Genomic DNA, 57,671 nt, shown 5'->3' with positions numbered 1-57,671 from the left:
TCAGAAACAAGTAAGCCAATACTATTGGAGCGATTTGATGCGAGGGATTGGGCGATGCTATTAGGTTTGTAGCCCAACTCTTTCATGGCATTGAGGACTTTCTCTTTGGTTTTGTCACTAACGCGGGCGTTTTTGTTAACGACCCGTGAAACCGTTGCGAGTGACACACCTGCAAGTTCAGAAACCTCATAAATAGTTGCCATTACGTCCTATCTCTCCTCGATAGCTTGTTGTTGTTTTAACTCGGCGTGAATCAAAGCGACTTTATCGTCCGTTAGATTGTACCAGCGCATAACAAACGCTGCACAAACAGAGCCAATCGCTGGGAATAAACTAAAGCACAGCAGAATCCCTTGTTGGGTATAAACAGATTGTACTTGGTCGGCCTGATAATCATAAAAAGCCAATAGCCATCCTGCCAGTGCACCACCGATTGCGACACCGAGCTTTATAAAGAAGACCACTGACGAATATACCAAACCCGTCATTTGATTTTGAGTCTTCCACAAACCGTAGTCAGCTGTGTCTGCCATTTTTGCCCACAATAACGGGGTCGCCATTTGTAATACAAAATTCCATAAAATGTAAGCGCTAAATGCAATTGTGAGCTCTGATGGCGATATTAAATAACTGCTAGCACAAATTCCGGCGGCTAGAAGTTGTAAATACATGTAGGCTTTTACTTTGCAAATACGCTTGGCTAACTTTGCACTTAAGCTACATCCGATGATACTCGCAATCATGCCCAAGGTAATAAAAGTGGTGACTAAGTCAGGCCTTTGAAGATAGTGGGTGACGTAATAGACCGCCAGTGATGCTCTCAATACTTGACCACTTAACAAAAAGACACCAACAGCGGCCAATACTCGCCATTGATCATTGTTAAATAAGCTTTTTAGGCTTTCTTTAAAAGGAGTTTTTACGGTACTAGGATATTGCACTCGCTCTTTTGTACCTGCAAAACAAAGTAAAAAGAGTCCGACGCCAAGACCACCCATGACGGCCATTGTAAGCATATAGCCTTTGGCTTTGTCACCTTCACCAAAATATTCAACAAGAGGTAAGGTACCAGCGGCGATAAGGAGTCCACCTAACATACCAAATACAAAACGATAGGACTGAACAGAGACTCTTTGTTTAGGATCATCCGTTAAAGCACTAGCTAATGCTGAATATGGAATATTAATTGCCGTATAAATCAACATTAACATGGTGTAGGTCAAAAAAGCGTAGGCATATTTGTAATCGCCCATCGCTTCAAAAGATGTGAAGGCGAGAACACTGATGATCCCAAAGGGCAACGCAAGCCAAAGCAGGTAAGGGCGATATCGGCCCCATTTTGAGCGGGTTCGATCAGCCATTGAGCCCATTAAAGGATCGGTTATGGCATCAATAACTCTAACGAGAAGAAACATGGTGCCGGTCTCGGCTGGTGATAACCCTACGACGTCAGTGTAATACACCAACAAAAACATCATCACCGTCTGAAAGATGATATTGCTCGCCGTATCGCCTAATCCATAGGCGACTTTTTCTCTTATACTGAGCATGTTGAACCTTATTGTTGATTAACCGAGCCAATTTTATTGTTGTTGTTTTCGCTCAGCTAATAGCTGGCTATAGGCAAGGCCACTTTGTTTTATTGTTCTTTTTTGTGTTTCGAAATCAACATAAACGATACCAAAGCGCTTTTCATATCCTTCTGCCCATTCAAAGTTATCCATTAAGCTCCATGCAAAATAGCCTTTAATGTCTACACCTTGATTCATTGCCGTATCGACCGCTTTAAGGTGGCTTTGAAAGTAAGCAACTCGTTTAGTATCTTCTACTTTACCATCGATTATCTCGTCGTCCATAGCTGCGCCATTTTCGGTAATATAAATTGGTGGTAAAGAATATTGGTTATTTAAGTCAATCAAAATATCGGTCAGACCTTGTGGAAAGATCTCCCAACCCATGGCTGTTAGTTCATCGTCCTTTGCCGGACAAGACACAAACCCGCTTTGATGATCGTGACTAAAGTAAGAACGGGTGTAGTAATTAACGCCCAAATAATCCATTGGCTGTTGAATAATAGCCATGTCGCCGGGCTGAACCACGCCTGTCGCTTCAAGCTCTGATTCGAATATAGCTGGGTATGCACCATCTATAACAGGTTTGAGGTACCAGTGATTAAAGTATTGATCAGCGAGAACGGATGCTTTTTTGTCCTCACTCGTGTCATTAAACGGGTAACAAGGGCTGAAGTTAAGGACTATGCCATTTTCAGTATTGGGACTTTGGGTGTTTAGTACTCTCATTGCCAAACCGTGAGCTAGCAATAAGTGATGAGCCGCGACAAGGCCATTGTCTCTGCCGGTTTTACCAGGGGCGTGAATTCCTGCTTCATAACCTAGATACGCAGAACACCAAGGTTCGTTGAGTGTGGTAAAGGCGGTAACATCTTCTTTTAAGGTTTCTACGACTACCTGAGTGTACTTTTCAAACTCATAAGCCGTGTCCCTATTTAACCAACCCCCTTTATCTTCTAAATATTGAGGTAGATCCCAATGATATAGGGTCACAAAAACATCAATACCTGTTTCTTTAAGCGCTTTAATCAATTGGCTGTAAAAGGCCAGCCCTTGTTGATTGACCATGCCATTTTCATTGATGACACGAGGCCAGCTTATTGATAAACGATAGCTATCTACATTGAGTGATTTGATCAACTCAACATCATCCGCCCAGCGTTCGATATGCTCACACGCTACCTCACCCGTCGATTGATCTTTAATGGCACCTGGCTTGTCACAAAAAGTATCCCAAATGGATAAGGCACGTTCGTTTACGGCGCCTTCAATTTGAAAAGAGGACGTTGCGACACCAAAGGTAAATGCTTTTGACCACAGTGCTGAATCCTTAGGTAAAGATAATGATTTCATTGTTTTACAAAGCCTTTTGTTGCCTCTTGGACACTGACCTGGTGCCTGTTTTGGGCGGATTCTCATTAAAAATAGTATTGATCTGGGTTCATTCTATGCTATAAATGTAAGCGCTTACAAGGTTTGGTTGAAAAATGTTTTTTAGCAGTAGCTTCAATAAAACGGGTTAAAAAGCAGACAGCCAAAAGAATAAAAAAGAGCCGATAGGCTTAATTAGGGTCAGAAAATATGTCTTCAACTCCAGCTGATTTGAACCCGAGTTCGAATCACATTAACGGTGAGCAAAACTATGGCTTTGCGTTAGTGTCACTTACTTCATTGTTCTTTATGTGGGGCTTTATCACCTGCCTAAATGACATTCTCATTCCTTACCTAAAAAACATGTTTGACCTCAATTTCACTCAGGCGATGTTGATTCAATTTTGTTTTTTTAGTGCTTACTTTTTAGTTTCGTTACCAGCGGGCAAGTTGGTCGCAAAACTGGGCTATCAAAAAGGCATTGTCGTCGGTTTATTAGTGGCTTGTGTGGGTTGTGTGATGTTTTATCCGGCCGCTGCACTGAAGACATATCCGCTATTTTTAGGTGCACTGTTCGTATTAGCCTCTGGTATTACAATTTTACAGGTTTCGGCAAATCCGTATGTCAGTGTGTTAGGGCGCCCTGAGACCTCCTCTTCTCGGTTGACTATGACACAAGCCTTTAATTCACTCGGTACGACTGTTGCGCCATATTTTGGTGGTGTGTTGATTTTAGGTGCTGCGGTCAATGAAGGTGCAGCGATGGGGGAATCAGTCAAGGTTCCTTATTTATTGCTGGCACTAATGCTGCTCATTTTAGCTCTGGTTTTTACCTTTCTTAAGTTGCCTACGATTCAAAGTGCCGAGCAACAAACGACTTCAAGTACCATCGAAGATTACAAAAGCGCTTTGTCGCATCGTCATTTGAGTCTTGGAGCTTTGGGCATCTTTGTGTACGTCGGAGCTGAAGTGAGTATCGGTAGCTTTATGATCAACTACTTTGGCCTTGAACGAGTGATGTCATTTGAAGAGTCAGAAGCAGCTAAATACATCACCTACTACTGGGGCGGTGCCATGGTTGGTCGCTTCTTTGGTGCGGTGATCATGCAAAAAGTAGATGCGGGCAAAGTACTGGCATTTAATGCATTAGCAGCGGTGGTGTTATTGCTAACGACTATGCTATCTAACGGTGCTGTGGCCATGTGGGCACTGTTGTTAGTAGGCCTTTGTAACTCAATTATGTTCCCGACGATTTTTTCATTGGCACTTAAAAACTTAAAGGAAGTAACAAGTCACGGCTCTGGTGTACTTTGTTTAGCGATTGTCGGTGGGGCAGTGTTACCACTATTGCAAGGTCTTATTGCTGATGGCATAGGTCTAACAGTGTCATTTGTGATGCCTATTGTTTGCTATTTGTACATCGCTTTTTACGGTGTGAATGGTTCGAAAGTGTCTTTAGAGAATCAACCGTCGGCAGTGAAAGGATAAGAGTAATGAAGCGAGAAACAGTATTTAAATTAAGTTTAACAGCAGTCTCGAGCCTTTTATTAACAGCTTGCATGCAAACCAGCAGTGATGCTGGTACTGATTCAGCGCAGACTGACGCTCAGCAAGCTGCGAAAATATGGCCAAAATTGGATATAGCCGTAAAACCATCGGAACAAGTCGAGCAGCGAGTTGAATTTCTTTTGGCTGAAATGACTCTAGAGCAAAAGATTGCTCAGATGATTCAACCTGAGATCCGAGATGTAACCGTTGAAGAAATGCGCCAGTATGGGTTTGGTTCGTATTTAAACGGCGGTGGGGCGTTTCCAAATGATAATAAGCACGCTTCAGCTCAAGACTGGGTAGATTTAGCAGAAAAGATGTATCAAGCATCTATTGACGATAGTTTAGACGGCTCAACGATCCCAACTATGTGGGGAACGGATGCGGTGCATGGCCACAATAATGTAATCGGTGCGACGTTATTTCCTCACAATATCGGCTTAGGTGCCGCAAACAATCCACAGCTAATTGAAGATATTGCACACGCAACGGCAAAGGAAGTGTTAGCGACAGGCATCGACTGGGTATTTGCCCCAACTGTTGCGGTTGTTCGCGATGACAGATGGGGACGCACTTACGAATCATATTCTGAAGATCCAACTATCGTACGCGCCTATTCAGCAGCAATAGTAAGTGGTTTACAGGGTAAACCTGGCGATAACTTCCTCGATGAAAAGCACGTCGTATCAACGGTAAAACACTTTGTTGGTGATGGTGGCACTGTAGGTGGCGACGACCAAGGTGACAATGTCTCTACTGAGCAAGAGTTGTTTGACATCCACGCCCAGGGTTATGTAGGTGGTCTAACGGCTGGTTCACAATCGGTTATGGCGTCATTCAACAGTTGGCACGGTGATAAGATTCACGGTAACAAGTATTTGTTAACCACAGTGTTAAAAGACACTATGGGCTTTGATGGATTTGTTGTTGGTGATTGGAATGGCCATGGTCAGATCAAAGGCTGTAGTAATGAGTCATGTCCGCAGGCTATTAATGCCGGTCTAGATATTTTTATGGCACCAACTCAATCTTGGAAACCATTGTTTAAAAACACTTTAGCCCAAGTAAAATCGGGCGAAATTCCGATGTCTCGAATTGATGATGCAGTTCGACGTATTTTACGAGTAAAAGTACGCGCTGGCTTGTTTGAAAAGCCAAGTCCTAAACAACGAGCCCTCGCTGCTGACACGTCATTAATAGGTCACCCAGAGCACAGAGCAATTGCCCGTCAAGCAGTTCGAGAATCACTTGTTTTATTAAAAAATAACAACAAGACGTTACCACTTAAACCGCAACAACATATTTTAGTTGCCGGTGACGCTGCACATAATATCGGTAAACAGTCGGGCGGTTGGACTATTACGTGGCAGGGAACAGGCAACAACAACAACGACTTCCCGGGTGGTACTTCAATCTATGATGGTTTAAAACAACAAGTTGAAGCGATTGGTGGCTCTGTTGAGCTGAACGTCGATGGTGAGTTTAGTCAACGACCTGACGTCGCAGTGGTTGTGTTTGGTGAAGAGCCTTACGCAGAAGGTAATGGTGACCTTGATAATCTCGAGTACCAGCGTGCGAACAAACGTGATTTGGCGTTGTTACGCAAACTAAAAGATCAAGGTATTCCGGTGGTTTCAGTATTCATCACTGGCCGTCCATTGTGGACTAATCCCGAAATTAATGCGTCCGACGCCTTTGTTGTTGCATGGTTACCAGGTTCTGAAGGCGTTGGTGTTGCGGATGTTTTAGTTGCGGATAAAGCAGGTAAAGCAAAGTTCAATTTTGACGGGCGTTTATCCTTTTCTTGGCCACGTGACCCTAACCAGGCCACAGTTAACTTTGGTGATGAGGAATATAATCCACTGTTCCCATACGGATATGGTCTGACATATGAATCATCAGAACAAGTACCTGTTTTAGATGAAACTATTGCTCAAGATACAAATGAAGAAATGCGATTGGTATTAATGGACCGCGCAGTTAACGCGCCATTTAAACTGTCTATTGGTAGTTCAAACCAACAAACCGTGATGAACAGTAGTGTTGTCACCAATGACTCTGTATATGTCAGAACTACTGATCGCTTTGTTCAAGAAGACGCGCGTCTTGTTAAATTTACCTCTGACAAACCTGGTCGTGTCGCAATAGGGCAAGCGTTTCCATCTGATTTGTTGAGTTTAGTTGAACAAGAGGCAACCTTAAACGTTGACCTTCAATTAGGGCAATCGATCAAAAAAGGTCAAGTGTTAGTTGGGATGGATTGTGCAGAAGAGTGCAGCGTAGATCTTGCTGAACACTTAGATACTAAGTCGACGCAGTGGCAAAGCGTGAGCTTTTCACTAGGTTGCTTTAAAGCAAACAAAGCAGAGTATGGCAAAGTTTTCGAACCTTTTGTAATGACCGGAAGCGGTGACGTTACCGTATCTTTTTCAAAGGTGTCGATTGGCAGTCAGCCAGACAATAAACAAATTCAATGTAATTAAACCATAATCAACAGGCCACTTGTGGTCATTTGTTCAAACACAAATGTAAGCGGTTACATAATCGTGAGAGAAAGCTATGATACAAAATAAAATAACAAAGTCTTTACTTCTCTCCGGCGCGCTTTTAACAATAGCAGCGTGCGGAGATTCAGACGGCGTAGATTCTAGGGAGACATTGCAGTTTAACTCGGCCCCTGAATTTACTTCTCAACCTCAAGTGGCGGTGACAGCTCAACAAGAGAGTCGCTACGTCATTACTGCATCGGATATCGACGCGGGTGATGAGCTAACTATTTCGGTCTCTGATCTTCCGAGTTGGGCGATGTTTGATGCTGCGACTAATACCTTAATTTTTAACCCTGGCACTGCGGCTGTGGGTGATTATAGATTTGAAATTAGTGTTACAGATGGTGCCTTAACAACCACTCAAATGTTCGATGTTAAAGTTGTACTTTCAAAAGATGCAGCTGAATGGACACTAGTTTGGAGTGATGAATTTGACGGTGAAAGCCTAAACGCTGAAAACTGGAACATTGAAACCGGAGACGGCTCTCAATACGGTTTAACGGGATGGGGCAATAATGAGCTAGAGTGGTATCAAGCCGAAAATATTACCGTTGCTGATGGTTATCTCAACATCACGGCAAAAGAAGAAGCCAGTAATGGTTACAACTACACCTCTGGTCGTATGCGTTCTGATGGCAAAGTCGATATTAAGTACGGTCGTATTGAAGCACGTATTAAAGCGCCGGCGGGACAAGGCTTGTGGTCAGCATTTTGGATGTTGCCAACTGACTCTCAATACGGTGGATGGGCAAGCGGTGGCGAGCTCGATATTATGGAAATCGTCAGTCCAAACGGCACTAACAATCAAGAAGTACACGGTACTATCCACTACGGAATGGCGTGGCCACTGAACAAAAGTGCAGGTGGTAAGTATGCGATCAATCCTACTGATGATTATCACGTTTATGCTATAGAGTGGGAACAAGACGAAATCCGCTGGTATGTAGATGACGTCCATTTTGCTACGGTAACTTCAGATACTTGGTGGAGTTACTTCTACGGTGAAAACGGTTATGTATCTGTACCGGAAGCACCGTTTAATCAAGACTTTCACTTATTACTTAATTTAGCCGTTGGTGGTAACTGGCCGGGTGCGCCAGACCAAGCGACTGTATTCCCAGCGACGTTAAGCGTTGACTACGTAAGAGTTTATGAATGTAGCGCTGGTAATGACAATGGCACAGGGTGTGTGACCAACGTAGATGCGTCATTAGATTTGCCAAGTAATGATGCGGTTTTTGTTGAGACGTATGATCTATATGTCGACGGTCCTTCAACGTTAACCTGGCAAGTGTCTGAAGACACTACTGCAGAACGCGCATTAAAAGCGGGTGTTGCATGGGATAACGAAGGTGCTATCAGCATGGTTGAAACAGACCTTGGCGGTGACCGAGGCACTGTGATCGAAGTAACCACGTCTAACATGGGCAATATTGCTATTAGTGCGGAAGATGGTGGCACATTCAATTTATTCGGAATGGGTAACTCTAATGAGCCTTGGAAGCTTCATGCCGGTGAATTGACATTTGATCTGTATATCGATTCTGCAAATACAACAGCAGATAGCACTATCGCTATTAAAATGGACAGCGGCTGGCCAAAACTGGGTTATGTAAACCTAAGCGTTGCTGATTTACCAAAAGATGAATGGACAAGTGTTTCAGTTAAAGTCAATGACCTAATCGCTACGCCTGGTGATCAACCGTTAAACACGTCTTCGGTGTTAAATGTGTTTGTTGCTGAGTTTAGTGCAGCTGCACACGTGATGTTTGACAATGTTCGTTTGACCTGTGGTCATAAAGACGAAGGCGGCTGTGGTATCAACCCTCCTGAAGTCGAAGTTCAAGGTGAGCAAATCGTTGTTTTTGACGATGCCGTTAATGATGAAGTGTGGACCAATGGTCTAGGCGCATGGGATACAGTGACGGGTGCAGATTACTTTGATGGTGAATCTGGTAATCACGTTCAATGGGCGGTTGTAGACTCAGGTGACGCAGAGCGTGGCATGGTTATCAATGTCGAATTTGGGACTGCAGGTGCCGATGGTCTGTTGTATATACAATCAGCTCAGCCGGTTAATTTAGCTGACTTCTCTGAAGGTGCTTTGATCTTTGATGTAAAAGTAACAAACTATGCAGACACCACTTCTGGATTGAGTTTTAAAATCGACTGTATTTACCCTTGTACGACAGGCGACCAGGTACTTGGTGTTGTAGGCGATGGTGTTTGGGAAACAATCACTGTACCTGTGAGTGACTTAGTCAATGCAGGATTAAATGTGAACTCTGTGAATACAGGTTTGGTTATTTACCCAACATGGGGTGATCAACAAGGTGTTCAGCTACAAGTGGACAACATTCGTTGGGAAAAAGAGCTAACAGGTCCACAACCAGAGCCTGCTCCAACCGAAGAAGGCGAAGTCATGATTTATGCTGATGCGGCTAACGCTAACTGGTCACTGTGGGATTGCTGTGGTGGTGCGGTATATACAGAGGTTGCAGAAACAGACCGAGGTAATGTTGCACAGTTTACGTTTAACAGTACCCCTACGGTTGCAGGTGCAAAGGCCTTGACCACACATGATGCGTCGATGCTTACTGGTGGTACGCTTGAGTTTGATTTAAAAGTGGTTTCTCAGCCGACGGATACGTCAGGTGACTGGATGTTAAAAGTCGAAAGCACACAACAAGTGTTTGCAGAGCTTATGCTATCTGAGAGCAATGAAGGTGTTGCACCGCAAACAGGTGAGTGGCAGCACTACACGTTCGACTTAAGTGCGCTTGAAGCGGATGGGTTAAACCTGTCACTGATCAATATCATTATGGTTTTCCCAACTTGGGGAACAGGCGATGGTGCGGTTTATCAGATTGATAACCTACAAATCAAAGCTCCATAATAAAACGAAAACTGCGGCTTAGGCCGCAGTCTTTAGACATTAAAAAAGCGGCAAAAGCCGCTTTTTCAGTATTTGGAATGAGACTACAAGACGTTAAAATCTTGTTGCAAAGTGTTCTTATGCAACACTCTCATGAAAAGGCACTATCCTGTCGCCAATACTATTTAGTATATCCACTTCACCGTCACACACTGCAATGATCGAGCGACCTTGCTTTAACTCATCTGGAATGATCAAACGACCATTTTCGCTTTTGTTAAAGCTATGAGTTTCGTGTCGTAAGTCTAATGCGCCCTCTTCAAAGAAGATCAGCGTCGCTTGAGTAACCGGGTCATGTAACATCAGATAACCTTTTATTTTTATTATTAAATCGGCCTTATTGCCAACTTAATAAATATTTATACGTAAAGCAAACATATTTATCTCAATATTAGTGAAAAAATCAAAAATTAGCTTAGGCTCTATCGTGCGTCTCTGTGCTTTTATCTCAAGGATCCCGCTGTGATCGTTACCATACCTAGAAACTACCGAAAACAGGTACTTGTGAGTGAGTTTGTTTTGCTGTTCCTGGTATTACCAGTCGTATTCTTTTATTTGCGGAATCAAGTAGCGCCTTACCTTTTACTTTGCTTATTAACTATTTTGATTTGGTGTTTGTCACTCTTGATCCTCGATGATCGTTTTAAGCGATTTAGGCTGTGGAATATCGAGACCATGAAAGCCTATTTACCAAAAGTAATAAATACCTTTTTGTTTGCTGCTTTGTTTATAACGATTTTGAGCTGGTGGTTTACCCCTGAATGGTTATTCAGTTTACCGCTGGATCAAACCCTGATGTGGTTAGGATTGTTAGTTTTGTATCCGTTGTTGTCTGCGTGGCCGCAGGAGATTATTTTTCGGACGTTCTTTTTTCATCGTTACAAAAAAGTTTTCAAGAGCAAAAACCTTAGAGCATGGCTCAGCGCATTGTCTTTTGCACTAGCACACTTGTTGTTTGGAAATTGGATTGCAGTGCTCGGCTCATTTGTGGCGGGGTTGGTGTTTTCGTATACGTATATCCATTCGCGCTCCACGTTACTCGTTGCATTAGAGCACAGCCTGTGGGGATGCTGGCTGTTTACTGCCGGGTTAGGTGTTCATTTTGACAGTGGTATGTTGGCAGAACCATCGTTTTGATGACCCTGCCGTATATTGTTATCAATATAATTGGTTAAAAATACCAAGTGATGGAAGCATAAATATTTCTACCCATTCCTGGAATTATTTCACCTTGTTCAATCGACGTTGAGTTTGATGGATTTAACATTGGTCGATAGCGTCCAGACAGGTGGTCTTGATAGAAATTATCAAATAGGTTGTCGATACCGACTTTAAATTCAATTTTATCAACTTGCTTTAACGCATAGAGGTTAGTCAAGCTGTAACCACTAGAAGATTGTTCGCCGTTAAGCTCAGAAACCTTATTTTGACCAGCAACTAAGGTTTGTTGTAACGCTAATTGCCACTCATCGAATAAGTAAAATACTGTCATTTGTAAACGGTCGGCTGCGATACGATATAGGTCGTCCTCCATGTCACGACGTTGACCACGAATAACACTTACTGAGCCTGACAATGACCATTGGTCACTCAATTGATGGTTGGCCAGTAAATCGAATCCGTAAGTTTTGGCATCTACGTTTGCAAATGCCAACGGTGTTTTGCCAGTCATCATCGATGCTACCATATTGGCTGCCATGTTGGAGGAAGGTACAGCGCTAATGTAATCATCGATTTCGTGATAAAAGACTTGAGGTGAAACCATTGAGGTATCGGTTTGATACTCTAGTCCCAAGTTGATTTGTTTGGCCGTTTCCGCCTCTAAGTTGAGATTGCCTATGTAGGTATTACCATCAGCAAGACCGCCAGTGGATTGCATCGGATTCCACAAAAAACGTTCTTGATAGGACGCTGCACGCTGCTTGCGAGCAATAGAAAACAGACCTGTAAACTCATCATTCATTGGTTGTTTGTAACTGATGACCCAGTCGAGCAGTCCTTCATCAATGTTGGTATCAGTTTGATTGAACGAATTTTGTAATGTACCGATGGCTGGACTCATTATGGCCATGTGATGTTTTACACTACCGCTTTGGGCTGTGTGATCTGTGTATTGTAGTCCGAGGGTAATAAGTCCATCACTAACTGCTGATGACAAGGTCTCTGGTACGGTATAACGTCCCTCAACAAAAACGCTCGTGTCTATTAGTGCAACGTCATTGAAGTTCAGGATCCTAAACCTATCATTATCGGGAGAGGTAATAGTGGCGTCGTGCTCAGACTTTGCATGCCGAATACCACTTATAAGCAGCCAGTCTTCACTAATGTTTTTGGTCAAGCTTATTTGAAAGTTTAAAGCGTCTAGTTCAGCGGTGTTGTAACGCTTCATATTTGGCATTACAGGGCGCATTAAATAATTGCTCATACCGTGTTCGGCGCTGTCTTTTGATACTAACCAATTGAGCTGACCGACCTCTAGGTCCGACTCTCCCCAAAGTGAAAATTGGCGAGCGTCGATATAATCAATGTCCATTGGCAGAGCGGGTGTACCGCTGTCGTTCGTATTAGTTATACGCAATTGGCTGTAGATTGTGTGTTGCTGGGATTGATAGCCATAACTCAACAAACTTTGATTGCGCTGATATCCGGTTTCATCGATTCGGTGACCGTTGCCATCTTCAAAGCCGTCCGCTTGTTGAAAGCTACTAAACGCTCGTAACGCATGCTGTTTGTTGGCGATATTAATATCTGTAGTTAGTGTATTAGCGTTGTTGTTAGCGCTGTACTGTCCAGCCAACTTACCAGAAAGAAGTGGTTTTTTTGTGCCGCTAAATTTAGGCAATCCTTGCTCGATAACAATCGTTCCGCCAAGTCCGCTAGCAGCAACTGATACGGGACTTATGCCGCGAAAAACGGCGACCGAATCAATGGCACCTGCAATGGCATAGCTCAATGGGGAATCCATCGAGTTAGGGCCAGCGCCAACCACGGTTTGATTGTTTATTGTCACCCCGACTCTGTCTCCCGTGTAACCTCGATACTGTGCCAATGTTGTTATGGGGCCGTTGTTTACTCCTGCCGCTCCCGTCAACACATTGAGCCACTGACCCACATCAGTTTGATTGGCAGTGACCAAGTGAGTAGGGCTATGGACAGCAGCAAAATCGGATGATGGTACTTTGGACTGTATTTTTATCACTTCTATAGAAGAGGTCTGTTTTGTGGTGTGTGTTTGCTCTGTTTTTGAATTTGTTTCAGCCAATACCGACAAAGACGCGCACGAAGATATGCCAAGCATTATTGCATTGGCAATGAATGTATTGTTCATTTTGATTTCCTATTTATTGATTAAAAATGTGTTTTTAAGCGCTAAATAGAACAGGCGGAGCTCTATTGGGTGGCCTTAGGTAAAAAGCCGTCGAAGGGAAGTAGGTTGATGTGGTGTTGACGATGGTTTGAGGAGTAACTTGTGAGTAGGTAAAAAAGCCCCACAAGGCTATTTCAGCATCGCCTTCATCAAAAACACAAAGTGGACAATGGCCAGAGTTAAACTGGCTTGCTTGAGTATGTTCTGAACCAATCGCGAGGGCATTGCCATCGCCAAACTCATTGATTTGCTCCAGGCTAAAACCAAGGGCTAGACCGGTAGCAATAAATTCCGATTCGGATTGACTTTGGGGGACCCACAATTGGCGTTCGGTCGAACACAGTAGTTGCTGATTTGTCTTGCCAGCCATATAACCCAAAGATGGCGCAACTAAATTGAGCGCCAAACACAAGACTAAAAAGACGTGAACTATGTGTTTCATTGAGTTTTTATTGGAGCCGAAGATTTTAATGGCAAATACTATACCTAATTGATTCTACGGGGTAAATATCATATAAATTTGACGTCTTTTTTAAAAAACTGACCAAATTGACAAAGTTTATTGGGATTGGCGCTTTACGGTGGTTAATTTTACTGCTAACTTATCTAAATCTGTGCAGACCCATGCGCAAAACCTTATCAAATAAATAAACTTCTAAAACCTTCATATCAATTACAAAGACATTTCAATATGCATTTACGTGAATTAAAGAATAAGCCGATTAGCGAGCTCGTAAAATTAGCCGAGTCGATGGGCTTAGAGAATATGGCACGTCTGCGCAAGCAAGACATCATCTTTTCGATCCTAAAAAAACACGCCAAAAGTGGTGAATCCATCTATGGAGATGGTGTATTAGAAATCTTGCAAGATGGCTTTGGCTTTTTGCGTTCGGCCGATTCATCGTATTTAGCGGGCCCGGACGATATCTATGTATCGCCAAGCCAGATTCGCCGATTTAACCTTCGCACCGGTGACTCGATTTCAGGCTTGATTCGTCCACCAAAAGATTCAGAACGTTATTTTGCCCTTCTAAAAATCGAACAAGTCAACTTTGACAAGCCAGAAATTTCACGTAACAAAATCCTTTTCGAAAACTTAACTCCTCTGCATGCGACCTCTCGCTTTGTGATGGAGCGAGGTAATGGTTCGACTGAAGATATTACAGCACGTGTTTTGGACTTGTCTGCGCCGATTGGCCGTGGTCAGCGTGGTTTGATTGTTGCGCCACCTAAAGCTGGTAAAACAATGTTGATGCAAAATATTGCAACATCAATTGCTGCTAACCACCCAGAAGCGACACTGATGGTACTTCTTATCGACGAGCGTCCAGAAGAAGTTACAGAAATGCAACGCCTAGTAAAAGGTGAAGTAGTTGCATCGACGTTTGATGAGCCTGCGTCTCGTCACGTGCAAGTTGCCGAAATGGTTATTGAAAAAGCTAAGCGTTTAGTTGAGCACAAAAAAGACGTCGTTATTCTTCTTGACTCAATTACACGTCTAGCTCGTGCATACAACACAGTTATTCCTTCATCTGGTAAGGTACTAACCGGTGGTGTTGACGCTAACGCATTACACAAGCCTAAGCGTTTCTTCGGTGCAGCTCGTAACGTTGAAGAAGGTGGTAGTTTAACCATTATTGCAACGGCACTTGTAGATACTGGTTCTAAGATGGACGAAGTTATTTACGAAGAGTTTAAAGGTACCGGTAACATGGAACTACACCTGAATCGCAAGATTGCAGAGCGTCGTGTATTCCCAGCTATCGACTTCAACCGTTCTGGTACTCGTCGTGAAGAGTTAATGACTTCTCAAGACGAGTTGCAAAAAATGTGGATACTTAGAAAGATCGTAAACCCTATGCAAGAAGTAGAAGCTATGGAGTTTTTGATCGACAAGTTGGCGATGACCAAAACCAACGACGAATTCTTTGAAGCAATGAAACGCCAAAAAGGCGCGTAATTCTCAACGAACCTTACGCACAAAAGCCCAACTTTGATTGGGCTTTTTTGTAACCAAAATAAAATAATACTGAGACGCTCGAATCTAAATGAAATACAAAGACCTTCGTGACTTTATCAAACAGTTAGAAAAAAAAGGTGAGCTCGTCCGCATCAAAGCGGAAGTGGATCCTGATTTAGAGATGACCGAAATTGCAGATCGCACGCTGCGTGGGGAAGGACCTGCATTATTATTTGAAAATCCAAAAGGCTTTTCGGTCCCTGTATTAGCAAACCTATTTGGTACCCCAAAACGCGTTGCGATGGGAATGGGTCAAGATGATGTGCAGGCATTACGCGAGGTAGGTAAAACCTTAGCGTTTTTAAAAGAGCCCGAGCCGCCGGCTGGATTTAAAGATGCGTTTTCTAAACTGCCTGTTTTTAAACAGGTCCTAAACTTATCGCCTAAAGAAGTAAAAAAGGCTCCGTGCCAGGAGTTTGTGTTAGAGGGCGATCAAGTTGATTTAACCAAGCTTCCGATAATGCGATGCTGGCCGGGCGATGTTGCGCCGTTAGTAACTTGGGGTTTGACTGTAACCCGTGGACCGAACAAACCGCGACAAAATTTAGGTATTTACCGTCAGCAATTGTTAGGTCCAAATAAGTTGATCATGAGATGGTTATCGCACCGCGGCGGAGCGTTGGATTTTGAAGAATTTAAAAAGAGTAATCCAGGCGAAAAATACCCAGTCTCTGTTGCACTTGGTGCCGATCCTGCGACCATCTTAGGAGCGGTAACACCAGTACCTGATACTTTGAGTGAATACGGCTTTGCAGGCTTGTTGCGAGAGAGCAAAACGGAAGTCGTTAAATGTATCTCTAACGACTTACAAGTTCCGGCTTCTGCTGAGTTTGTATTAGAAGGTTACTTAGATCCAAACGAAACCGCACCAGAGGGGCCATACGGTGATCACACGGGTTATTACAATGAAGTTGAAGAGTTTCCAGTCTTTACGGTAACGCATATTACTCACCGCAAAGACCCAATTTATCATTCAACCTATACTGGGCGTCCACCTGATGAGCCGGCTATTTTAGGGGTAGCACTGAATGAAGTGTTTGTACCAATTATCCAAAAGCAGTTCCCCGAAATTGTCGACTTTTATTTACCACCAGAAGGGTGTTCATATCGAATGGCCGTGGTGACCATGAAGAAACAATATCCAGGTCATGCCAAACGGGTCATGATGGGAGTTTGGTCGTTCTTAAGACAGTTTATGTACACCAAATTTGTTATCGTCTGTGACGATGATGTTAATGCCCGTGACTGGGATGATGTCATGTGGGCTATTACCACTCGAATGGATCCGGCGCGTGATACCGTCATGATTGAGAATACCCCAATTGATTATTTGGATTTTGCGTCACCAGTTTCTGGCTTGGGTTCAAAGATGGGGCTAGATGCAACCAACAAGTGGCCAGGTGAAACGGATCGCGAATGGGGTGAGCCTATCGTCATGGACGAAGAAATTAAACAGCGCGTTGATGAGCGTTGGGATGAGTTTGGTATCAAACTTAATAAATAACATTTGAACAAATAACAAAAAGTCGAAATAGAACCTATAGTTAGCTTTCAAGCAGTTGTATTAAACTGTTCGTTAAAGGTAGGGTATTTTGACCTAAAGTAGGAAATTGAAATGTCTGCAAAATTAATCAGTGCAGAAGTCGTGTCCATTGAAGCGGTCACCGATTATGTAAAAATTGTAAAATTGAAGCCATTACAAGTGGCTCATTTTTTGGCAGGGCAATATTTGCACGTAGTGTTAAATGAAAACGACAAGCGCGTTTTTTCTATCGCATCTAGTCCAAACTCTGAGTTTATTGAGTTGCATATTGGTGCTGGCCCGGGTGACGATTATCCGCAAGGTGCGCTGGATCACATGGCAAATAATAAGGTTGTTGAATTAGAAATTGGTTTAGGCCATGCACATCTCAACTCAGCTTCTGAGCGCCCAATTGTGTTAATGGCAGGTGGTACTGGCTTTTCCTATGTAAAATCAATTGCAGATTATCTAGCTGAAACCAAACCCAACCACCATGTTATTTTGTACTGGGGTGCAAAAGACCAAAACGCTCTGTACGCAGACGAATATTTGCAAGCATGGGCAAAGCAGCACGCTCACTTTCAATACATTCCAGTCGTAGAAAACAGTGAGGATGATTGGCAGGGTAAAACGGGTTACGTCCACCATGCAGTTATGGAAGATATTATGAGTCTTGAGCCCTATGACATCTACTTGGCTGGGCCGTTTAAAATGGCCGGTATTGCGAGAGAAGATTTTATTGCTCAAAAAGGGGCCCTAAAAGAGCATATGTATGCTGATGCATTTGCATTTATTTAGGCTTTAAGTTTACCCAAAAACAAATTTTTAAGGGGCTTGCAGTGAACACATCAACAACGATTACTCGACTTTTTGTCGTCTTGTTTATCATGGCATTTGCGGGTTGTTCAATTAGCCCGGTAGATGAGTCCAAACTCAAAACGTCTTATTCTGACGTTGATGGTGCGATGGCCCTCGAATACGATCATTGGGTAGACTTTTCACTGCCAAATAGCCAAGGGCGATTAGTGCAACTCTCTGAGGTGTTAAAAGAGCACCACGTATTATTGATGTTTTATCGCGGAGAGTGGTGCCCTTACTGTATTGATCAACTCGGCTCTATTGAGCAAGTGTTGCCCCAACTCGGGCAATACAATGTGAGAGTGGTAGCGGTAAGTGCCGATCCTGTTGCGGCACTTAACAATACTAAAAAACAATTTGGTCAAGACTATCTGTTTTTAAGTGATGCTAATCTCCAGGTAACCAAGCAATACGGCATAGGCAATGCCCAAGACTTACCTCACCCAGCCGTATTTCTGATTAACAAAAAGACCGTTAAACAAGATGCCGAACTGCTTTGGTATTTTGTTTCGTCTGACTACAAAACACGCCCAAGTGGCCAACAGTTACTCAATAAAGTCCAAACTTTATTAAAAGACCAATAGTGACAAAAGGAAAGTAAGCATGCAGTTAGAGCTAGTAGAAGTCGATTATCACAATGCAACTCACGCAGAGCATTTGGTTTCGTTACTCAATGGATATGCCATGGACCCAATGGGCGGAGATGAGCCTTTGTCTGAGTACACTCGAGCAAACCTTATTGAAGCTCTACAAAAGGTACCAGGCGCGTTCTCTGTGATAGCGTATGTCGATGCAAAACCAGCGGGGCTAATTAACTGCTTTGAGGGTTTTTCGACGTTCAAATGTAAACCAGTGATTAATATTCACGACGTAACCGTGGACGCTGAATACCGAGGGCATGGGATCAGTCATAAGTTACTAGAAAAAGTCGAGTCTATCGCCAAAAGTCGAGGCGCATGCAAACTCACCTTAGAAGTACTTGAGGGTAACAGTATTGCCCGAGCGTCCTACCAAAAATTTGGTTTTGCGGGCTACGAGCTCGACCCAGCAATGGGCAAGGCCGAGTTTTGGGAGAAAAAGCTTTAATTTTTGGCGCAATGTTTATCGACGTTGCGCTTTGCTAACGCGATAGCGGCTTGATCATCGGCCGCTTGTGCTTCCATCCACCTAAATTGCGCTTCTTCACAGCGCTCATTTTGCTTCTTTTTGGCGATGGCTTGTTCGTCTTTGAGTTTTTGTTGTAACCCTTTGTTCCCTGTGTACTGGTCTCTTGCCTCAGGAGCGCGATCTTTCTGGTAGGGTTCAGGCGTTCGAGCACCACACGCTACCAATACAAAAACACAACTCATTGATACCACCGCCTTCAATAGACTCTTTGATTCCAACATTACACTTCCTATGATTGGCTTTTCATTTCAGTTTAGTTGAACCCAGCAGGACTGCCATCACTATTGAGTAGAAACTGCCGGTCAGAAATACTCATAAGAGGGGTTAATTCTGTTTTTATCAAACCGCGTTTAGGTCGGTCCAAATCAATAATGATATAAACAATAAGCGTGATAAGTATGCTGACCAATGCAATAGGTACTGTAAGTCGTTTACCACTCAAACCTGCCGAATAGCCCAAAATGGTAACTGCTGTCACAAACACAAAAAATAACAAATACAGCACAATATCTGGTACGTGGTTATTGATTTGGGCATCACGCTTAAAGTCAGCTCTTATAATTGATCTAATTTCTGGTGCTAATTGGGTGTCATTACTCAGTTGCCAAAGTTGATATTGAATTTCTCTAACTTGTTTTAATTGAGATTGACGTTGTGTGTGTTCAATCACACTTATGTGGGCTAATTCTTGTTTAGTTTCAATATATTGAGATAGTAATGAGCGTATTTCATCTTGTTGCTTTGTTGGTAATAAACTAGCGCCAATCTGCGCTTGTTGAATAGTGGCAGCTTCCTCTATCAAGGCTTGAGTTCTCGCGTCGTACTTTTGCATCGACATACTGAAGGTAAAACCCAACAAGAGTGCCAGAAGACCTAAAATACTCCCTTGTATGGACCCGGTTAATGATTTGACCTCGTCGGTGGTTCTGCGTTGAACATACCGGCCTACGCCATACCCTAATTCGTTTGCCGCACTGATAGCAAAAAATAGCGTCACAGCGATCACAATTGTACTAAATTCGTATAGTTGCACTGAATATCCTAAAGACTAAAACTGACTTAGTTTCTGCTCTGCAACTTTCAATCCCTGCTTTGCCGATATTAAATTGGGCTCTATTAGTAAAGCTTGGTTGAAGGCTTTTATAGCGTCAGCTGGTTGTGCCTTTTCTAAAAAACAATATCCAAGACTATCATAGGCTTTGACATAATCTGGAGACAATTCGGTTAATTTTGTGAGATGGGCAATCGCCTTGTCTTGGTCGCCTCCGAGTAGACGAGGAGCAGAGTGGAAAAAGTGACCCAATGCGTAGAGTGTATCTGGATGTTCAGGGTTGAGCTTGTGAGAGCGCATGAGTACATCTCTCGCCTTACTCGTCACAGACATTTTGCTAAAAATTGAGACTTGTTCAGCTAACTGCAAATAATTGTCAGCAAGTGCTACAAGGTAATCGTTATTTTCGGCTTCTACTTCTACGGCACGGACAAAGTATCGTTCAGCCAGCTCAAAGTTTTTTTGTTTTGCTGATAATCGTCCTAAATAGAAGTTAACGGTTGCGTCATAAGGCGTTTTACTCAGTAAGTATTCGAATTCGGTTTGGCTTTCTTGCCATCGTTCATTTGTGAACTTTGTGATTGCCGAAACCAAATTTATGTTAGAAGTGGCTGGCTGTGAATCATCTTCATCCATTGCATTAAGGCTCTGTGGCAACAGCAATATAAAAGATAAAAATAATATTAATTGGCGCATATAGTCATCTCCCTCCTTGGCAAAAACTACGAGCGTGTCAGGAACAATAAATCTGTTAATGAAAATTATGTTTAAAAAATGTACAAAACAAAAAGGGGGAAATCTAGTATTTTTTACTAAATTTCCCCCTTTTGATCATGATTGATTCAGCTTATGGGTTAAGTGTTTCACTGGGCACTCGGACCCAACCTTCCATTAACACTCGAGCGCTTCGGCTCATGATGGCTTTGTCGACTTGCCACTGATCGCCCACTAGGCTTGCTTCGGCCCCTACTTTTAGGGTGCCACTAGGATGACCGAAGGTCACTTCGTTACGGTCACCACCGCCTGCTGCTAGATTCACTAGTGTTCCAGGAATGGCTGCAGCTGTTGCAATGGCTACGGCTGCAGTTCCCATCATAGCGTGGTGTAACTTACCCATCGACATGGCTCTTACCGAAACATCAATGTCGGTTTGGTCGATATGTTTACCGCTTGAAGTAACATATTCAGCTGGTGGAGCTACAAAAGCTACTTTTGGTGTATGTTGCCTTGCAACCGCTTCGCTGATGTTTTGGATTAGACCCATTTTAACTGCACCATGGGCGCGGATGGTCTCAAACTTTTCTAAAGCTTGTGGGTCCGAGTTAATCACTTCCTGTAGCTCGGTACCGGTATAACCAATTTCTTCTGCGTTTAAGAAAATAGTCGGGATACCTGCATTGATCATACTCGCCTTAAAGGTACCGATGCCCGGTACTTCCAAGTCATCAACTAAATTACCGGTCGGAAACATCGAACCTTCACCATCAGCAGGTGCAACAAACTCAACTTGCACCTCAGCGGCAGGAAAGGTCACGCCATCCAATTCAAAATCACCGGTTTCTTGTACTTCGCCGTTGGTCATAGGCACTTTAGCGATAATGGTTTTTTTGATGTTGGCTTGCCAAATCCTGACCGTCGCAATGCCGTCTTTAGGAATGCGATCTGCATCGACTAAGCCATTACTGATAGCAAATGAGCCAACCGCAGCGGTTAAGTTACCGCAGTTACCACTCCAATCGATGAATGGTTTATCGATGGCCACTTGACCAAATAAATAATCGACGTCGTGATCGGCCTTACGGCTTTTTGACAAGATAACGGTTTTACTTGTACTTGACGTTGCTCCACCCATACCATCGGTGTGTTTTCCGTATGGATCGGGACTTCCAATCACACGTAACAACACCTGGTCTCTGATAACACCGGGCTCTTGTGCTTCCAAAGGAAGGTCTTCTAAGTTAAAGAAGACCCCTTTACTTGTCCCGCCACGCATATACGTAGCAGGGATTTTAATTTGTGGAAGATGCATTAGGCCTCCGCTTCCAAGAAGTCTTTGGCAAAGCGTTGTAGTACACCACCTGCTGAATAAATAGATACTTCTTCAGCGGTATCTAAGCGACATTTAACCGGCACTTTAACCACGTCACCGTCTTTGCGGTTGATGACTAGAGTGAGTGTTGCACCTGGGCTAGGCTCGCCCTCAACGTCGTAGGTTTCTGTACCGTCAATGTTAAGGGTTTTACGAGTTGTACCAGCCTCAAACTCGAGAGGTAGGACACCCATGCCAATTAAGTTAGTACGGTGAATTCGCTCAAAACCTTCTGCAACAATAACTTCGACACCTGCTAGGCGTACGCCTTTGGCTGCCCAGTCACGAGAAGAGCCCTGACCATAGTCGGCACCCGCAACAATAATGAGTGGTTGCTTGCGATTCATATAGGTTTCGATCGCTTCCCACATACGCGTCACTTTGCCTTCTGGCTCGATACGAGCAAGAGAGCCTTGTTTCACCTCGCCATTTTCCTTAACCATTTCATTCAATAGCTTAGGATTAGCGAAAGTCGCACGTTGTGCTGTTAAGTGGTCACCACGGTGAGTTGCATACGAGTTAAAGTCTTCTTCAGGAAGACCCATTTTGGCAAGGTATTCACCTGCAGCACTGTCAGCCATAATCGCGTTCGATGGCGATAAGTGGTCAGTGGTGATGTTGTCGCCAAGTACCGCCAGTGGACGCAATCCTTTAAGTGCTCGTTCACCCGCCAGTGCACCTTCCCAATATGGAGGGCGGCGAATGTAAGTACTTTGTGGGCGCCACTGATACAAAGGGTCATTGTCTTCGCCATAGTCGACGGATAAATCAAACATCGGCTCGTATACTTTGCGGAAGTGTTCTGGTTTAACACTTTGTTTGATAATGGCATCGATTTCTTCGTCGCTTGGCCACAAATCTTTAAGCGTAACTGGATTACCGTCGCTGTCATGACCCAAGATGTCTTTTTCGATGTCAAAACGAATCGTACCAGCAATAGCATAGGCAACAACCAGTGGTGGCGACGCCAAGAATGCCTGGTCAGCATGAGGATGAATACGACCATCAAAGTTACGGTTACCAGATAAAACTGCCGTACTGTATAGGTTGCGCTCTTTAATTTCTTGAGCGATGTGTGGCTCAAGAGCACCACTCATGCCATTACATGAGGTACATGCATAAGCAACAACACCAAACCCTAGCTGCTCTAACTCAGGTAATAAATTTGATTCTTCAAGGTACATGGTAACGGCTTTTGAACCTGGCGCTAATGAGGTTTTAACCCAAGGCTTACGCAATAGGCCTTTTTCGTTGGCATTACGTGCTATTAAGCCCGCAGCTATCATGTTACGAGGGTTACTCGTGTTGGTACACGATGTAATCGCAGCAATGATTACCGCACCGTCTGGCATTTTGCCTTCTTCGTTTTCTACAACACCCGCAATACCTTTAGCAGCGAGGTCAGTTGTTGCTACTCGTGCGTGTGGGTTTGAAGGGCCTGCCATGTTGCGTACAACGCTTGATAAATCAAAGCTCAAAACACGCTCGTATTGCGCGCCTGTCATATCGTCAGCCCATAAGCCAGTTTGTTTAGCATACGTCTCGACTAATTTGACTTGCTCGTCGTCACGACCTGTCAGCGTCAGATAATCAATCGTCTGTTGGTCTATGTAGAACATAGCTGCTGTTGCGCCAAACTCCGGAGTCATGTTTGAAATTGTTGCACGGTCACCTAGGGTAAGGGCGTTCGCACCTTCACCAAAGAACTCTAAATAAGACGAAACAACACGCTCTTTACGCAAAAATTCAGTTAAGGCCAATACGATGTCGGTACTGGTGATTCCTGGCTGTGGTTTGCCTGTGAGTTCTACACCGATAATATCTGGTAAGCGCATATAAGAAGCGCGACCTAACATGACGCTTTCTGCTTCTAAACCACCAACGCCAACGGCAATGACGCCTAGCGCGTCAACCATAGGTGTATGGCTGTCGGTGCCGACTAAGGTGTCAGGAAACGCAACGCCATCGCGGTTTTGAATCACTGGCGACATGCGCTCCAAGTTAATTTGGTGCATGATGCCGTTACCTGGCGGGATCACATCGACGTTTTTGAAGGCTGTTTTGGTCCAATTAATAAAATGGAAACGGTCTTCATTACGGCGCTCTTCAATCGCACGGTTTTTTTCGAATGCGTCTTTTTCATAACCTGCGTGTTCAACCGCAAGACTGTGGTCGACAATCAACTGTGTCGGTACAACTGGGTTTACTTTTGCTGGGTCACCGCCTTGCTCGGCTATAGCATCACGAAGGCCTGCTAGGTCAACCAAAGCGGTTTGACCAAGAATGTCATGACATACAACACGAGCAGGAAACCATGGGAAGTCCAAATCGCGTTTGCGTTCAATAATTTGTTTTAGTGAGTCTGTAAGTGACTCTGAAGGGCAGCGGCGAACTAAGTTCTCAGCGAGCACTTTTGAGGTGTAAGGCAGTTTTTCATAAGCGCCAGGAGATATGGCGTTAACGGCTTCACGGGTATCAAAGTAATCGACTTTGGCACCGGGTAAAGGTTTTCTATATTCGATATTCATAATAAAACTTTCGTGTCGTTTGTTGGTGGTTCTCGAAGAAAAAACAGGCTGACATTAATGTCAGCCTTTGGATTGAGAACCTGAGATTAACGTTCTGAAATTGGTGTAACTGGACGTAGCTCTTCACCGATATAATCAGCCGAAGGACGAATGATACGGTTGTCTGCACGCTGTTCCATAACATGTGCAGCCCAACCTGTCAGACGTGACATCACGAAGATAGGTGTGAATAACTTAGTCGGGATATTCATAAAGTGATATGCCGATGCGTGGAAGAAGTCGGCATTACAGAACAAGCCTTTTTCGCGCTTCATCACTTCTTCACAGCGCACTGATACTGGGTAGAGAACAGTGTCACCAACGTCTTTAGCCAGTTTTTCTGACCAGCCTTTGATGATTTCGTTACGCGGATCTGACTCTGAATAAACCGCGTGACCAAAACCCATGATCTTTTCTTTTTTGGCTAGTTTTAACATCATTTGCTCTTCAGCGTGATCCGCTGAAGTAAACTCTTGAATCATGTCCATCGCCGCTTCGTTAGCACCGCCGTGAAGAGGACCACGTAAAGAGCCAATCGCACCGGTAATACACGAGTGGATGTCAGATAATGTAGAAGCACATACTCGAGCAGTAAATGTTGATGCATTAAACTCGTGCTCTGCATATAAGATCAAAGACACGTGCATAACTTGCTCGTGTAACTCGTTTGGTTTTTCACCGTGTAATAAATGTAAGAAGTGACCGCCGATAGAATCGTCATCGGTCTCAACGTCAATACGCACACCATCGTGAGAGAAACGGTACCAGTAACAAATGATTGAAGGGAAACACGCTAGCATACGGTCTGCGGCGTCTTGTTGCTGACCAAAATCCAATTCCATTTCTAAGTTGCCAAGCATTGAACAACCGGTACGTAACACGTCCATCGGATGAGCATCAGCAGGGATGCGCTCAAGTACGTCTTTTAATGCCTGTGGTAAACCACGCATGCCGTGAAGCTTTTTCTTGTACGCGTCTAATTCAGCTTGAGTTGGAAGGGCGCCTTTTAAAATTAAGTGTGCTACTTCTTCAAATTGACAGTTGTTTGCTAAATCCTTTACGTCGTAACCTCTGTACGTCAAACCCGAACCAGATTTGCCAACGGTTGAAAGGGCTGTTTTACCCGCGACTTGACCACGTAAACCTGCACCTGCTAGTACTTTACCCATGTCTCTCTCCTAGTTATTCACCGTGTTAGTGAATGAATTTGTTGATATTTAAAATTTAATAACCGAAGTTTTATCGGACAACAACCTACTGCTTTTTATTGTCGTTTTGTGTTGCAACAATGTGTGTTGTCCGTTTATTTATTTGAATCGCTTATTTGTTTTTGCCTTCAGCAAATAACGCATCTAGCTTTTGTTCGTACTCGTGGTAACCCAAGTAGTCATATAACTCCATGCGTGTTTGCATCGAATCTACTACGGCTTTTTGGTCGCCATCGTTCAAAATGTGTTGGTAGACGTTTTCTGCTGCCTTGTTCATGGCACGGAATGCACTCAATGGATACAACACCATATCGACACCCCATTCACCTAACTCAGCTTTGTTCCAAAGTTCAGTTTTACCAAACTCAGTAATATTGGCCAAAATTGGCACGTCTAACGCTTCCGCGAACGCGCGATAGTGTTCTTCAGTTTGGACCGCTTCTGCAAAAATGCCATCTGCACCTGCTGCAACATATGCTTTCGCACGCTCGATTGCTGCTTCTAAGCCTTCTTGAGCGAATGAGTCAGTTCGAGCCATGATAAAAAAGTCTGGGTCAGTGCGAGCGTCAACGGCAGCTTTAATTCGGTCGACCATTTCGTCTGTCGATACGATCTCTTTGTTTGGGCGGTGACCACAGCGCTTTTGCGCTACTTGGTCTTCCATATGAACGGCCGCAGCACCTGCTTTTTCCATATCTTTGATGGTTTTGGCAATGTTAAATGCACCACCCCAACCAGTATCAATGTCGACCATAAGTGGTAGGTCACATGCAGACGTTATGCGCTGTACATCAACGATTACGTCATTTAGAGATGTCATACCTAAATCAGGTAGACCGTATGATGCATTGGCTACACCGCCACCAGATAAATAAATAGCGTTGTGGCCAATTTGTTTAGCCATCATGGCTGTGTAGGCGTTTATTGTGCCGACAATTTGCAGTGGCTTATGGTCTGCCAAAGCTTGGCGGAATTTTTTTCCTGCGCTCATAGTTTTCTCTCTGTTGAATTTGTTAATTTGAGTGCATCGATACAAGTTTTTGTTCGATGTTATTTTTAGAATAAAGAATGTGACGACGCATCAACATTTCTGCGAGCTCTTCGTCGCGGTGTTTAATCGCTTGTAACACGTGTTGGTGCTCATCATAAGCGGTGGTTACACGAGGGCCTGCCATTCCCAATTGAACTCGATACATACGGACCAAGTGATAAATACCATCAATGAGTATGGTGATAAGGTGCTTGTTTTTACTACCTAAAATGATTCGGTAGTGAAAATCCAAATCACCCGCTTCTTGGTAATAGGATTGGCCGTCTTTAACTTTGTCAAAGTGTTGTCTGAGGAGCTTTTCAAGATCTGCGATTTCTTTATCGGTCATGTTTTTGGCCGCTAGGCGAGCTGCCATTCCCTCTAAAGATTCCCTGACTTGATATAACTCGATAAGACCCTCAATGGTCAGTGTCGCGACACGGGCTCCAACATTTGCTTTTCGCTCTACTAAGTTACTCGATTCAAGTCGGTTGATGGCTTCACGGATCACGGCACGGCTGACACTATATTTTGTCGACAGTTCGGCCTCGGATAATTTAGAGCCTGCCGCTAAGTTGCCTTCTACTATGTCTTTGCGAAGTGCTACAAACGTTTTGTCAGCTGACGTTACCGGCTTATCAAATGGAAGAATGACTTTACCCACAAATAGTGTCCATGCGTTTAAATTGTAGACAATGTAGGGGTGTAAACGCAGAAAGTCAATCTCGCAAAGCTAAAATTGTCGACAAAAGTGGAGTTTTAGCTTTACGAGAGATTTATCGAAAGTGTTTTATTTTATGATACGAGGGCGTTGGTAACAGACGTCAACATTACCGTTTCCTGGGTATACTAAAAAAGGACCAGGGTTGCTACGCGCATTAGCTAGGCGGTCTTGATACTTTTTGCCTCTAGGGTTTTCAATTTTATAATTTACTTTTAAGTTGGCAGTTTGATCGTTACCTAATACGGCACTTAAAATTTTGGTTCTAGGCTGATCTTTATCAATTACACCATTAGTGCTCATTGGTCCGCGATGCATAGCTTGAGCGGCAGTCATACCATCAATAACACGGCCGAAGACTGACATGTTGCGATCTAAGTGGCGTGGTGCGTGGCCAATCGTCACATAAAATTCAGTGCTGCTGGTATCAGGTTCATTGTTGCGGGCCATTGCCACAGTACCAGGGCAATGGAGTAGCCATTCTTCTTTTGTCTGTTTGTCTCGACCTGCTGGGAACGTACCGATTAGTCCTTCTTCAGGCGCTAATAAAGCAGGACTTTGTACCGACATGAATTGACTGTTTTCGGGGATTTGTCGAGTAAACTCGGCTTTAAGGTTGTTACGAAACTTACTCTGTTTACCCGTTTGGGGATCGAATTCCTGCTCACCACCTTGAATCACAAACCCATCAACAACGCGATAAATATCTAAGCCATTATAAAAGCCTTCTTTTACTAGGTTTTTGAATTGATTGGCCGCATTGGGAGATTGAATATCTGTGATTTGCATTACTAACATGCCTTTGCTGGTGTGCATGTAAACTAACTCTTGCTGTGGTATTTCAATGTAATCAGGTTGGTCACTGGCGTTGGATTTTGGGCTCATCAATAAGCTACTCATTACTACAGAGCACAATATCGTGAATTTGGCTGACAGTTGCATAAGGCGTCCTTTTTGTTGGTGTTTTGATAGATTGCAGTTGCGCTGTGGCGCTTTTTATATAACCTAAACACATTGTTAGTAAAAACAACAGGAAATCTCCCCTTGTTTGAGTCACTTAGCGAATTCTTTAATCCCAATAACGATTACTTTATCGAATTACTTTACGTCACCATAAACTTTATTGTTTTGCTGGTTTTACGGAGCTTCAAGTCTAAGTTGGTGTCCCAGCCTCAAGACAAATTTTGGGGGGCGGCTATGTACTCGAGCTATCACCCACTGAGGATGTTTTTATTTACTGTGTTGGTGTGGCATGTCTTGGTTCTCATCAATCAGTTTTGGGTGATGAAATGGGGGCTATCGTCAATCCCTGCGATTCAACTTTTGGCGGCTGTCCATTTGGCTTGGTTTGGCTTTAGGGTAGTTAACACTTTAGAAAACGCGTTCTTGGATACTCATGACTCGATAAGGCTTGACCAGACCGCCATTATAGGTGTCGCTAAAGTATGTCGTTTATTAATGATGGTCATTTTGGCCATTGTTGCTTTTGACTTATTAGGACTTGATCCTAGAGGTTTAATAGCACTGGGTAGTGTTTCTGGTGCCGCATTGGCCTTTGCATCTAAAGACTTAGTGTCAAATTGGTTTGGTGGCATTATGTTGTATATGGACAAGCCATTTAAGGTTGGTGACTGGGTGCGATCACCAGATCGAGAAATTGAAGGTACCGTCGAATACATTGGCTGGCGAATTACTAAGATTCGAACCTTTGATATGCGTCCTTTGTACGTTCCAAACTCTATGTTCAACAATATTACGGTCGAAAACCCGTCACGCATGACCCACAGACGGATTCGTGAAACTATAGGTGTTCGTTATGAGGATATTGCTCAAGTGTCGGCTATTGTTGACGATATCAAAGCTTACTTACAAGGCTCAGAGCTCATCGCCCAAGATAAAACCATCATAGTAAACTTTAATGGTTTTGGTGCGAGTAGTTTAAATATTTTAGTTTACTGTATGACAGTGACGACGGACTGGGTGACTTTTCACTCTCATAAACATACGGTGTTATTAGCGATAGCAGATATTGTTGAAAAACACGGTGGTGAATTTGCGTTCCCGACTCAAACCCTTCATTTACAGGGAAATATCAACGAGGCGTCTGCGCAGCTGACGCAAACCCCTCAATCAATAGAAAAGCCATCCTCTTAAAGAGAATGGTACATTTCTAAACTCTTCTGAGTCTCACCTAACAAAGCAAGTTCTTGTGCAAAGAGCTTAATATCTGTTGGGTGAGGCTGACTATATATCACCTGCTGTAAGGCTTGCTTGGCAAGCTGGTGGTCTTTTTGACCTGCTGCTAAGTACGCCATGACGGTCAGTAGCGTTTTGTCATTTGGAGACTTCGTCGCTTGCTGGTGAACGCGATGGAATAGCTTATCCATCCTAACTTGGTGGTTTAGTTCGTAGTATTTACGAACAACGGCCAGAATAAAGGTGTTATCAATCCCTTTTTTTTGTTCCAAGATCAGTGATTCGATTTTGTCGGACTGTTTGGCTTCGGCTAGTGCTGTTAGGTACGCAAATTTAACGGCAGGCAATTGACGGTTTTGTTTGTGTAACGCCTGCCAAGCTTCTGATAATTTGTTTAATGATGACGAGCGAACAAACTCGGCAAAGCTTCTCTCAAACCAACCTTGAAGTGTGGCTTGCCACTCGTTATACGCTGACTCAGAAAATTCACGTTGCAATGCTTTGTTTATTTTAGGTAAGTGTTCATCCACTTCACGCCAATTATGGCTATAGATATTAATTTCGAGCCAAAGTTGTTGGAACGCGGCGGTTTGTTTTAAAACCGGTAAAGCCAGCTTGTCCAATAACGCGAGTGCCGATGAGTAGTCTTTGTTTTGAGAGAGGATCACTAGCTCGGCAAAATCAACTCGATAAGGGCTGGACGCTAAATTGAGATCTTCAATGTCCAGTTGCTTTTTGACTTGGTCGGCAATGTCTTGATGTTTGGCTTGGGCGGCACACACTAAACTTAGGGCCCGAGCAGATTCGATTTTTTCGCTACGACGGACCCGTAAAAACTGCTCTGCGGCTAAACGCCATTGACCTAATGCCATCAAATTAAGGCCTTGCTGGTAGTAGTTTGCATGGGTTTTGGCATGAAACTTCTGCCACCATTTACTCGGCCAAATCAGCATTAAAAACACATAAGAAACGGCCTTTATCACTGCCCATATTATCAGGAGTGACACTAAAATAAGTGCGACAAACTCAACGATAGTTCCCTCAACCGTCCATAGGCCAAGAGAGATCAAGATATAACCCTGCTCTCCGATTAAGTTAGGAGCAAAGACAACAGCCGCAATCAGCAGCGCGATAAAAAATAAACGAGTGAAAAATTTAGCCATTTGTCACCTCGTTTAATTGGTCTTTTTTCGGAGGCGTATCTTGTTGCTGGGTTTTTAATTGCTGTTGTTGTAACTGAATCTGACCAACGACATACTTATTCAACAGTGGTTGAGCCGTTAACTCTGTCGGTGTCGAAACTGATATTGGCTTACGCTGCAATTCGCTCAGCGTATTCAATGTTGAAACAACCGCTACATCGGTAACATCAAAGTATTGCTTTATCCATTTTTCGACTTTACTCAGTGCATCATTGTAGATGGCTTGTTGACCTTTGAGTGCGGCATGTTGAGCCATCGTTAATTGTTGTTGAACGTTAGTTCTGACAAACCAGCGTTGTTTTGGTGGTAACTCCGGCTCGACGGCTGTTTCGCGACGAGTGACTTTGACAAAATTGCCAAAAAAGCGCTGAAAACTGATCTTTAGGTTTTCTTTCCAGTCTGACGCATTGTCTGATACTTCTTGTTTTTCTGCTGGCTGTACTGGCTCTGGCACGTAAATGTGAGCGAGAGGCAGAGTATCTGCTTGGCTGATAAGGCCGGAAAGACTTAGGTATACAGACTCTGTGTCGGCACTTGGCAAGTTAGCCAACATTGCAAGGTCGACGCTGATTGCTTCGCGAAGATAAAACACACTTGGGTCATTCATCGCATCAAGACGAAGATTGGCATCGACTAATAATTGAATCGCAGAGTTAACATCTTGCTCTACTGCTAAGCGTCGCTCCGCAAGATTAACAAGATACAAACTCTCTGCAGCTAGCCAAGTGTTAGGCTGGCTTTGTCCAAGTTCTTTAATGCGAGCGTTTAGGCTCTGCAAATGACGTTGGGTATCCAAAACAAAATCATTACTGTTTTGTTGGTTACGTTGTAATGCGGTCAAATTATCCTGGACTGTTTCGACGGTGTTACGAGTTTCTAACAGACTTTGTTGTGCAATGATCTTTGCTTGTTCTTGTGCGGCTTGGTTGTCACTTTGAAGAGTCTGCATCAACCAATATAAGTAAGCAGCACCGGCGATAGCAACGAGGCTAAATAAGAACGCAAATAAAGCTAACCAGCTAAAGCGAGAACCTGTGGCCTTAACCGTATGAGTTTGGCCTTTGGTTTCCCTTGTATTTGACATTGAGCTGGTTTGCTTTGAGCCTGACGGGCGAGATACTTTACTGGTGCTTTGTGACGTGCTTTGTGACGTGCTTTGTGACGTGCTTTGTGAAGAGCTGTGCTCACTTGAAGAACGTGACTCAGAAGCTCGCTGTTCAGATTTTGCTTTTAGCTCTGCTTCGAGTTTTGCCAGTTCTGCAACGGCGTCTGCGGTTTTTTGGTCCGCGTTTTTTTTGTCCTTGTTCTGCTCGTCCGCCATAAGGGTCTCACTTAGCTAATTGTTTGATATGTTTGATAATAGAAGAATTATCCATTTGTTCACAGGTATGGATACGAGATTTTTCAATTCCAAGTGCTAAAAGCTCGCTTTTTATTCTGTCACTAAATACTAGCCACGACCAATGATTTAAATCTGTTGAATCATCTGTTTTAAGGCTGTTTGTTACGCTGTGTGCAATGTCACGGCTGGTGGCCAGAATAACTTGAGCTGACTTCCATCGTTGACTTGCATCTGGGTATTCGATTTCTAATCGCTTATATAGTGACCACTCACTGACTTCAAATCCTCTTGAGTGTAACTGCTCATTGAGTAACTCTCTGCCATCTACACCTTTAAATATGAACACTTTGGGGTGTTTATCTACAGCGTGAAAAAAGTCCATAGCCAATAGGCCTTCGCTGTCTGATTGGGCCGGATACTCAACTTGATTAGGGTTTAGTTTAAACTGCTCAGTGAGCTGTTTTGCTGAGCTTTGCCCGACGGCAAAAATACGTGGGTGCTGTTTAATTGTGGCAACTAGGTCGGGTTGGTTTTTAATTTGTTGATAAAACGCATTAACGGCTGAGCGGCTGATGAAAATTAGCGTTGCTTGGCTCAAACTGATTAAATCCAGATTTGCCAGTGCGTTATTGACCGGTTGGTTTTGTAATGCCGGTTGAAAAAGACTAGAAATCTCGTTCTGTTTGAGTAGAGCTTCAAGCTCCAATCCCATAGGTGCAGGACGGGTATTAATGACGATAGCGCAGTTAGGTTGAGACTTAGCTGGTGTAATTGTCATATGCGTCCTGCCTTATGGAATTGTGAGTGGCGACTTTATTTGTCGTAAACCTCATTGAGAATGACGTCTGCACCCGCTTTGAGTAATCGAGACGCTAGCTCAGCACCAAGTTGCTCTGCGTCTTCTTGTGGTCCACGGATATCATCTTGAATAACTGTTTGACCGTCTAAGCTACCAACGAGTCCACGTAGGTGAAGTTCGCCATCAGTAATTTCTGAATAACTACCTATAGGAACCTGACAACCACCTTCTAGGCCTCGGTTCATTGCTCGTTCAGCTAACACTCTATATCGCGTTGCGGTGTGCTCAAGCGGTGCAAGGAGTGCTTTAATTTCGTTGTCATGCGCGCGGCATTCAATACCCACTGCACCTTGGCCATTTGCTGGAAGCAGAGTATGGGTGTCGATGGCGTGTTTGATTCGCTCTGACATTTCTAGGCGAATTAAACCAGCCGCCGCTAAAATGATTGCATCGTATTGACCTTCGTCTAACTTACGCAAACGCGTGTTAACGTTGCCGCGTAGATCTTTTATCACCAAGTCTGGGCGCAATGCTTTGAGTTGGCACTGTCGACGCAAACTTGATGTTCCGACGATTGCGCCGGCGGGTAAATCATCTAAACGGTCAAATTGGTTTGATACAAATGCATCACGAGGGTCTTCTCGCTCACAAATAGTATTGAGCATCAAGCCTTCTGGAAACTCTACGGGTACGTCCTTCATTGAATGTACCGCGATATCTGCTCGACCTTCTAACATCGCTACTTCTAACTCTTTTACAAACAAGGCCTTGCCACCAATTTTGGCCAATGGAGTATCCAATATTTGGTCGCCTTTTGTGGTCATCGGCACCAAAGTCACGGTTAGTTCAGGGTGTGCGAGTTCTAGTTGCTGTTTTACGAAATGGGCTTGCCATAGTGCAAGTTGGCTTTCTCGAGTTGCAATGCGAATTTCGGATACTGAAGTCTGTGTCATTAGAGGTCTTTGCGCTGTTTAGAGTAAAAAGAATAAGGCCGCCAGAATAACAGTTTTGGCGGCCTGGATAAATACGATTAAGTTGTTGATTGTAAAAATTAGTAGGTGAAACTCGTCGTCGCTAACAATCTATTTTGTTGGTCAACGACTTCTACTTCCCAAGTACCGCGTAGTGATGGCATTAGGTTTTTGCTCGAGTAGGTACGCCAACGGTCACTACCAATATCTAACACGATCTCAGCGACCAATTTTCCATTTAGAAACCAGCGGTGGGTTACGTATTCATCCGCTTTGTTTACCATTTCTGTGAAGAAATAGAGCTTTTTGGTGTCGCTCGGTATTTCTTTGGCGTTGTAATTGTCAACTGGCTCACGAGCATCGATAGCTGTGGTCAGAATTGCTCGGCGAACAAATTGACTGCTCGGCACATTTGGTTCGTCAACCGCGGTAATATCATCCGATGGTGTCGGAATTGCAGCGACTGCAGCGCTTGGTATCAAAACCAGCCAACTCGTTAAGACTAACAACAAGGTAGATACGCGACTCATGCTTTTCCTCTCTCATTATTCTAATGTTTTTATGTACTTATCCGCACAAAAGAGGCGGTAATTGATAGCCATAGTATAGATACAAAGCGGTGTTTTCAGCCAGTTAAATTGCGATTTTTAACTCAACTGTTTGATTGCTCTGCCAATACCGTCAACAGTTAAAGGAAACATTTGATCCTGGACAATTTGGCGCATGATGTCGATGGATTGATAATATGGCCAATGGCTTTCGGGTTGTGGATTAAGCCAAGCGACTTTATCGAAGTGACCAAGTACTTTGTTCATCCACTCAACCCCAGGCTTTTCGTTCCAATGTTCGACCGAGCCCCCTGGCATCATAATTTCGTATGGACCCATAGTCGCATCGCCGACAAAAATAACTTTGTAATCACGGCCGTAGGTACGTATGACTTGGTCTATGTCAATGCCTTCGTCATATCGACGGCTGTTGTCTTTCCAAACTTGCTCGTACAAGCAATTATGAAAATAGAAAAACTCCAAATGCTTAAATTCAGCATGTGCCGCGGCAAACAGCTCTTCGCAAATATGAATGTAATCATCCATTGAGCCACCAACATCAAAAAACATCAGCACGTTGACTGCGTTGTGACGCTCAGGTTCTGTTTTGATATCTAGGTATCCGGCATTGTCTGCCGTAGCTCGAATGGTTTGTTTGATGTCTAATTGCTCAGAAGAGCCTGTTCGAGCAAACTTACGTAGCTGTTTTAGTGCCAGTTTGATATTGCGCTGGCCCAACGCACTGTCTTTGTCTAAGTTTTTGAACTGACGTTTGTCCCAGACTTTCACCGCTCGGCGATGGCGGCTCTCGTGTTGGCCGATTCTTACCCCTTCAGGGTTATAGCCGTAGGCACCAAAAGGTGAGGTGCCTCCTGTACCAATCCATTTATTCCCACCGGCGTGACGTTTTTGTTGTTCTTTCAGCCGCTCTTTGAGGGTTTCCATCAGCTTATCAAAACCACCCAAGGCGTTGAGCTTGGCTTTGTCTTCTTCTGTTAGTTGTTTTTCGAACTCTTTGCGCAGCCAGTCATCGGGGATGAGGTGCTCACTTAGGTCAATGTGCTGAATGCCCTCAAAGTATTCGGCAAATCCTCTGTCAAAGCGATCGTAGTGACATTCGTCCTTCACTAAAATCAACCGCGACAAGTGATAAAACTGCTCCACATCAGCAAAGATAACACCTTGTTTTACCGCTTCGATAAGATCTAAAAGCTCTTTTAACGAAACCGGAACACGGTGTTTCTTTAGGGTCAAAAAGAAATCGATAAACATATGAGTTATCTATTTCTCCTAGCCATAAATGAGAGTTTTTCGAGTAGCTGGACATCTTGTTCGTTTTTTAACAGGGCGCCAAATAAAGGAATGACCGAGGCGTTTTTATCCATTAGTACTTCTTGTGAAATATCATCAGCGATCAGTAGCTTTAGCCAGTCGATAAGTTCTGAGGTCGATGGCTTTTTCTTTAGGCCGTTGAGATCACGTAACTCAAAAAAGACTTCGAGGGCTTCTCGCAATAAATCCGCCTTCACATCTGGGTGGTGAACGGCAATGATTTGTTCCATTTCTTCACGAGTTGGAAATTGAATGTAGTGGAAAAAACAACGACGCAAAAACGCATCAGGTAGCTCTTTTTCGTTGTTTGATGTGATTATCACGATAGGGCGTTGTTTTGCTTCTACGACTTGTTGAGTTTCGTATACAAAAAACGCCATCTTGTCTAACTCTTGTAATAGGTCGTTAGGAAACTCGATGTCGGCTTTGTCGATTTCGTCAATGAGTAAAACAGGGCGTTTATCCGCCTCAAAAGCCTGCCACATCTTACCTTTGACGATATAATTACTGATGTCGTGGACGCGCTCATCACCCAATTGACTGTCGCGAAGACGTGAGACCGCGTCATACTCATACAAGCCTTGTTGCGCCTTAGTGGTTGATTTAATGTGCCATTGAATTAGCTCTGTATCTAAAGCTTTCGCTAGTTCTTCAGCCAATTGAGTTTTACCTGTGCCAGGCTCACCTTTTATAAGCAGAGGTTTGGCCAAGGTAACCGCAGCATTGACGGCTAGTTTGAGATCTTCAGAAACAATGTAATCATCAGTACCGGTAAAAACCATAATACGCCTTTAGTGTTTTTTATTATGAGATATGAAGGGATAGTCTATTTAAGCCAAGCTTAATTGAACGAAATTGTCTCGCCGGCTTGCTTACTGCCTGCTTCGTTGAGCAGTTCGTATAATTCAACACCTGTGCGGTTATCAATCCACAATCCGTCTTTGTATTCAAAGTGGTGGCCATTAAATTTGGTCGCAACCCAGATTTGGTGAAGGGGCGCTTGTTTGTTAACAATGATTTTTGAACCATTAGGGAAGATGATTTCGACGATTCCGCCGGCAGATTCATAATCTAGGTCAAACTCTATTTCGTCGACCGTATCTTGTAAAGATTCTAGAAGTTCATCAGCGAGTTGATGATATTGACTGTCATTCATCGGTTTTCCTACTTGCAATTGCTGTTTGTCATGCGATTATAGGCGGCAAATTTAATAGATACATTAAAAACATGACTCAACGACCTAATTCTTCTATTCGCCAAAAATTAAAAATAACGGTAACCGCTACTGTTGTTAGCTTTTTGCTTGGCTGTGGTCAAAAGGGTCCGTTACATCTTCCTCAAGAAAAACCGACTCAAGCCAAGCCAGAATCTAAGTCAATGTCCTCTTCTAAGGTCAATGACGAATCATCGTCGGTTGCGCCCAAACGCGATATTTAAATCCTTAAAATTGGTATTCAATTTTTAAAATTCAAGGTGTCAAACATTCATTAAAAGACACACTAAAATTGATTATCCTAGCTGTACATAACGTATTTAACCCAAACACCTGTAAAAAGAGACCGAGTCCGTGGACCATTTTAATTATTCACAAAACCGCCTTTTCGCTGAAAACGTGAGTTGTACTGACATTGCAGAGCAGTACGGCACTCCTTGCTTTGTTTATTCTAGAGCGACAATTGAACGCCACTTTTTAGCGTTTACCGACGCAATGAAATCCCACCCTCATTTGATTTGTTATGCCGTAAAAGCAAATTCAAATATTGCTGTACTAAACGTACTAGCCAAAATGGGCTCTGGCTTCGATATTGTTTCTGGTGGTGAGTTGTCTCGTGTCGTCAAGGCGGGCGGTGATCCAAGTAAAGTGGTCTTTTCTGGTGTGGGTAAAACCGTTGAGGAAATCAAACTGGGCTTGGACCTAGGGATCAAGTGCTTTAACGTCGAGTCTGAAGCCGAATTACATCGAATTGCTGATGTTGCGGCAGCTGAGGGTAAGGTTGCACCGATTTCAATTAGGGTTAATCCAAATGTGGATGCAGGCACACACCCTTACATTTCGACCGGTTTAAAAGAGAATAAGTTTGGTATCGAGCTCGAGCAAGCACTGCCTCTTTTTGAGTGGGCGCACTGTCAACCATCACTTAGCGTACAAGGTGTCGATTGCCATATTGGTTCACAGCTAACTGAGATTTCGCCATTTTTAGATGCTTTGGATGCACTGATAGCACTCATCGATCGATTGGCTGATAAGGGCATTGAACTGAGTCATTTAGATTTAGGCGGCGGCTTAGGTGTACCTTACAATGGTGAAGCGCCTCCCCATCCGAGCGAATATGCAGCGGCATTAATGAAAAAACTTGAGCGATTCCCGCAGTTGACCATCATTTTTGAACCTGGTCGCGCCATCATGGCCAACGCTGGAATAATGTTAACGAAAGTCGAATACCTCAAACAAAACGCAGAAAAAAACTTCTGTATTGTGGATGCGGCGATGAATGACTTGATTCGTCCAGCCCTATATTCGGCTTGGCAACGCATTGAACCCGTAGTCAAAACCAGTGCCGAGAGCAAGGTCTACGACGTGGTTGGGCCTATCTGTGAAACCGGTGACTTTATCGGTAAAGAGCGTGAACTCAATGTAGCAGCGGGCGATTTGTTAGCTGTGCGCAGTGCCGGTGCTTATGGTTTTACAATGAGCAGTAACTACAACTCTCGACCACGAGCGGCAGAGATTATGGTCGATGGTGATAAGACCCACCTCATTCGTCAACGCGAAACAGTAGAGTCGTTATGGTCTGGTGAACAAGTAATTGATTAAAAGCCTAAATAAAACGTCCTCGGCGTTTCATCGATAGGCGATAAAGTGGTATAAATAGAAAATATTAGGAAAAGGTTTAGGCAGTGACATGTTGTTAAATTTCACAAAAATGCACGGTTTAGGGAATGACTTTATGGTGGTGGATGGCGTCACCCAAAATGTATTTTTGTCAAAAGAGCAGATCAAAAAGCTCGCTGACCGAAACTTTGGGATAGGTTTTGACCAATTATTGATGGTCGAACCACCATACGATCCAGAGCTGGATTTTCACTACCGAATTTTTAATTCAGATGGTTCAGAAGTGCAGCAGTGCGGCAACGGTGCACGCTGTTTTGCTCGATTTGTTCATTTAAAAGGGCTTACTAACAAAACTGCTATTAAAGTGAGCACAAAATCAGGCAACATGGTGTTGTACCTAGAAGGTGAAGACCAAGTCACCGTCAACATGGGTAGGCCGATTTTTGAACCTAAAAAAATCCCGTTTGTTGCTAATCAGCAAGAAAAAACCTACTTGTTACAGACCTCTGAAAAAACGGTAATGGCTGGTGTAGTGTCGATGGGTAACCCGCATGGAGTGGTAGTTGTCGACGATTTGGAGAACACCGATGTACTTGGCTTGGGTGCTGAGTTAGAAAAACATGAACGTTTTCCAGAAAATGCTAATATTGGGTTTATGCAAATTATTAACTCCGAGCATATTAAATTACGCGTGTTTGAACGCGGTGCTGGAGAGACACTTGCTTGTGGCAGTGGCGCTTGTGCAGCGGTAGTCATAGGCCGAATTCAAGATTTACTTGGTAGTAAAGTTCAAGTAGATTTACCAGGTGGTAGCTTACATATTCGTTGGCATGATGAATCATCGCCCGTCAAGATGACAGGTCCGGCGCAATATGTGTTTGATGGACAAATACACTTATGAGCAAAACGGCGAAGCCAAATAACGATGGACCAATGAATCTTGATCCCGATCAGGTCAAAGCGTACTTAGAGCAAAACCCAGATTTTTTTGCTCAATTTCCTGACATGGTAACCGAGATTCAAATCCCTCACATCTCACGTGGGGCAATTTCGTTGTTAGAAAAACGCCAAGAAATGCAGCGCAACAAGATCACAGAAATGGAAGAGCAGTTGTCGATATTGATTGATAATGCTCGAGTCAATGAAGTGATATTTAAAGCTATCAGCGAAATCTATATTTCGTTGGTCGGCTGCCCTAGCATTGCAGAGCTTGAAAACGTCGTTAGCAAAATCTGTCAAGACCACTTATACCTAGTTCAATTCAGACTCTTACAACCTCAAGACGAAGCTTATTTGCACCTTCAAGCTAAACTTGGTGATAAGGGGACTTACCTTGGCCGTTTATCGAATGAGTTAATGGAAGTTGTGTTTGATGAAGAAGCGAAATCCATTGCACTAATCGAAGTGGTTCACGAAAGTGAGGAGTGCGAAGAAATTTTTGGTATTGCAGCATTTGGTGCAAAACAAGCTGATCATTTCCAACCGCAAATGGATACCTTTTTTATCAAGGAATTGGCTCGTCTTTTAAGTAAACACTTTGTTCATCTTGTCAAAGGTGACGAAGTCAGCCAGGTAGAAGGTGAGGCGCAAGCGGAGTGACCGCAATTCCCGATGATGTGAAGACATCTTTACCTTCGGCGATGGTAGCAGATCTCGAGCGTTACCTATCCTTTTTGCAACACGAAAGAGGTTACTCCAAACACACTCTTGCAACTTACCTTAGACCTCTACTATCGCTCGCGGTTCAGTTACATCGTGATTCAATCAGCCATTGGTCTGAAGTATCAGAAGCGGATTTAAAACGCTGGTTGGTGAGTTTCAAAAAAGCCAATTTAAAACCCTCATCCATTCAAAACAAAGTATCTTCTTGCAAAGGCCTGTTTCGATTTTTGTTGCAAAAGGGCGTTATTACAACGGATCCGTCTGAACTTGTCAGCGCTCCTAAAAGCGGTCGTGCCTTACCTAAGAATATGTCGGTAGATGAGCTTTCAGGGTTATTGTCTTTTGAGCCTGAGTCACCCATTGAGTTTCGTGATAAAGCTATAATGGAGTTGTTCTACAGTAGCGGCCTTCGACTGTCTGAATTAGCAGGGTTGAACATTTCTTCTCTAAACCTCAGCGATAGAGAAGTGCGAGTATTGGGTAAAGGAAATCGAGAGCGAATCGTTCCTTTGGGTCAATTAGCATTACAAGCGATCAATGATTGGCTGAAACATAGAGTACTGTTTGAAACTGAGCGTACAGATACTCAAACTGCGCCATTGTTTTTAAGTAAGCTCGGCAATCGCTTGTCGACTCGTCAAATTGATCAGCGCCTTAAACACTGGGCTCAAAAACAAGGTCTAAAAGGCACCTTACACCCACATAAATTACGTCATTCTTTTGCGTCTCACGTGTTAGAATCGAGTGGTGATTTAAGGGCTGTGCAAGAGCTATTGGGCCATCAAAACCTATCCACCACGCAAATTTATACGCATCTGGATTACCAGCACTTGGCTTCTGTTTATGACAAAGCCCACCCCCGAGCAAAAAAGAATAAATAAACTCAAGTTTGTTACTGTTTTTGAGACAGATTGGTTGGTCTTAAACGATTTATACTGGCATACTCATAGTGTTCGCAGTATGTGGTGACATGCAACACTTTTGGAGAAATACAAATGGAATTGGCAGCGCAACACAAGCCTAAACGCGTTGAAGATCTCAACGTTCTTATTATCGACGATAATATTCTTGTCCATGACATCATCAAAAAAACTCTCAATGAACTCGGCCTACAAAATATAAAATCGGCAGAAAATGCCTTTTACGGTCTTAGGTTATGTGCTGAGATTCAGTTTGATGTGGTGCTCTGTGCGTTTAATGTAAAAAGTGACCGAGATGGTTTTCATATTCTTGAAGAAATGAAGGTCAAAGGTTACGTCAACAAAAGTACTCTATTGATTTTTTTGAGCTCAGAAACTGACGAAACCCTGGTAAACAGTATTTCAGAACTCCAACCCGATGATTTTTGGGTAAAGCCTCTTAATGTTCAACAAATTACCAGCCGTTTTAGTCATGCGTTAAACACCAAGCGCAGCCTCTCTAACGTATACCGAAGCATTGACAATCGCGATTTCGGACAAGCGATCTATTACATCGACCGACACTTGTTGAACCCAGAACTAAAAAAATATCAAAACCATTTATTGCGCATGAAGGGCGAGTGTTATTTAAAACTCAGAGAGTTTTCGGTAGCTGAGACCTATTATCGAGAACTGTTCGAGCAGTGTAATTTTTCTTGGGTTCACCTTGGTTATGTTCATGCACTGTTAAAACAGGACAAAATCTCAGAAATCGAAAAACAGTTAGAAACAATGACCCAAAAAGTGGAAACGCGATTTGCCACCTTTGACTTACTGGCTGAATATTATGTCGACAAAGAAGATTATCAAAAAGCCTACGAAGAAATCCAAAAAGCAGCAGCGCTGTCACCTCGTAATATTGCCAGGAACAAGAAAGTATGGGACCTAGCAAGGCTTAATCACGACCAGAAAGCTCAATACTTAGCAACGGTTAATATGGCTAAGTACGCTAAAAATTCTATTCACGACTCACCTGACTTAATGTTCAACGTTATTCGCTCAGGTATTGATTTGGCTCAGTCTGTAGACAGTATTGAGTCTTATAAGTTATTAAATCGAATAGAAGCTTATATTCAAGAGTTAGAAAACAGCGCCAATAGTTCGGATTTTAAAGAGCAGTTGGTGGTAGTTCGGGCACGTCTACTTAATGCTCAAGAAGAGTCTGCACTCGCAACCCGTTTGGTTGATTCACAGGTCAGTATTAAACCGACAACTTCACTTGAAGATAATTTGGATAAGGTAAAGGTTTTTCACGAACTTGGTAAACGCGAAGAGGCACTTATATTGCTCGATGCAATTAAAAAACAAATTGCTTCTGAGACACTATCCGGTGCTGTGACGGCTAAATTTGTCGAACAAGAGTCAAAGGAAAGATCTGAAATTCACTTTACGCCTAAACAGCTTAACAGTATGGCAGTGGAGTTTTTTAAGAAGAAAAAGATGGCTCCAGCACTTAAGTCACTTGAGCAAGCACTGCAACTGACTCCTAAAAATGTCAAAGTTGCGCTCAGTTTACTTAAAGTCCTCGTTGCGATACATCGAAGTGATGGGTTAGATGATGGCCATAAATCGTTAGCGCATAATACGATTGATGTTCTTGATAAATCTCAACTAGATGAAAAGCAGTCAAAACACTTCAATGAGATTAGAGATGAGTTGATAGGGGGGGTTGGCGACACCACGACACAAGCTACAGAAAGTGTTGAGAGTCCAGCAGTAGTCAAATCAGAGACACTGGTCACTATGGTTGATGAGTTTGCGCAATCGTCCTGACAAACTTAATTGGCTATATGGAGTATAGACGGAAAGTAGGTGGAATATAGAAAACAAAAAAGCGACATAACGTCGCTTTTTATTTGTTTAAGAACTCACAACTAATCACGTAACGGCAATAAAATCGTCGTGAGTAAATCTTTTTCCGCGACAGACTTTGGCGCATTGCGATACACCTCATAATCAGCGAGCTTTTTGGCGCTTTTAAGCTTGGCAAACTGTTGATAGTGTTTTGCGGTTGCCCATCCGTTACTAAGGTGTGAGTAGCTGCCAGTATGGTTGATCTCAAGCGCATTATGGGCCGGGTATTCACCAAATACCATATTGGTCGGCACATCAAAACTTGGCTTTTCATGATACGCAAACGCACCTGTTAGCTCGCATTCACCCGTCACAAAATCAAACTTGTGGCTGATAGTTAGCATTAAGTCTGGTAGAGGTAAGCGTTCATCAATCAGCTGTTGGAACACGGGCCCCATGGTTTCTTTAATGTTTTCGATGTGGCACTTGTGTCTAAAACCAACATAGTGAAAGCCTTTTTGCGGTTTGATGCCGTTGATATCGACTTTGGACAGTACTGTGTCTGTTTCAATGTACTCTTTTAACATAGATAAACCACGAGCGTAGTCTGAGCCTATCATCGCGGTCATCATTTTTTTCATAAAGAATAAGAAAAATGGCAAACTGCCCTGCATCGCCCAGCTTACTTTAGTGGCAGATCCTTCTCCACTCTCACTTGAAGTCACAGATTCAAAAGTGAATTGAGTTTTAGATTGGCTTTTCCACGGTGCTAAAAAGACGAGGTCGTAAGCAATTTTTTGGTTTGGCTGAATATCTGTAATGGTAATTTTGCCAGTACCAATGCGGTCACCTTGCCACTTTTGGCTGTGTCCAACAGTATTGGCCTCACCACTGACCTCTACGGGACAGTCAGGTTCTTGAATGATCCATGGCGACCATGCATTCCAGTGATTAAAATCACCAACGTTTTGCATGACTTGTTCGATTGGCCTGTTAATCACAATACTGCGTGATAAAGAAAAGCCGATAGAAAACATAAACACTCCACTTTTAATTGTATTATCAGAGCGCTACTAGACTGCACAGCGCCATTGTTTCTGTTATTTAACTACTAAACTACTTTTTCTTAGCTTTAGCAAATGCATCTGCAAATGCATTACCCATAGCACCACCGCCTAAGGCGTTATTACTTGATTTATTGCCTTGTACTCGCTGGTTTGAAGCACGCTGGTTATTGCTTCTAGCGCCGTTGTTTCTTGTCGCGTCACTGCGATTAGAACCTGCACCACTTGACGATTTAGCTTGTTCGTCCATGCGCATCGTCAAACTAATGCGCTTACGCGGAACGTCAACGTCCAACACTTTAACTTTAACGATATCACCGGCTTTTACGACTTCTGATGGTTCAGAAACAAACTTATCCGTCAGTGAAGAGATGTGAACCAAACCATCTTGGTGAACACCAACATCAACAAAGGCACCAAAGTTAGTCACGTTGGTTACGACGCCTTCCAAAATCATATTTGCTTTTAGGTCTGATAGCGTCTCGACACCTTCTTTAAAAGTAGCGGTTTTAAACTCTGGGCGTGGATCACGACCCGGCTTTTCTAGCTCTTTGATAATGTCTTTCACCGTTGGTAGACCAAAGGTGTCGTCGATAAAGTCATTGGCGGCCAAGTTACTCAAAAAGTCTTGGTTGGCAATGATGTCGTTTACTTCGCGCTGGTGAGTTTCGATGATGCGTTTTACCACAGGGTAGGCTTCTGGGTGAACAGAAGACGCGTCGAGTGGGTTGCTACCGTCGACAATCTTCAAAAAGCCCGCGCACTGCTCAAAGGCTTTAGGACCGAGTCGCTCGACTTTTTTAAGGTCTTTTCGGTTATCAAAACGACCATTAGCGTCGCGGTATTTAACAATATTATTAGCTAGGGTTTTATTAAGCCCTGAAACACGAGTCAAAAGTGGCACCGAAGCCGTGTTTAAGTCAACGCCAACTGCGTTTACACAATCTTCTACCACCGCATCTAGGCTCTTCGATAACAAGCTTTGGCTAACATCGTGTTGGTATTGACCTACGCCAATTGATTTAGGCTCGATTTTTACTAGCTCGGCAAGAGGGTCTTGTAAGCGTCGCGCAATCGACACGGCTCCGCGAATCGATACGTCTAAATCAGGAAACTCATTAGCGGCAAATTCACTCGCTGAGTACACAGACGCACCCGCTTCACTCACCATAATTTTAGTTAACTTTAATTCAGGGGCTTTTTTGACGACTTCGGCCGCGAGCTTGTCGGTTTCTCGAGAGGCAGTGCCGTTGCCTATCGCAATTAATTCTGCTTTGTGAGTGCGCGCTAGGTGCTCGATAGTGCGAATTGACTTGTCCCAATGGTTTTGGGGTTCATGTGGGAAAATCGTGGCGGTATCAAGTAATTTACCTGTTTTATCGATAACTGCGATTTTACAGCCGGTTCTGAATCCAGGGTCGATACCAATGGTTGTTTTAGCTCCAGCAGGCGCCGCCATTAGAAGATCACTTAGGTTATTTGCAAACACGCGGATGGCTTCGACCTCTGCGGCTTCTCTAATCTCAGTTAACACTTCGTTTTCGACGGACAATGAAATCTTAATTTTCCAAGTCCATTGGACCACGGTTTTTAACCACTTGTCTGCCGCCTTTTGATTAAAGCTAAGATCAAAATGTTGAGCAATAATGCTTTCACAGTGGGACTCACGAACCGGTGCTTCCTGTTCTGGGTCTGCATTTAAGGTTAATTGCAACACACCTTCATTGCGCCCGCGCAACATAGCTAATAAGCGGTGTGAAGGTACCTTAGTCGCCAGCTCTGAATGTTCAAAGTAGTCTTGGAACTTGGCGCCTTCTTTTTCTTTGCCGGCAATGACTTTGGACTCTAAGTGCGCGTTTTGTTTTACGTAGCGGCGAATCTTATTTAACAAATCAGCATCTTCAGCAAAACGCTCCATTAAAATGTACTTGGCGCCATCGAGTGCTGCTTTTTCGTCAGCAACATCAGCACTAAGATATTCTTTGGCTACTACTTCTGGGTCTAAATTTGGATCGTTAAACAGGGCGTCTGCAAGCGGCTCGAGTCCTTGTTCTTTTGCAATTTCGCCTTTGGTACGACGTTTAGGTTTGTATGGTAAATACAAATCTTCTAAGCGAGTTTTGTTATCGGCAGCCAAGATAGACTTTTCAAGTTCTGGGGTAAGCTTTTCTTGTTCTGTAATTGATTTGAGGATAACGGCTCTGCGATCTTCTAGTTCGCGAAGGTAGCCAAGTCGGTTTTCTAGGTTACGTAATTGAGTATCGTCTAACCCACCGGTTTTTTCTTTTCTGTATCGCGCAATAAACGGCACGGTTGAACCTTCGTCAAGTAAGGTAACTGCCGCTGCAACTTGTTGGTCTTGAACGCTCAGCTCAGACGCTATTTGATGAATTATTTGTTGATTTAATACTGACATTATTTATTTCCAAATCCGGGACTACTGAGGCTTTGCTGGGTACTGAATGGTATTGACGAACCACAGCTTTTTGCCGGTAGGGGTGTTAACTTCAAATTCGTCGTCGACTTGTTTTTTTAGAATGGCACGTGCCATCGGTGAATCAATCGAAATAACGTTTTTTTCGCCGTATATTTCATCAGGGCCGACAATTTGAAAAGTGAGTGTTTCTTGCTGTTCGTTTTCTATTTCAACACGGGCGCCAAAAAAGACTTTACCTTCTTGTTCGGGAGCATAGTCGACGACTTTTAATTCTTCTAGGCGTTTGCGTAAGTAGCGTACACGTCGGTCTATTTGTCGCAACAGACGTTTGTTTTCCTTGTAATCCGCATTTTCTGAGCGGTCTCCTAAGCTTGCAGCCCAAGTCACTTTTTTGGTGATCTCGGGGCGAGTTTCGCGCCACAGGGTATCCAATTCCTGTTGCAGCTTTATGTATCCTGGTCTTGTAATTAGGTTTGTTTTCATACCATAGTTGTTCGACGTAGAGAGAAATCCATTGTAGCAACATTTATTAAAAGACGGCTAGCAAATAGCAGGCTATCGGCGTTTTTATGAGCGTTAGACAAACTTTGTAACAACCTTAATCCTTTCGTGCTTTGGATTTGCCATCTTTTTACTTTATATTCAGATATGTTGTGACGCTTACAGGTAAATTTGATGGAACAGGAAACTACAAAAATTCTCGTTGTCGATGACGACATGCGGCTACGCAGCTTATTAGAACGATATCTCCTTGAACAAGGTTTTATTGTACGCAGTGCTGCCAATGCGGAACAAATGGATCGCCTATTAGAACGCGAAAACTTTCACTTATTAGTTTTGGATTTGATGTTACCGGGCGAGGATGGTTTGTCTATCTGTCGACGTCTACGTCAGATGGAAAACGAAATTCCAATCGTTATGTTAACTGCTAAAGGTGACGAAGTAGACCGAATCATTGGTCTAGAGCTCGGTGCCGATGATTATCTGCCAAAGCCATTTAATCCTCGCGAGTTATTAGCAAGAATCAAAGCGATTTTGCGTCGCAAGTCTAAGGAAGTGCCAGGTGCACCAGCTACCGAAGAAGAAGAAGTTAGTTTTGGTGAGTTCACACTAAACTTAGCAACTCGAGAAATGCGCAGTGGTGAAGAGATAATGCCGCTGACCAGTGGCGAGTTTGCTGTTTTAAAGGCTCTGATTTCTCATGCTAGAGAACCACTATCACGTGATAAATTAATGAATATGGCACGTGGTCGTGATTATTCTGCACTTGAACGCAGTATTGATGTACAAGTCTCTCGATTGCGTAAAATGATTGAAGATGATCACACCAAGCCTAGGTATATCCAGACGGTTTGGGGTGTAGGTTACGTCTTTATCCCTGACGGCAAAGGGTAGTAGTTAAAGGACCGTTGATGAATATTTTGCCTCGAAGTGCATTTGGTCAAACGGTCTTTTTGATCGGATTCATATTGTTACTCAACCAGATTGTATCTTATTACAGTGTGGTGTCTTACATCATTGAACCTAGTTATCAACAAATCAATAACCTGTTGGCTAAGCAGGTAAAAGTTTTATTTATTGCTGACGAGCGTGAGTTCAAAATCAGCGCAGACCTGTCGAAGCGTTATCTCGAAGCGACGGATATCAGTATTCTCGATCAGCAGCAAGCCGAGCAGCAGGGCTTAAAGGAAGCTGAGTTTTACCCTTATTTTTCTTCACAAATGTCAAAGCAACTCGGTGGCAAAGCCGAAGTTAGATTGTCCCAAGGAGACGTATTTTACTTTTGGGTTCGTCCTCCACAAGCTCCCCATATTTGGATCAAAGTCCCTCTCGATGGTTTTAAGAAAAAAGATTTGTCACCGCTTCTTATTTATCTCATCGCTATTGGTATTGTCAGTGTGACTGGAGGATGGTTTTTTGCCCGGCAATTAAACCGACCGCTCAAGTCGTTGCAACACGCCGCAGAGGAAGTGGGTCGCGGAGAGTTTCCGGACAAAATCAAAGAAAATGGCTCAGAAGAAATCGTTGCTGTTACCCGAGCGTTTAATCACATGTCTCAGGGGATACAACAACTCGAAAAAGATCGTAACTTCATTATGGCTGGTGTATCCCATGACTTGCGTACGCCTTTGACTCGAATTCGCTTAGCGACAGAAATGATGGCGGATACCGAATCGTTTTTGCGAGAAGGTATCGTCAATGACATTGAAGATATGAATGCCATCATTGACCAATTTATGGAATATATTCGTCATCACCGAATGGAAGAGCTGAATCGTATGGATCTCAACGGACTCGTGCAAGATGTGGCAGAGTCAGAACAAATCAACAGAGAGCGCCACTTCGAATTAAACTTAGACATTAGTCTGCCACAGGTGATGATACGTCCCATTGCGATCAAGCGAGTTATTTCAAATTTGATAGAAAATGCGCTACGTTATTCAGAAGGGGATATTTTAATCACCTCTTATTCGGTGCCGGAACAAAAAGCGGTGAGCTTTGAAGTTTCCGATTCGGGCCCTGGAATACCGGAGCAAGATATGCACAGGCTATTCGAACCTTTCACTCAAGGCGATGCTGCGCGTGGCGTCGAAGGAAGTGGTTTGGGATTAGCAATTATTAAAAAGATTGTCGATATGCACGGCGGTGATGTGACTTTGTTAAACCGAAAAGAAGGTGGTTTAACGGCACGAGTAACATTGCCGATTTCAGGTCAATAAACACGGGAGATAACAATGTCTGAACAAGGATCTGCTGGTAACGTGATAGCTGCGTTGTGTAACGTATTTTTTCCTGGCCTTGGCTTTTTGGTACAAGGTCGGATTTTGGCAGCAATATTAACTGCTATGTTGGTCATTGGTGGTTATGCGTTGTGGTTCTTAGTGGTGCCAGCCATCATAGGTGGTATCGTTCATTTGTGGGCGATAATATCAGCGGCCACATTTAAGAATCACACAACGATTGTTGTAAGAGATGAGTAACCTTTATTCATTTATGTGAATTGTAAGATCAAAAAAGGAGAGCTTAGCTCTCCTTTTTAGTTTTAGAATATTGAGTTACTTATCGATAAATAGGTCGATGATATTACTAAGCTCGGTTTTACCTTGTTTTAACTCTTCAGGTGATAACCCAGACAACTCATGTGGGAATACTAACCACTCGTCACTTTTGTTAACGTAATAGTCAGGTACGATATCAACTTTTGAGTTTGTTGGCTTATACCATGGTGTCGCAATGCGAATGTCTTTTGGTGTGTTAAGTCTTGAAAGCGACTTTATTTGTTTAATTAAAGCCTCAATGCTTCGACCTGTATCAAATACGTCATCGACGATGAGTAGGCTGTCATCTGCATTTGCGTTTTCTATCAGGTAGTGCAAGCCGTGCACTTTGATTTCTTTCGATTGTTGACCAATACCGTAGTATGACGAGGTACGAACTGCAATGTGATCAGTTTCGACCTTTTTGAAATCAAAAAACTCCTGAACCGCAATACCAATGGGTGCGCCACCGCGCCAGATCCCCACGATAAAGTTGGGTCTAAATCCATCTTCAAACACTTGGTGTGCTAATCGAAAAGAGTCTTCTAATAACTCTTGTGAGGTGATGTATTTCTTTTCCACCATGATGAGACCTGTTGTTAATTAATTTAAAGGATGCAGTATAGAGTATTTTATCAGCGAATGGACATATGTTCTCTAGTGACCAAGGTAACTTTTCGCTCTTCAGGCGGCTTAACTTCCATCGTGTCAGGTTGGAATGAATCAGAAGTATGTAAAATTTCTTCTTCTTCCTCTTCTTCAACATAAGATGCCGAAGATGCCATTTGCTCTTGTTGCACAATAAGTTCATCGACGCGGTTTTCTAATTGAACAGCCAGCATCGGCGCTATATCCAAATAAAAATGCGCTGAATAGTCAGAGGTGTTTATTGGTAGTTCTAAAGCAAGCTCGTGAAACGCAACTGCAATATTCACTTTATTTGAGTGTGGAGCGTCTCTCAGCTTGCCAATACTTTTTACTAGAGTGTTATAGAGCTCATTAAAATGGCCAACATTGATGTCATTGATTGGCTGATACACAAAGTAATTATTGATCAACATCGACAATCCTTGTTTGTGTGGTGCAGCAATAAGGTGATCATTCATAAGGCCTTGTAACAAGACCCGAAATGACTTTTGCTGTTCTCTGATATCGTGACCTAGACCCTTCTTTTTGAGCTCTTTGGCTTTCAGTTCAGAGTAACGACTCCAAACTAAAATTAGGACCACGACAAATATAATTACAAAGATTATCGCCAAAAACCAAAGTGCAATCTCCACTACACTTTACCTCCATGATTACTGCGGCTTACGACTAACTTATATTTCCATTAATTGGTCAAAATATAAAGTTAAGTTTTTATATTTTAATAGCTTTTTTGATGCTTGGATTGTGCTTGTTCGACAATTTCTGCTGGCATGTAGTTTTCGTCGTGTTTGGCCAGGACTTCTGATGCCTCAACAACAAAACCGTCTTTTAAGATACCGTTTGCAACAATACCTTGTTCTTCTCTAAATAGATCCGGAAGAATACCGTTATAAGTCACCGTAACTTTGATGTCATCTTCATGAAAAACCAAAGGTTGTCTCATATCGACCAGATCAAATTGAACCTTCAAGCTATTCGGATCGCGAACAACAGAACCAGGAACTACAATTCCGCCAATTCTTAGTCGTTGCCCTTCGGTAGGCTTGATACCGGTTTCTTGTTTGCCATAATGGATTTCAGTTGGTTTGTAGAACAGGTCAATGTTTTGGCTCAATGCGTATAACACTAAGCCTGAAATAGCCCCTAAACCAACTAATACGGCTAAGATAATTGATAATCTTTTTTTACGACGTGGATTCATGATGAACTCTTATTTACTCAAAACTATTGTTGGTTGACTTCAGCGGCGCGTTTTAATCTATCCGAACGCTCAAGTTTTTTGGCGATATCGCGCTTGATAGACGAGTGTTGGAAGCGGCTGTGTAAAATCAAAGCGCCAATAAGAAAAAGCCCAGAGCCGAATGACAACCAAACATAAAAACCATATCCGCCCATGGCAATAAAATCAGTAAAGCTTTCAAATTGCATTGTATTTTCTCTTATAACTCTTGTTTGTTCACAATCAATTGCTTGACCCAGGGGCGAGTACTGTTGCGCAATAATATCTCTGACTTAAATCTAAGGCACCCAATTGCTGCAGCTAAAAAGGCAAAACCCAGAAAGCACACGACAAATGGCCAGAACATCTCCGGAGACATAGCTGGTTTGCCAAGCTTACTGACGGTTGCCCCTTGATGTAAGGTGTTCCACCACTCAACTGAATATTTGATGATAGGTAGGTTAATTACACCGACCATAGCTAATATGCCCGCCGCTTTGCCACCCATTTGTCGGTCATCAAAGGCATTGTTTAGGGCAATAACGCCCAGGTATAAAAAGAGCAAGACAAGTTCCGAGGTCAATCTTGCATCCCAAACCCACCAAGTGCCCCACATAGGTTTACCCCATGCGGCTCCTGTAATTAAGGCGATAGCTGTATAAACAGCACCAATCGGGGCAATAGCCGCAACCGCTGCGTCAGAAAGCTTTAGTTGCCAAACCATTCCGCAAAACGCCGAAATAGCCATGGCTAAGTATATGCCCATAGACAATGTTGCCGCCGGTACATGGATGTAAAAAATTCGGAAACTATCACCTTGCTGATAGTCTGGCGGCGTAAATAATAGGGCCCACGCCAAACCTATGGTTAATAACACTCCACTTAGGCCGGTAAACCAAGGCACCAAACGGTGACTAAGTTGATAGGTGGTTTCTGGGTTCGCGTATGGATGTAGCCATTTCCACATTAATTGGTACTCACTTTTAATGCTGAAAAAATTGCAAATGGGGCAAGTGTTACTGCACCTGCTAATAAAGCGCCTATGATAGCAATTTGTCCGCTGTAGGGTAAGCTCATCGTTGCAGCATCTATGGCACTAGTGGCAAAAATTAATACTGGAATATATAGCGGTAAGATCAATAAGCTAAGCAGTACCCCACCTTTTTGCAGGCCTACGGTTAATGCAGCTCCAATCGCTCCGATAAAACTTAGTACAGGAGTTCCTATCAAAAGGGTTAGAACAACAGCTTCTAGACTCTGCAATGGCAGTTGTAACATGCCTGCTAGCAATGGAGAAATTAAGATCAAAGGCAAACCAGTCAATACCCAGTGCGCGCAAACTTTAGCGAGAATCCAGATAAAACCAGGATAGGGCGATAAGATAAGTTGCTCAAGCGCACCATCGGCGTAATCTGACTTGAAGAGTCGATCTAATGACAGAAGTGTCGACAACAAGGCCGCAACCCAAATGATACCAGGCGCTATTTTTGCTAGCGTTGCTGGTTCTGGTCCGATCCCAAGGGGAAAAAGCGTTAATACGATAACGAAAAACAACAGAGGGTTGATAACGTCATCTTTGTTACGCAATGCGATACGCAGATCACGAGCCAAAACAAGCTTGAATACGGACCAATAAGAATAAGTGGGCTGCATAAATTACACTCTGTACTTAAGGGTTAAGGTTTTAACTTTATTCTCTGGCAATGATAACGGCTGGTGGGTGGTCAAAATGACGCAGCCACCTTGCTGAGCATGAGAAAGTATCTGTTGTTCGATAGCCGCTACACCTTTCACGTCAATTGCGGTAAAGGGTTCGTCTAATATCCAAACCTTGGCGTGGCTGGACCAAAGCTGAGCCAATGAAATTCGCCTATGCTGACCTGCACTGAGTTGGGCTGCTAGTGAGTCTTCAAAACCAAGTAGTCCAACCGACTCTAGCAATGCTTCTGCTTGATTGGCATCGTGTTGATGCAAGGCTAGACTAAATTGTAAATTTTCTTCGGCACTGAGTTCTGCTTTTACACCGGCTTTATGGCCGATATAAAGTAAACTTTGGTGGTACTGTTCGGGGTCGGCGCCTATCGGGGTCTCATTGTATAGGACTTGGCCTTCATGAGGCTGAGCTAGGCCAGCTAATATTCGTAGCAAACTGGTTTTACCTGCGCCGTTAGGACCAGCAACCTGAATGATATCACCTGGGTAAACAGCCACATCTAGATGTTCAAATAAGATCCTATCTTGTTTGATACATGTAAGTTGTTCGGCCCGTAATAGGGGAGTACTGTTAACTTTTTCCACGACAATTCATCAAAGTTGTTAAAATCGTTAATTATTGTCCCACGACCACTAAAAATTGCCAAACTTTAGTTAGTAAATGACCATTTGGGTCAAAAGAGGCTTATTTTGAGAAAAATGCGAAACATGACGGACGAACCAGTCACTGAATTCAACTGGCGAAGCTTAAAAACGCTTTTACCTTATTTGCTAGAACACAAGGTAAGAGTTGCACTGGCATTGAGTTGTCTGATTTTGGCTAAAGTAGCCAGTGTCGGAATGCCATTTGTGCTTAAAAGTGTGGTGGACACCTTGGATTCACAAAGCGATATAACAGTTGCTTTAGCCTCTGTGCCTGTGGCGCTTATTATTGCTTATGGATTGATTCGATTGGTTAATGTGCTACTCGGAGAAATTAGAGATACGTTGTTTGGCCGAGTAACAGAACGTGCAATGCGCAGGGTTGGGCTCAACGTGTTCAAACACATTCACAATCTTGAGCTGGACTTTCATCTCAATCGCCAAACGGGCGGTTTGAGCCGAGATATGGAGCGCGGTGTATCTGGCATCAGCTTTTTGATGCGTTTTATGGTCTTTAACATAGTCCCGATTTTGTTAGAGATTTTGTTTGTTGTGGTCATTTTTTTCGTTAACTATGGGATCAAATTCGCCCTTATTACTCTTGCCGCAATAGTCACTTATATCTTCTTCACTGCCTATGCTACAGAGTGGCGGACTAAGTTTATTCGCGCTGCAAACGCCGCGGATAACAGCAGTAACACCCGTGCGATTGATAGTCTAATGAACTACGAAACGGTTAAATATTTTAATAACGAAGATTACGAAGCGAAACGCTATGACGAGGATTTAGCTGATTGGGAAAAGGCCCGTCGTAGCAATCGACTTACTTTGTTTGCGCTAAACAGCGGACAGGCCTTTATCGTTGCGACAGCCATGACTTCTATGCTGTTACTTGCGGGACAAGGCGTAGTGGAAAAAACCATGACGTTAGGTGACTTTGTGCTGATTAATGCATTTATGATGCAGCTCTTTATGCCACTTAACTTTTTGGGCTTTGTATATCGGGAAATAAAAGGGTCGTTAGCGAACATCGAACGTATGTTTGAGTTATTACAAAGACCAGCCAAAATTACAGATACACCTAATGCTAAAGCGCTAAACGTTTCAGCTGGCAGTATTAGCTTTGAGAAAATTGCGTTTGGTTACGATCAACAAAGAACGGTTCTCAAGAATGTGAGCTTTGAGGTTAAAGCAGGTCAAAAAGTAGCAGTAGTTGGCTCGAGTGGCTCAGGCAAATCAACGTTAGTTAAACTCTTATTTCGCTTCTATGATCCAAATTCGGGTCGGGTTTTAATAGACGGGCAAGACATAAAACATGTCACTCAGCATTCATTGCGTCAAATTATCGGGATAGTGCCTCAAGATACGGTTTTGTTTAATGATACGATTTTTGAAAACATTCGATATGGCAACCCATCCGCTTCAGACGAGCAAGTTTGGGCAGCAATTAACCATGCGCATTTATCAAATTTCATAGAAAGCCTACCTGACCGCCACGAAACCAAAGTAGGTGAGCGCGGCCTAAAACTATCTGGTGGAGAAAAACAACGTGTAGCAATAGCTCGCACGCTATTGAAAAACCCGCCTATTTTGGTCTTTGATGAGGCGACCTCGTCGTTGGATTCTGGCTCTGAACAAGCCATTTTAAAAGCCCTTAAAGACATTGCCAAAGGTCATACTTCTTTAGTGATTGCTCACCGACTTTCAACCGTGGTTGACGCAGATCAGATTGTTGTTCTAGAGCAAGGAGAGGTGGTCGAAGTGGGTACGCATCAAGTATTATTAGGACAACAAGGTCGCTATGCTGAGTTGTGGCGAATGCAAAACGAACAACAAGGTAATTCAGATGATTGATTATCCGATTTTTATCACCTTATGGGTGATAGTTTTTTTATTTATGTATTTAAATCGCTCTGCTGATGTTAACGGCCCAGACCATATTTTTAAAGAAGAGGGCGATATGGTGTATTTTAAAGACGTTCCAATTAGACGTATCTTTAATTTACCTGGCAAACCCATCGAAAAAACGGATGTGAGTAAAATTATATACGGTGATGGCCGACTTCAACTGGTTACGGGTCAACACGGTGTGGTAGATGTATGGGTGCCGAAGAAAGTCTTTGATGCCGTTTTAACTCGCTCTTTTGAGCTATTTCCTGTCGCAGAGCGAGTTGAACAAAACTAAAATCTTTTTAAGAAGTTATGCAACCTGAGTACTTGATTCTGCACTCATTCGGCGCTTCTTAAAGTAACGGATCATAAAAGCCGGATACAAAAAGTAGCCGTTATAACGACAAATTCGCTTGGTCAGTAGATACAAGGTGACACTGGCCAAGTACAACACATAAACACCACCCATTCCGGACAAAAAGCTCAACGCGAACAAGTCATCCAATCTAAAAAGTACCAACAAAATGATGACTATGGTCCAAAGTTGATGCAGGCCTTTGCCTGGGTAGGCGTGGAATTCGAAGTATTTAAGTTGGTTGTAATAAAGATTACCGTGTTTATCACCGACGTATTCTTTATGTCGTTCGCTGCGATATTTGGTTTTCATTTGTTGCTCAATAAAAAAGTCAAAGGTAAATGTAAACGACTCGCCCAAGACTGCTCATCATGTTGGTGACCAGGAAAAAACTCACTTTGCCACAACTCAGGGTTATATTGTTTTTCCAACACTTTATCGATGCGTTTTTGAAGTGGTGGATACATAGCATCTAAGGTTTGATCCCCGAGATCAAAGTATAGTTTGTGGTTGCTTAGCTTGGATAAATTTGTCGAAATATAGCGTTCAAAACCTGCTGGCAGTGGATTGTCAGTATCATACATGCCAGGCCAATGTGTGGATAAACACGCCGCCCCAGCAAATAGGTCTGGACGCTCCATCATCGCATACCAAGAGATCAGCCCGCCCATACTCGACCCAGCAAGATAGCGATGAGCCTGACCTTTATTGACAGAGTATTGCTGTTCTATATGAGGGATCAACTCTTCAGCCAGAAATCGGATATATTTGTCAGCAAAATAGAAATCTCCAATTGGCGTCAGACTTTTAGATTGCAAAATGAGTTTGGTTTTGACTTCGAGTCGCTGAAGCCAACTCAATTCTTCAAACACCCTTTGTGGAAAATATTCTGGATATCGAGTCTCACCCGAGTTCCATATGCCAACTACAATAAATGGCTTAACTTTGTTCTCGTTGATAAGTTGGCTGGCCACTTCATCGACACGCCACTCTTGATTATTCCAAGTCGTATTAGCATCAAATAGCATCTGCCCATCGTGCATATACAACACGTCGTATTTTTTATCATTGGAATAACCCTCTGGTAGCCAAACATCGATGTTACGCGTAGGGACGTGTTTAGAATAAAAATCAGAGATGCGTTGCACCTGTCCAGAGCTGGTTTCTGGAATATTGAAGGCATGTGCGCGAGACGCGACTAATGCCAACGTAATAATGAGGCAATATCGAATAAATCTCATTTAGGACTCCAATTCCTAGTAATTAGCTGATCAAAAACCGCTCATGCGATCTTTGTTGGTACAGTATTGGGATCAACTTTTCCATGTGTTGATAAGTCTCTAGGTTATGCAAAAGCCAAGCTTCAAGCAAGTGCTCTGGCATGACCTTTTTGAATAGGTAAAAATTACTTATTTCTCCTATTAAAGGGATAGATAACCCTAATTCAGCATTG

57 protein-coding genes (2 of these 57 running past the window's edge) are annotated in these 57,671 nt (G+C 43.2%); 21 read left to right on the top strand and 36 right to left on the bottom strand.

Going from position 1 to position 57,671, the window contains the following annotated elements; genetic code table 11:
* The 3 genes in view from J1N51_RS08215 to J1N51_RS08205 are tightly spaced (at most 33 nt apart) and all read right to left on the bottom strand, a layout consistent with a single transcriptional unit that may run on beyond the window.
* Window positions 1-203: the 5' portion of a LacI family DNA-binding transcriptional regulator gene (locus tag J1N51_RS08215; RefSeq protein ID WP_208830239.1), read on the bottom strand. Its footprint begins 796 nt before the window's first position; the window shows 203 of its 999 coding nt (coding positions 1-203); the start codon lies at window positions 201-203; its stop codon lies beyond the left edge, outside the window.
* A gap of 6 nt (window positions 204-209) precedes the next feature.
* Complete coding sequence (locus J1N51_RS08210; RefSeq protein ID WP_208830237.1) at window positions 210-1,550, bottom strand: glycoside-pentoside-hexuronide (GPH):cation symporter; 1,341 nt, start codon at window positions 1,548-1,550, stop codon at window positions 210-212.
* Window positions 1,551-1,583: 33 nt separating this feature from the next.
* The gene (locus J1N51_RS08205) at window positions 1,584-2,924 is read right to left on the bottom strand and encodes a GH1 family beta-glucosidase (RefSeq protein WP_208830235.1); all 1,341 of its coding nucleotides are present in this window, start codon (window positions 2,922-2,924) and stop codon (window positions 1,584-1,586) included.
* A 228-nt stretch (window positions 2,925-3,152) separates the two neighbouring features.
* Here J1N51_RS08205 and J1N51_RS08200 point away from each other — a divergent pair, with 228 nt between their 5' ends.
* The 3 genes from J1N51_RS08200 (at window position 3,153) to J1N51_RS08190 (ending at window position 9,935) form a co-directional block, all read left to right on the top strand.
* Window positions 3,153-4,430, top strand: coding sequence for a sugar MFS transporter (locus tag J1N51_RS08200; RefSeq protein ID WP_208830233.1), 1,278 nt, complete (start codon window positions 3,153-3,155; stop codon window positions 4,428-4,430).
* 71 nt (window positions 4,431-4,501) lie between these two features.
* Window positions 4,502-6,973 carry a glycoside hydrolase family 3 protein gene (locus tag J1N51_RS08195; protein ID WP_408635900.1) on the top strand — a complete coding sequence of 824 codons (2,472 nt, stop codon included), beginning with the start codon at window positions 4,502-4,504 and terminating at the stop codon, window positions 6,971-6,973.
* A gap of 76 nt (window positions 6,974-7,049) precedes the next feature.
* On the top strand, window positions 7,050-9,935 hold the full coding sequence (locus J1N51_RS08190; RefSeq protein WP_208830229.1) for a family 16 glycosylhydrolase: 2,886 nt from the start codon (window positions 7,050-7,052) through the stop codon (window positions 9,933-9,935).
* A gap of 117 nt (window positions 9,936-10,052) precedes the next feature.
* Here the strand turns inward: J1N51_RS08190 and J1N51_RS08185 are convergent, their stop codons facing one another.
* Window positions 10,053-10,277, bottom strand: coding sequence for a TIGR02922 family protein (locus J1N51_RS08185; RefSeq protein WP_208830227.1), 225 nt, complete (start codon window positions 10,275-10,277; stop codon window positions 10,053-10,055).
* A gap of 372 nt (window positions 10,278-10,649) precedes the next feature.
* Here J1N51_RS08185 and J1N51_RS08180 point away from each other — a divergent pair, with 372 nt between their 5' ends.
* Complete coding sequence (locus J1N51_RS08180) at window positions 10,650-11,111, top strand: CPBP family intramembrane glutamic endopeptidase (RefSeq protein WP_208830225.1); 462 nt, start codon at window positions 10,650-10,652, stop codon at window positions 11,109-11,111.
* Window positions 11,112-11,145: 34 nt separating this feature from the next.
* Here the strand turns inward: J1N51_RS08180 and J1N51_RS08175 are convergent, their stop codons facing one another.
* Together J1N51_RS08175 and J1N51_RS08170 are read right to left on the bottom strand one after the other, a co-directional pair.
* Entirely contained in the window at window positions 11,146-13,302 is a 2,157-nt protein-coding gene (locus J1N51_RS08175) for a TonB-dependent receptor plug domain-containing protein (protein WP_208830223.1), read from the bottom strand.
* A 34-nt stretch (window positions 13,303-13,336) separates the two neighbouring features.
* The gene (locus J1N51_RS08170) at window positions 13,337-13,783 is read right to left on the bottom strand and encodes a DUF2946 family protein (protein WP_208830221.1); all 447 of its coding nucleotides are present in this window, start codon (window positions 13,781-13,783) and stop codon (window positions 13,337-13,339) included.
* 249 nt (window positions 13,784-14,032) lie between these two features.
* Between J1N51_RS08170 and rho the strand changes: the two genes are divergently transcribed.
* The 5 genes from rho to J1N51_RS08145 all read left to right on the top strand — a co-directional run bounded on the left by rho (window position 14,033) and on the right by J1N51_RS08145 (window position 18,827).
* Window positions 14,033-15,301: a transcription termination factor Rho gene (gene rho / locus J1N51_RS08165; protein WP_208830219.1), complete on the top strand. Its 1,269-nt coding sequence runs from the start codon at window positions 14,033-14,035 to the stop codon at window positions 15,299-15,301.
* 88 nt (window positions 15,302-15,389) lie between these two features.
* Window positions 15,390-16,865, top strand: a complete 1,476-nt coding sequence (ubiD, locus tag J1N51_RS08160; protein WP_208830217.1) for a 4-hydroxy-3-polyprenylbenzoate decarboxylase — start codon at window positions 15,390-15,392, stop codon at window positions 16,863-16,865.
* A gap of 111 nt (window positions 16,866-16,976) precedes the next feature.
* The gene (gene fre / locus J1N51_RS08155) at window positions 16,977-17,681 is read left to right on the top strand and encodes an NAD(P)H-flavin reductase (RefSeq protein ID WP_208830216.1); all 705 of its coding nucleotides are present in this window, start codon (window positions 16,977-16,979) and stop codon (window positions 17,679-17,681) included.
* A 41-nt stretch (window positions 17,682-17,722) separates the two neighbouring features.
* Window positions 17,723-18,325, top strand: coding sequence for a peroxiredoxin family protein (locus J1N51_RS08150; RefSeq protein WP_208830214.1), 603 nt, complete (start codon window positions 17,723-17,725; stop codon window positions 18,323-18,325).
* A gap of 19 nt (window positions 18,326-18,344) precedes the next feature.
* On the top strand, window positions 18,345-18,827 hold the full coding sequence (locus J1N51_RS08145) for a GNAT family N-acetyltransferase (RefSeq protein ID WP_208830212.1): 483 nt from the start codon (window positions 18,345-18,347) through the stop codon (window positions 18,825-18,827).
* Here the strand turns inward: J1N51_RS08145 and J1N51_RS08140 are convergent.
* From J1N51_RS08140 to J1N51_RS08100, 9 genes are all read right to left on the bottom strand, one after another.
* Window positions 18,824-19,129: a hypothetical protein gene (locus J1N51_RS08140; RefSeq protein WP_208830210.1), complete on the bottom strand. Its 306-nt coding sequence runs from the start codon at window positions 19,127-19,129 to the stop codon at window positions 18,824-18,826. The genes J1N51_RS08145 and J1N51_RS08140 overlap by 4 nt on opposite strands.
* A gap of 32 nt (window positions 19,130-19,161) precedes the next feature.
* Window positions 19,162-19,941 (bottom strand): bestrophin-like domain, encoded by a 780-nt coding sequence (locus J1N51_RS08135; protein ID WP_208830208.1) that lies wholly within the window; start codon window positions 19,939-19,941, stop codon window positions 19,162-19,164.
* A 15-nt stretch (window positions 19,942-19,956) separates the two neighbouring features.
* Complete coding sequence (locus J1N51_RS08130) at window positions 19,957-20,655, bottom strand: tetratricopeptide repeat protein (protein WP_208830206.1); 699 nt, start codon at window positions 20,653-20,655, stop codon at window positions 19,957-19,959.
* Window positions 20,656-20,806: 151 nt separating this feature from the next.
* Window positions 20,807-21,988: a 2-methylaconitate cis-trans isomerase PrpF gene (gene prpF, locus J1N51_RS08125; RefSeq protein ID WP_208830204.1), complete on the bottom strand. Its 1,182-nt coding sequence runs from the start codon at window positions 21,986-21,988 to the stop codon at window positions 20,807-20,809.
* A complete protein-coding gene (gene acnD / locus J1N51_RS08120) occupies window positions 21,988-24,576 on the bottom strand; it encodes a Fe/S-dependent 2-methylisocitrate dehydratase AcnD (protein WP_208830202.1) in 2,589 nt (862 codons plus the stop codon). Before acnD ends, prpF begins: the two co-directional genes overlap by 1 nt.
* Before the next feature lie 86 nt (window positions 24,577-24,662).
* A complete protein-coding gene (gene prpC, locus J1N51_RS08115; protein WP_208830200.1) occupies window positions 24,663-25,784 on the bottom strand; it encodes a bifunctional 2-methylcitrate synthase/citrate synthase in 1,122 nt (373 codons plus the stop codon).
* A 151-nt stretch (window positions 25,785-25,935) separates the two neighbouring features.
* On the bottom strand, window positions 25,936-26,814 hold the full coding sequence (gene prpB / locus J1N51_RS08110; protein ID WP_208830198.1) for a methylisocitrate lyase: 879 nt from the start codon (window positions 26,812-26,814) through the stop codon (window positions 25,936-25,938).
* Between the two features lie 22 nt (window positions 26,815-26,836).
* On the bottom strand, window positions 26,837-27,517 hold the full coding sequence (locus tag J1N51_RS08105) for a GntR family transcriptional regulator (RefSeq protein WP_232842768.1): 681 nt from the start codon (window positions 27,515-27,517) through the stop codon (window positions 26,837-26,839).
* A 126-nt stretch (window positions 27,518-27,643) separates the two neighbouring features.
* Window positions 27,644-28,516 (bottom strand): peptidylprolyl isomerase, encoded by an 873-nt coding sequence (locus tag J1N51_RS08100; RefSeq protein WP_208830196.1) that lies wholly within the window; start codon window positions 28,514-28,516, stop codon window positions 27,644-27,646.
* A 102-nt stretch (window positions 28,517-28,618) separates the two neighbouring features.
* Here J1N51_RS08100 and J1N51_RS08095 point away from each other — a divergent pair, with 102 nt between their 5' ends.
* Window positions 28,619-29,728, top strand: a complete 1,110-nt coding sequence (locus J1N51_RS08095) for a mechanosensitive ion channel family protein (RefSeq protein WP_208830194.1) — start codon at window positions 28,619-28,621, stop codon at window positions 29,726-29,728.
* On the opposite strand, the gene J1N51_RS08090 is transcribed toward J1N51_RS08095, so the two are convergent.
* The 8 genes from J1N51_RS08090 to cyaY form a co-directional block, all read right to left on the bottom strand.
* Window positions 29,725-30,933 carry a heme biosynthesis HemY N-terminal domain-containing protein gene (locus J1N51_RS08090; RefSeq protein WP_208830192.1) on the bottom strand — a complete coding sequence of 403 codons (1,209 nt, stop codon included), beginning with the start codon at window positions 30,931-30,933 and terminating at the stop codon, window positions 29,725-29,727. The genes J1N51_RS08095 and J1N51_RS08090 overlap by 4 nt on opposite strands.
* Complete coding sequence (locus J1N51_RS08085; protein WP_208830190.1) at window positions 30,926-32,293, bottom strand: uroporphyrinogen-III C-methyltransferase; 1,368 nt, start codon at window positions 32,291-32,293, stop codon at window positions 30,926-30,928. Before J1N51_RS08085 ends, J1N51_RS08090 begins: the two co-directional genes overlap by 8 nt.
* A gap of 7 nt (window positions 32,294-32,300) precedes the next feature.
* On the bottom strand, window positions 32,301-33,092 hold the full coding sequence (locus tag J1N51_RS08080) for a uroporphyrinogen-III synthase (RefSeq protein ID WP_208830188.1): 792 nt from the start codon (window positions 33,090-33,092) through the stop codon (window positions 32,301-32,303).
* Between the two features lie 35 nt (window positions 33,093-33,127).
* Entirely contained in the window at window positions 33,128-34,066 is a 939-nt protein-coding gene (gene hemC, locus J1N51_RS08075) for a hydroxymethylbilane synthase (protein WP_208830186.1), read from the bottom strand.
* Window positions 34,067-34,164: 98 nt separating this feature from the next.
* Entirely contained in the window at window positions 34,165-34,614 is a 450-nt protein-coding gene (locus J1N51_RS08070) for a DUF2914 domain-containing protein (protein WP_208830184.1), read from the bottom strand.
* A gap of 117 nt (window positions 34,615-34,731) precedes the next feature.
* Window positions 34,732-35,904 carry a vWA domain-containing protein gene (locus J1N51_RS08065; RefSeq protein ID WP_208830182.1) on the bottom strand — a complete coding sequence of 391 codons (1,173 nt, stop codon included), beginning with the start codon at window positions 35,902-35,904 and terminating at the stop codon, window positions 34,732-34,734.
* Between the two features lie 5 nt (window positions 35,905-35,909).
* Window positions 35,910-36,746 carry an AAA family ATPase gene (locus J1N51_RS08060; RefSeq protein ID WP_208830180.1) on the bottom strand — a complete coding sequence of 279 codons (837 nt, stop codon included), beginning with the start codon at window positions 36,744-36,746 and terminating at the stop codon, window positions 35,910-35,912.
* Between the two features lie 59 nt (window positions 36,747-36,805).
* Complete coding sequence (gene cyaY, locus J1N51_RS08055; protein WP_208830178.1) at window positions 36,806-37,120, bottom strand: iron donor protein CyaY; 315 nt, start codon at window positions 37,118-37,120, stop codon at window positions 36,806-36,808.
* 71 nt (window positions 37,121-37,191) lie between these two features.
* Here cyaY and lptM point away from each other — a divergent pair, with 71 nt between their 5' ends.
* From lptM to J1N51_RS08025, 6 genes are all read left to right on the top strand, one after another.
* On the top strand, window positions 37,192-37,401 hold the full coding sequence (lptM, locus tag J1N51_RS08050) for an LPS translocon maturation chaperone LptM (protein WP_208830176.1): 210 nt from the start codon (window positions 37,192-37,194) through the stop codon (window positions 37,399-37,401).
* Between the two features lie 130 nt (window positions 37,402-37,531).
* Window positions 37,532-38,779 (top strand): diaminopimelate decarboxylase, encoded by a 1,248-nt coding sequence (gene lysA, locus J1N51_RS08045; protein ID WP_208830174.1) that lies wholly within the window; start codon window positions 37,532-37,534, stop codon window positions 38,777-38,779.
* A gap of 88 nt (window positions 38,780-38,867) precedes the next feature.
* Window positions 38,868-39,698 carry a diaminopimelate epimerase gene (gene dapF / locus J1N51_RS08040; protein WP_208830172.1) on the top strand — a complete coding sequence of 277 codons (831 nt, stop codon included), beginning with the start codon at window positions 38,868-38,870 and terminating at the stop codon, window positions 39,696-39,698.
* A complete protein-coding gene (locus tag J1N51_RS08035) occupies window positions 39,695-40,396 on the top strand; it encodes a DUF484 family protein (RefSeq protein ID WP_208830170.1) in 702 nt (233 codons plus the stop codon). Before dapF ends, J1N51_RS08035 begins: the two co-directional genes overlap by 4 nt.
* Window positions 40,393-41,340, top strand: coding sequence for a tyrosine recombinase XerC (gene xerC / locus J1N51_RS08030; protein WP_232842767.1), 948 nt, complete (start codon window positions 40,393-40,395; stop codon window positions 41,338-41,340). The genes J1N51_RS08035 and xerC overlap by 4 nt, the downstream gene beginning before the upstream one ends.
* Window positions 41,341-41,454: 114 nt before the next feature.
* Window positions 41,455-43,191 carry a response regulator gene (locus J1N51_RS08025; RefSeq protein WP_208830168.1) on the top strand — a complete coding sequence of 579 codons (1,737 nt, stop codon included), beginning with the start codon at window positions 41,455-41,457 and terminating at the stop codon, window positions 43,189-43,191.
* 101 nt (window positions 43,192-43,292) lie between these two features.
* Here J1N51_RS08025 and J1N51_RS08020 read toward each other — a convergent pair whose 3' ends face one another.
* The 3 genes from J1N51_RS08020 to greB all read right to left on the bottom strand — a co-directional run bounded on the left by J1N51_RS08020 (window position 43,293) and on the right by greB (window position 47,196).
* Window positions 43,293-44,249 (bottom strand): SRPBCC family protein, encoded by a 957-nt coding sequence (locus J1N51_RS08020; protein ID WP_208830166.1) that lies wholly within the window; start codon window positions 44,247-44,249, stop codon window positions 43,293-43,295.
* Window positions 44,250-44,328: 79 nt separating this feature from the next.
* Window positions 44,329-46,692 carry a Tex family protein gene (locus J1N51_RS08015; protein ID WP_208830164.1) on the bottom strand — a complete coding sequence of 788 codons (2,364 nt, stop codon included), beginning with the start codon at window positions 46,690-46,692 and terminating at the stop codon, window positions 44,329-44,331.
* A 21-nt stretch (window positions 46,693-46,713) separates the two neighbouring features.
* Window positions 46,714-47,196, bottom strand: a complete 483-nt coding sequence (gene greB, locus J1N51_RS08010; protein ID WP_208830162.1) for a transcription elongation factor GreB — start codon at window positions 47,194-47,196, stop codon at window positions 46,714-46,716.
* Window positions 47,197-47,388: 192 nt separating this feature from the next.
* Here greB and ompR point away from each other — a divergent pair, with 192 nt between their 5' ends.
* Genes ompR through J1N51_RS07995 form a run of 3 tightly spaced genes read left to right on the top strand, consistent with a single transcriptional unit; the run spans window position 47,389 to window position 49,694 of the window.
* Entirely contained in the window at window positions 47,389-48,108 is a 720-nt protein-coding gene (ompR, locus tag J1N51_RS08005; protein WP_208830160.1) for an osmolarity response regulator transcription factor OmpR, read from the top strand.
* 17 nt (window positions 48,109-48,125) lie between these two features.
* Window positions 48,126-49,433 (top strand): two-component system sensor histidine kinase EnvZ, encoded by a 1,308-nt coding sequence (gene envZ / locus J1N51_RS08000; protein WP_208830152.1) that lies wholly within the window; start codon window positions 48,126-48,128, stop codon window positions 49,431-49,433.
* A 15-nt stretch (window positions 49,434-49,448) separates the two neighbouring features.
* Complete coding sequence (locus J1N51_RS07995) at window positions 49,449-49,694, top strand: hypothetical protein (protein WP_208830145.1); 246 nt, start codon at window positions 49,449-49,451, stop codon at window positions 49,692-49,694.
* 75 nt (window positions 49,695-49,769) lie between these two features.
* Here J1N51_RS07995 and J1N51_RS07990 read toward each other — a convergent pair whose 3' ends face one another.
* The 7 genes from J1N51_RS07990 to ccmA form a co-directional block, all read right to left on the bottom strand.
* Window positions 49,770-50,333, bottom strand: a complete 564-nt coding sequence (locus J1N51_RS07990) for a phosphoribosyltransferase (RefSeq protein ID WP_208833372.1) — start codon at window positions 50,331-50,333, stop codon at window positions 49,770-49,772.
* Window positions 50,334-50,386: 53 nt separating this feature from the next.
* Window positions 50,387-51,031, bottom strand: a complete 645-nt coding sequence (locus J1N51_RS07985) for a hypothetical protein (protein WP_208830143.1) — start codon at window positions 51,029-51,031, stop codon at window positions 50,387-50,389.
* 86 nt (window positions 51,032-51,117) lie between these two features.
* On the bottom strand, window positions 51,118-51,600 hold the full coding sequence (gene ccmE / locus J1N51_RS07980; RefSeq protein WP_208830141.1) for a cytochrome c maturation protein CcmE: 483 nt from the start codon (window positions 51,598-51,600) through the stop codon (window positions 51,118-51,120).
* 23 nt (window positions 51,601-51,623) lie between these two features.
* On the bottom strand, window positions 51,624-51,827 hold the full coding sequence (gene ccmD / locus J1N51_RS07975; RefSeq protein ID WP_208830139.1) for a heme exporter protein CcmD: 204 nt from the start codon (window positions 51,825-51,827) through the stop codon (window positions 51,624-51,626).
* Window positions 51,828-51,838: 11 nt separating this feature from the next.
* On the bottom strand, window positions 51,839-52,585 hold the full coding sequence (locus tag J1N51_RS07970) for a heme ABC transporter permease (protein WP_208830137.1): 747 nt from the start codon (window positions 52,583-52,585) through the stop codon (window positions 51,839-51,841).
* The gene (gene ccmB / locus J1N51_RS07965; protein WP_208830135.1) at window positions 52,585-53,271 is read right to left on the bottom strand and encodes a heme exporter protein CcmB; all 687 of its coding nucleotides are present in this window, start codon (window positions 53,269-53,271) and stop codon (window positions 52,585-52,587) included. Before ccmB ends, J1N51_RS07970 begins: the two co-directional genes overlap by 1 nt.
* 3 nt (window positions 53,272-53,274) lie before the next feature.
* On the bottom strand, window positions 53,275-53,916 hold the full coding sequence (ccmA, locus tag J1N51_RS07960; RefSeq protein WP_208830133.1) for a cytochrome c biogenesis heme-transporting ATPase CcmA: 642 nt from the start codon (window positions 53,914-53,916) through the stop codon (window positions 53,275-53,277).
* A gap of 114 nt (window positions 53,917-54,030) precedes the next feature.
* Here ccmA and J1N51_RS07955 point away from each other — a divergent pair, with 114 nt between their 5' ends.
* A complete protein-coding gene (locus J1N51_RS07955; RefSeq protein ID WP_208833371.1) occupies window positions 54,031-55,827 on the top strand; it encodes an ABCB family ABC transporter ATP-binding protein/permease in 1,797 nt (598 codons plus the stop codon).
* Entirely contained in the window at window positions 55,820-56,158 is a 339-nt protein-coding gene (locus tag J1N51_RS07950; RefSeq protein WP_208830132.1) for a hypothetical protein, read from the top strand. The genes J1N51_RS07955 and J1N51_RS07950 overlap by 8 nt, the downstream gene beginning before the upstream one ends.
* A gap of 15 nt (window positions 56,159-56,173) precedes the next feature.
* Here J1N51_RS07950 and J1N51_RS07945 read toward each other — a convergent pair whose 3' ends face one another.
* The 3 genes in view from J1N51_RS07945 to J1N51_RS07935 are tightly spaced (at most 22 nt apart) and all read right to left on the bottom strand, a layout consistent with a single transcriptional unit that may run on beyond the window.
* A complete protein-coding gene (locus J1N51_RS07945; protein ID WP_208830130.1) occupies window positions 56,174-56,530 on the bottom strand; it encodes a hypothetical protein in 357 nt (118 codons plus the stop codon).
* On the bottom strand, window positions 56,527-57,459 hold the full coding sequence (locus J1N51_RS07940) for an alpha/beta hydrolase (protein WP_208830128.1): 933 nt from the start codon (window positions 57,457-57,459) through the stop codon (window positions 56,527-56,529). The genes J1N51_RS07945 and J1N51_RS07940 overlap by 4 nt, the downstream gene beginning before the upstream one ends.
* Window positions 57,460-57,481: 22 nt before the next feature.
* Window positions 57,482-57,671, bottom strand: partial view of a hypothetical protein gene (locus J1N51_RS07935; RefSeq protein ID WP_208830126.1) — the end only. The gene runs 557 nt beyond the window's last position; the window shows 190 of its 747 coding nt (coding positions 558-747); its start codon lies off the right edge, out of view; the stop codon is at window positions 57,482-57,484.

Origin of the sequence: Psychrosphaera ytuae, assembly GCF_017638545.1 — a bacterium.
Taxonomy (GTDB): Bacteria; Pseudomonadota; Gammaproteobacteria; order Enterobacterales; family Alteromonadaceae; genus Psychrosphaera; species Psychrosphaera ytuae.
This window is presented reverse-complemented; position numbering and strand designations above follow the sequence as displayed.

What these genes read in the sequence shown, in the direction of transcription:
- J1N51_RS08210 (WP_208830237.1), bottom strand. Translation starts at nt 1,550, where the DNA reads ATGCTCAGTATAAGAGAAAAAGTCGCCTATGGATTAGGCGATACGGCG.
- J1N51_RS08205 (WP_208830235.1), bottom strand. Translation starts at nt 2,924, where the DNA reads ATGAAATCATTATCTTTACCTAAGGATTCAGCACTGTGGTCAAAAGCA.
- J1N51_RS08200 (WP_208830233.1), top strand. Translation starts at nt 3,153, where the DNA reads ATGTCTTCAACTCCAGCTGATTTGAACCCGAGTTCGAATCACATTAAC.
- J1N51_RS08195 (WP_408635900.1), top strand. Translation starts at nt 4,502, where the DNA reads ATGCAAACCAGCAGTGATGCTGGTACTGATTCAGCGCAGACTGACGCT.
- J1N51_RS08190 (WP_208830229.1), top strand. Translation starts at nt 7,050, where the DNA reads ATGATACAAAATAAAATAACAAAGTCTTTACTTCTCTCCGGCGCGCTT.
- J1N51_RS08185 (WP_208830227.1), bottom strand. Translation starts at nt 10,277, where the DNA reads ATGTTACATGACCCGGTTACTCAAGCGACGCTGATCTTCTTTGAAGAG.
- J1N51_RS08180 (WP_208830225.1), top strand. Translation starts at nt 10,650, where the DNA reads ATGAAAGCCTATTTACCAAAAGTAATAAATACCTTTTTGTTTGCTGCT.
- J1N51_RS08175 (WP_208830223.1), bottom strand. Translation starts at nt 13,302, where the DNA reads ATGAACAATACATTCATTGCCAATGCAATAATGCTTGGCATATCTTCG.
- J1N51_RS08170 (WP_208830221.1), bottom strand. Translation starts at nt 13,783, where the DNA reads ATGAAACACATAGTTCACGTCTTTTTAGTCTTGTGTTTGGCGCTCAAT.
- rho (WP_208830219.1), top strand. Translation starts at nt 14,033, where the DNA reads ATGCATTTACGTGAATTAAAGAATAAGCCGATTAGCGAGCTCGTAAAA.
- ubiD (WP_208830217.1), top strand. Translation starts at nt 15,390, where the DNA reads ATGAAATACAAAGACCTTCGTGACTTTATCAAACAGTTAGAAAAAAAA.
- fre (WP_208830216.1), top strand. Translation starts at nt 16,977, where the DNA reads ATGTCTGCAAAATTAATCAGTGCAGAAGTCGTGTCCATTGAAGCGGTC.
- J1N51_RS08145 (WP_208830212.1), top strand. Translation starts at nt 18,345, where the DNA reads ATGCAGTTAGAGCTAGTAGAAGTCGATTATCACAATGCAACTCACGCA.
- J1N51_RS08140 (WP_208830210.1), bottom strand. Translation starts at nt 19,129, where the DNA reads ATGTTGGAATCAAAGAGTCTATTGAAGGCGGTGGTATCAATGAGTTGT.
- J1N51_RS08130 (WP_208830206.1), bottom strand. Translation starts at nt 20,655, where the DNA reads ATGCGCCAATTAATATTATTTTTATCTTTTATATTGCTGTTGCCACAG.
- prpF (WP_208830204.1), bottom strand. Translation starts at nt 21,988, where the DNA reads ATGCATCTTCCACAAATTAAAATCCCTGCTACGTATATGCGTGGCGGG.
- acnD (WP_208830202.1), bottom strand. Translation starts at nt 24,576, where the DNA reads ATGAATATCGAATATAGAAAACCTTTACCCGGTGCCAAAGTCGATTAC.
- prpC (WP_208830200.1), bottom strand. Translation starts at nt 25,784, where the DNA reads ATGGGTAAAGTACTAGCAGGTGCAGGTTTACGTGGTCAAGTCGCGGGT.
- prpB (WP_208830198.1), bottom strand. Translation starts at nt 26,814, where the DNA reads ATGAGCGCAGGAAAAAAATTCCGCCAAGCTTTGGCAGACCATAAGCCA.
- J1N51_RS08100 (WP_208830196.1), bottom strand. Translation starts at nt 28,516, where the DNA reads ATGCAACTGTCAGCCAAATTCACGATATTGTGCTCTGTAGTAATGAGT.
- J1N51_RS08090 (WP_208830192.1), bottom strand. Translation starts at nt 30,933, where the DNA reads ATGGCTAAATTTTTCACTCGTTTATTTTTTATCGCGCTGCTGATTGCG.
- J1N51_RS08085 (WP_208830190.1), bottom strand. Translation starts at nt 32,293, where the DNA reads ATGGCGGACGAGCAGAACAAGGACAAAAAAAACGCGGACCAAAAAACC.
- J1N51_RS08080 (WP_208830188.1), bottom strand. Translation starts at nt 33,092, where the DNA reads ATGACAATTACACCAGCTAAGTCTCAACCTAACTGCGCTATCGTCATT.
- hemC (WP_208830186.1), bottom strand. Translation starts at nt 34,066, where the DNA reads ATGACACAGACTTCAGTATCCGAAATTCGCATTGCAACTCGAGAAAGC.
- J1N51_RS08070 (WP_208830184.1), bottom strand. Translation starts at nt 34,614, where the DNA reads ATGAGTCGCGTATCTACCTTGTTGTTAGTCTTAACGAGTTGGCTGGTT.
- J1N51_RS08065 (WP_208830182.1), bottom strand. Translation starts at nt 35,904, where the DNA reads ATGTTTATCGATTTCTTTTTGACCCTAAAGAAACACCGTGTTCCGGTT.
- J1N51_RS08060 (WP_208830180.1), bottom strand. Translation starts at nt 36,746, where the DNA reads ATGGTTTTTACCGGTACTGATGATTACATTGTTTCTGAAGATCTCAAA.
- cyaY (WP_208830178.1), bottom strand. Translation starts at nt 37,120, where the DNA reads ATGAATGACAGTCAATATCATCAACTCGCTGATGAACTTCTAGAATCT.
- lptM (WP_208830176.1), top strand. Translation starts at nt 37,192, where the DNA reads ATGACTCAACGACCTAATTCTTCTATTCGCCAAAAATTAAAAATAACG.
- dapF (WP_208830172.1), top strand. Translation starts at nt 38,868, where the DNA reads ATGTTGTTAAATTTCACAAAAATGCACGGTTTAGGGAATGACTTTATG.
- J1N51_RS08035 (WP_208830170.1), top strand. Translation starts at nt 39,695, where the DNA reads ATGAGCAAAACGGCGAAGCCAAATAACGATGGACCAATGAATCTTGAT.
- J1N51_RS08025 (WP_208830168.1), top strand. Translation starts at nt 41,455, where the DNA reads ATGGAATTGGCAGCGCAACACAAGCCTAAACGCGTTGAAGATCTCAAC.
- J1N51_RS08020 (WP_208830166.1), bottom strand. Translation starts at nt 44,249, where the DNA reads ATGTTTTCTATCGGCTTTTCTTTATCACGCAGTATTGTGATTAACAGG.
- J1N51_RS08015 (WP_208830164.1), bottom strand. Translation starts at nt 46,692, where the DNA reads ATGTCAGTATTAAATCAACAAATAATTCATCAAATAGCGTCTGAGCTG.
- greB (WP_208830162.1), bottom strand. Translation starts at nt 47,196, where the DNA reads ATGAAAACAAACCTAATTACAAGACCAGGATACATAAAGCTGCAACAG.
- ompR (WP_208830160.1), top strand. Translation starts at nt 47,389, where the DNA reads ATGGAACAGGAAACTACAAAAATTCTCGTTGTCGATGACGACATGCGG.
- envZ (WP_208830152.1), top strand. Translation starts at nt 48,126, where the DNA reads ATGAATATTTTGCCTCGAAGTGCATTTGGTCAAACGGTCTTTTTGATC.
- J1N51_RS07995 (WP_208830145.1), top strand. Translation starts at nt 49,449, where the DNA reads ATGTCTGAACAAGGATCTGCTGGTAACGTGATAGCTGCGTTGTGTAAC.
- ccmE (WP_208830141.1), bottom strand. Translation starts at nt 51,600, where the DNA reads ATGAATCCACGTCGTAAAAAAAGATTATCAATTATCTTAGCCGTATTA.
- ccmD (WP_208830139.1), bottom strand. Translation starts at nt 51,827, where the DNA reads ATGCAATTTGAAAGCTTTACTGATTTTATTGCCATGGGCGGATATGGT.
- J1N51_RS07970 (WP_208830137.1), bottom strand. Translation starts at nt 52,585, where the DNA reads ATGTGGAAATGGCTACATCCATACGCGAACCCAGAAACCACCTATCAA.
- ccmB (WP_208830135.1), bottom strand. Translation starts at nt 53,271, where the DNA reads ATGCAGCCCACTTATTCTTATTGGTCCGTATTCAAGCTTGTTTTGGCT.
- J1N51_RS07955 (WP_208833371.1), top strand. Translation starts at nt 54,031, where the DNA reads ATGCGAAACATGACGGACGAACCAGTCACTGAATTCAACTGGCGAAGC.
- J1N51_RS07950 (WP_208830132.1), top strand. Translation starts at nt 55,820, where the DNA reads ATGATTGATTATCCGATTTTTATCACCTTATGGGTGATAGTTTTTTTA.
- J1N51_RS07945 (WP_208830130.1), bottom strand. Translation starts at nt 56,530, where the DNA reads ATGAAAACCAAATATCGCAGCGAACGACATAAAGAATACGTCGGTGAT.
- J1N51_RS07940 (WP_208830128.1), bottom strand. Translation starts at nt 57,459, where the DNA reads ATGAGATTTATTCGATATTGCCTCATTATTACGTTGGCATTAGTCGCG.